Origin of the sequence: Cloacibacillus sp. (genome assembly GCF_020860125.1) — a bacterium.
In the GTDB taxonomy this organism is placed as follows: domain Bacteria; phylum Synergistota; class Synergistia; order Synergistales; family Synergistaceae; genus Cloacibacillus.
The window spans coordinates 1-43,695 of record NZ_JAJBUX010000115.1; the positions used below are offsets into that span (position 1 = coordinate 1).

General features: G+C 54.3%; 40 protein-coding genes. 18 read left to right on the plus strand and 22 right to left on the minus strand.

What is annotated here, in order from left to right:
• Positions 1 to 105: 105 nt before the first annotated feature.
• Genes LIO98_RS13970 through LIO98_RS13980 form a run of 3 tightly spaced genes read right to left on the minus strand, consistent with a single transcriptional unit; the run spans position 106 to position 4,402 of the window.
• Entirely contained in the window at positions 106 to 1,467 is a 1,362-nt protein-coding gene (locus LIO98_RS13970) for a TRAP transporter large permease subunit (RefSeq protein WP_291958496.1), read from the minus strand.
• A 34-nt stretch (positions 1,468 to 1,501) separates the two neighbouring features.
• The gene (locus LIO98_RS13975) at positions 1,502 to 2,677 is read right to left on the minus strand and encodes an FAD-binding oxidoreductase (RefSeq protein WP_291958499.1); all 1,176 of its coding nucleotides are present in this window, start codon (positions 2,675 to 2,677) and stop codon (positions 1,502 to 1,504) included.
• Positions 2,678 to 2,695: 18 nt separating this feature from the next.
• On the minus strand, positions 2,696 to 4,402 hold the full coding sequence (locus LIO98_RS13980) for a thiamine pyrophosphate-binding protein (RefSeq protein WP_291958502.1): 1,707 nt from the start codon (positions 4,400 to 4,402) through the stop codon (positions 2,696 to 2,698).
• 378 nt (positions 4,403 to 4,780) lie between these two features.
• Between LIO98_RS13980 and LIO98_RS13985 the strand changes: the two genes are divergently transcribed.
• Together LIO98_RS13985 and LIO98_RS13990 are read left to right on the plus strand one after the other, a co-directional pair.
• Positions 4,781 to 5,539, plus strand: coding sequence for an FCD domain-containing protein (locus LIO98_RS13985; RefSeq protein ID WP_291958505.1), 759 nt, complete (start codon positions 4,781 to 4,783; stop codon positions 5,537 to 5,539).
• A 215-nt stretch (positions 5,540 to 5,754) separates the two neighbouring features.
• A complete protein-coding gene (locus LIO98_RS13990) occupies positions 5,755 to 7,095 on the plus strand; it encodes an MATE family efflux transporter (protein ID WP_291958508.1) in 1,341 nt (446 codons plus the stop codon).
• 30 nt (positions 7,096 to 7,125) lie between these two features.
• Here LIO98_RS13990 and LIO98_RS13995 read toward each other — a convergent pair whose 3' ends face one another.
• The 4 genes from LIO98_RS13995 to LIO98_RS14010 all read right to left on the minus strand — a co-directional run bounded on the left by LIO98_RS13995 (position 7,126) and on the right by LIO98_RS14010 (position 11,149).
• Positions 7,126 to 8,277, minus strand: coding sequence for a M24 family metallopeptidase (locus tag LIO98_RS13995; RefSeq protein WP_291958511.1), 1,152 nt, complete (start codon positions 8,275 to 8,277; stop codon positions 7,126 to 7,128).
• Between the two features lie 3 nt (positions 8,278 to 8,280).
• Entirely contained in the window at positions 8,281 to 9,567 is a 1,287-nt protein-coding gene (locus tag LIO98_RS14000) for a TRAP transporter large permease (RefSeq protein ID WP_291958514.1), read from the minus strand.
• Between the two features lie 10 nt (positions 9,568 to 9,577).
• Entirely contained in the window at positions 9,578 to 10,069 is a 492-nt protein-coding gene (locus tag LIO98_RS14005) for a TRAP transporter small permease subunit (RefSeq protein WP_291958517.1), read from the minus strand.
• A gap of 78 nt (positions 10,070 to 10,147) precedes the next feature.
• Entirely contained in the window at positions 10,148 to 11,149 is a 1,002-nt protein-coding gene (locus tag LIO98_RS14010; protein WP_291958519.1) for a DctP family TRAP transporter solute-binding subunit, read from the minus strand.
• Positions 11,150 to 11,284: 135 nt separating this feature from the next.
• Between LIO98_RS14010 and LIO98_RS14015 the strand changes: the two genes are divergently transcribed.
• A complete protein-coding gene (locus LIO98_RS14015) occupies positions 11,285 to 11,701 on the plus strand; it encodes a helix-turn-helix transcriptional regulator (protein WP_291958522.1) in 417 nt (138 codons plus the stop codon).
• Positions 11,702 to 11,814: 113 nt separating this feature from the next.
• Here LIO98_RS14015 and LIO98_RS14020 read toward each other — a convergent pair whose 3' ends face one another.
• On the minus strand, positions 11,815 to 12,459 hold the full coding sequence (locus LIO98_RS14020; protein ID WP_291958525.1) for an acetyltransferase: 645 nt from the start codon (positions 12,457 to 12,459) through the stop codon (positions 11,815 to 11,817).
• Between the two features lie 168 nt (positions 12,460 to 12,627).
• On the opposite strand from LIO98_RS14020, the gene LIO98_RS14025 reads away from it, so the two are divergent.
• From LIO98_RS14025 to LIO98_RS14065, 9 genes are all read left to right on the plus strand, one after another.
• A complete protein-coding gene (locus LIO98_RS14025) occupies positions 12,628 to 14,769 on the plus strand; it encodes an AMP-binding protein (RefSeq protein ID WP_291958528.1) in 2,142 nt (713 codons plus the stop codon).
• A 46-nt stretch (positions 14,770 to 14,815) separates the two neighbouring features.
• A complete protein-coding gene (locus LIO98_RS14030) occupies positions 14,816 to 15,112 on the plus strand; it encodes a cupin domain-containing protein (RefSeq protein ID WP_291958531.1) in 297 nt (98 codons plus the stop codon).
• Positions 15,113 to 15,297: 185 nt separating this feature from the next.
• Positions 15,298 to 16,278, plus strand: a complete 981-nt coding sequence (locus LIO98_RS14035) for a DctP family TRAP transporter solute-binding subunit (protein WP_291958533.1) — start codon at positions 15,298 to 15,300, stop codon at positions 16,276 to 16,278.
• Between the two features lie 4 nt (positions 16,279 to 16,282).
• Positions 16,283 to 16,765, plus strand: coding sequence for a TRAP transporter small permease (locus LIO98_RS14040; RefSeq protein WP_291958536.1), 483 nt, complete (start codon positions 16,283 to 16,285; stop codon positions 16,763 to 16,765).
• Positions 16,766 to 16,768: 3 nt separating this feature from the next.
• Positions 16,769 to 18,052 (plus strand): TRAP transporter large permease, encoded by a 1,284-nt coding sequence (locus LIO98_RS14045; RefSeq protein ID WP_291958539.1) that lies wholly within the window; start codon positions 16,769 to 16,771, stop codon positions 18,050 to 18,052.
• A gap of 211 nt (positions 18,053 to 18,263) precedes the next feature.
• On the plus strand, positions 18,264 to 18,875 hold the full coding sequence (locus tag LIO98_RS14050; protein ID WP_291958542.1) for a TetR family transcriptional regulator: 612 nt from the start codon (positions 18,264 to 18,266) through the stop codon (positions 18,873 to 18,875).
• A gap of 117 nt (positions 18,876 to 18,992) precedes the next feature.
• Entirely contained in the window at positions 18,993 to 20,228 is a 1,236-nt protein-coding gene (locus LIO98_RS14055; RefSeq protein ID WP_291958545.1) for an efflux RND transporter periplasmic adaptor subunit, read from the plus strand.
• A gap of 3 nt (positions 20,229 to 20,231) precedes the next feature.
• Positions 20,232 to 23,372 carry an efflux RND transporter permease subunit gene (locus LIO98_RS14060; protein WP_291958549.1) on the plus strand — a complete coding sequence of 1,047 codons (3,141 nt, stop codon included), beginning with the start codon at positions 20,232 to 20,234 and terminating at the stop codon, positions 23,370 to 23,372.
• Between the two features lie 10 nt (positions 23,373 to 23,382).
• Positions 23,383 to 24,924 (plus strand): efflux transporter outer membrane subunit, encoded by a 1,542-nt coding sequence (locus tag LIO98_RS14065; protein ID WP_291958553.1) that lies wholly within the window; start codon positions 23,383 to 23,385, stop codon positions 24,922 to 24,924.
• An 84-nt stretch (positions 24,925 to 25,008) separates the two neighbouring features.
• Here the strand turns inward: LIO98_RS14065 and LIO98_RS14070 are convergent, their stop codons facing one another.
• Positions 25,009 to 25,410 (minus strand): pyridoxamine 5'-phosphate oxidase family protein, encoded by a 402-nt coding sequence (locus tag LIO98_RS14070; RefSeq protein WP_276804219.1) that lies wholly within the window; start codon positions 25,408 to 25,410, stop codon positions 25,009 to 25,011.
• Between the two features lie 132 nt (positions 25,411 to 25,542).
• Here LIO98_RS14070 and LIO98_RS14075 point away from each other — a divergent pair, with 132 nt between their 5' ends.
• Genes LIO98_RS14075 through LIO98_RS14085 form a run of 3 tightly spaced genes read left to right on the plus strand, consistent with a single transcriptional unit; the run spans position 25,543 to position 28,666 of the window.
• On the plus strand, positions 25,543 to 25,947 hold the full coding sequence (locus tag LIO98_RS14075; protein WP_363304481.1) for a helix-turn-helix domain-containing protein: 405 nt from the start codon (positions 25,543 to 25,545) through the stop codon (positions 25,945 to 25,947).
• A complete protein-coding gene (locus LIO98_RS14080; protein WP_291958563.1) occupies positions 25,944 to 27,851 on the plus strand; it encodes an NAD(+) synthase in 1,908 nt (635 codons plus the stop codon). Before LIO98_RS14075 ends, LIO98_RS14080 begins: the two co-directional genes overlap by 4 nt.
• 14 nt (positions 27,852 to 27,865) lie before the next feature.
• Positions 27,866 to 28,666: an MBL fold metallo-hydrolase gene (locus LIO98_RS14085; protein ID WP_291958565.1), complete on the plus strand. Its 801-nt coding sequence runs from the start codon at positions 27,866 to 27,868 to the stop codon at positions 28,664 to 28,666.
• Positions 28,667 to 28,782: 116 nt separating this feature from the next.
• Here LIO98_RS14085 and LIO98_RS14090 read toward each other — a convergent pair whose 3' ends face one another.
• On the minus strand, positions 28,783 to 28,908 hold the full coding sequence (locus LIO98_RS14090) for a dihydroxy-acid dehydratase (protein ID WP_291958569.1): 126 nt from the start codon (positions 28,906 to 28,908) through the stop codon (positions 28,783 to 28,785).
• 316 nt (positions 28,909 to 29,224) lie between these two features.
• On the opposite strand from LIO98_RS14090, the gene LIO98_RS14095 reads away from it, so the two are divergent.
• The 3 genes from LIO98_RS14095 to LIO98_RS14105 all read left to right on the plus strand — a co-directional run bounded on the left by LIO98_RS14095 (position 29,225) and on the right by LIO98_RS14105 (position 32,891).
• A complete protein-coding gene (locus LIO98_RS14095; protein ID WP_291958572.1) occupies positions 29,225 to 30,454 on the plus strand; it encodes a saccharopine dehydrogenase family protein in 1,230 nt (409 codons plus the stop codon).
• Positions 30,455 to 30,481: 27 nt separating this feature from the next.
• Positions 30,482 to 32,014, plus strand: a complete 1,533-nt coding sequence (locus tag LIO98_RS14100) for a Na+/H+ antiporter NhaC family protein (protein WP_291958574.1) — start codon at positions 30,482 to 30,484, stop codon at positions 32,012 to 32,014.
• A gap of 160 nt (positions 32,015 to 32,174) precedes the next feature.
• Positions 32,175 to 32,891, plus strand: coding sequence for a GntR family transcriptional regulator (locus LIO98_RS14105; protein ID WP_291958576.1), 717 nt, complete (start codon positions 32,175 to 32,177; stop codon positions 32,889 to 32,891).
• 86 nt (positions 32,892 to 32,977) lie between these two features.
• Here LIO98_RS14105 and ilvD read toward each other — a convergent pair whose 3' ends face one another.
• The 12 genes from ilvD to LIO98_RS14165 form a co-directional block, all read right to left on the minus strand.
• Positions 32,978 to 34,642, minus strand: coding sequence for a dihydroxy-acid dehydratase (gene ilvD, locus LIO98_RS14110; RefSeq protein WP_291958577.1), 1,665 nt, complete (start codon positions 34,640 to 34,642; stop codon positions 32,978 to 32,980).
• A gap of 15 nt (positions 34,643 to 34,657) precedes the next feature.
• Positions 34,658 to 36,340, minus strand: coding sequence for a biosynthetic-type acetolactate synthase large subunit (gene ilvB, locus LIO98_RS14115; protein WP_291958578.1), 1,683 nt, complete (start codon positions 36,338 to 36,340; stop codon positions 34,658 to 34,660).
• 178 nt (positions 36,341 to 36,518) lie between these two features.
• Positions 36,519 to 37,529: a ketol-acid reductoisomerase gene (gene ilvC / locus LIO98_RS14120; RefSeq protein ID WP_291958579.1), complete on the minus strand. Its 1,011-nt coding sequence runs from the start codon at positions 37,527 to 37,529 to the stop codon at positions 36,519 to 36,521.
• 107 nt (positions 37,530 to 37,636) lie between these two features.
• A complete protein-coding gene (gene ilvN, locus LIO98_RS14125; RefSeq protein WP_066741965.1) occupies positions 37,637 to 38,125 on the minus strand; it encodes an acetolactate synthase small subunit in 489 nt (162 codons plus the stop codon).
• A gap of 790 nt (positions 38,126 to 38,915) precedes the next feature.
• Positions 38,916 to 39,344, minus strand: coding sequence for a M20/M25/M40 family metallo-hydrolase (locus LIO98_RS14130; RefSeq protein WP_291958584.1), 429 nt, complete (start codon positions 39,342 to 39,344; stop codon positions 38,916 to 38,918).
• Positions 39,344 to 40,102, minus strand: coding sequence for a hydantoinase/carbamoylase family amidase (locus LIO98_RS14135; protein ID WP_291958586.1), 759 nt, complete (start codon positions 40,100 to 40,102; stop codon positions 39,344 to 39,346). Before LIO98_RS14135 ends, LIO98_RS14130 begins: the two co-directional genes overlap by 1 nt.
• Positions 40,099 to 40,539 carry an amidohydrolase family protein gene (locus LIO98_RS14140; protein ID WP_291958601.1) on the minus strand — a complete coding sequence of 147 codons (441 nt, stop codon included), beginning with the start codon at positions 40,537 to 40,539 and terminating at the stop codon, positions 40,099 to 40,101. The genes LIO98_RS14135 and LIO98_RS14140 overlap by 4 nt, the downstream gene beginning before the upstream one ends.
• 237 nt (positions 40,540 to 40,776) lie before the next feature.
• A complete protein-coding gene (locus LIO98_RS14145; RefSeq protein ID WP_291958589.1) occupies positions 40,777 to 41,391 on the minus strand; it encodes an amidohydrolase family protein in 615 nt (204 codons plus the stop codon).
• Positions 41,392 to 41,522: 131 nt separating this feature from the next.
• A complete protein-coding gene (locus LIO98_RS14150; RefSeq protein ID WP_291958593.1) occupies positions 41,523 to 42,266 on the minus strand; it encodes an IclR family transcriptional regulator in 744 nt (247 codons plus the stop codon).
• 151 nt (positions 42,267 to 42,417) lie between these two features.
• Positions 42,418 to 42,891: a 2Fe-2S iron-sulfur cluster-binding protein gene (locus LIO98_RS14155; RefSeq protein WP_291958596.1), complete on the minus strand. Its 474-nt coding sequence runs from the start codon at positions 42,889 to 42,891 to the stop codon at positions 42,418 to 42,420.
• Between the two features lie 6 nt (positions 42,892 to 42,897).
• Positions 42,898 to 43,065 carry a hypothetical protein gene (locus tag LIO98_RS14160; RefSeq protein WP_291958598.1) on the minus strand — a complete coding sequence of 56 codons (168 nt, stop codon included), beginning with the start codon at positions 43,063 to 43,065 and terminating at the stop codon, positions 42,898 to 42,900.
• A 253-nt stretch (positions 43,066 to 43,318) separates the two neighbouring features.
• Positions 43,319 to 43,666, minus strand: a complete 348-nt coding sequence (locus tag LIO98_RS14165) for a transposase (RefSeq protein WP_363304484.1) — start codon at positions 43,664 to 43,666, stop codon at positions 43,319 to 43,321.
• Positions 43,667 to 43,695 lie beyond the last annotated feature (29 nt).

Below are 43,695 nucleotides of genomic sequence, written 5' to 3' on the forward strand. Positions count from 1 at the left end.
CCTTTGAGCTCTCGCCCGTCGAAGGTGAATGTCACTTCCCGACCGTGTTTGTAGTCCAGTATCGGGTGTCTCTGTATCAGTTCCATGCCCACAGCCTCCTTTTTCCTATATAAACCACGCCGCAAAGCCTATTACGAAGCAAACGACCGTCACAGGCAGCGCGTAGATGGATATCTTTATCGGATTGACGTCTTTCATCAGGACGCCGCCAACGATGCCGGCAACGACGAAGGCCGTGAGGTTCGCCGGAGGCAGCGACTGTCCGGCACAGGCGATGTGCGCGCCGCCGAGCGCCGTAAGTACGGGGTCGACATTGAGATTTTTAACAAGTATCTGGCTTAAGAAAGAAAATATGGTATTCTGCGCCGTCGTCTGCGATCCCGTTATCATGCCGACAAGCCCCATCATCATACCGCCGCCCAGTTTCAGAAGGTGTGGAGAAAGGTTCGTCGTGTAAGCCGTTATTTTAGCGATCATGCCCGATGCGTAGAAGGAGCCAAGCATTATACCGGCGCAGACCTGTATGGCCACCGTCTTCCCAACGCCGCTGATGCCGGATTTTAGTACCGATACGCCCTCTTTAAAGACGGCGGGGAAGCAGAAGCTGGCAATGATCGCGGCAATAATCGCCTGATTCGTGCGGCTTGCGCCGCTGAGGTTGAACATGTTCCTCAGTATCGGAATATCTTTGAAGAGTTCCAGAACCGGGTCTATTATTAGCAGCAGCTCTACTTTGAAACCAGTGCGGAGGACCACAATCAGGATGAGTATGCCGAGCGGTATCAGAAGGGGCCATTCTTCGGCGAATATCTGCCCGGCGCGGCGCTCCGGTACCGCCGTCTTTGAGCGCATCTCTTTCGGTATGAAGCGCACCGCGACGAAGGCACCCACCACGACACAAACGCCCACCGTCAGATACCCCAGCTTGAGCACAGGATCGACATCGACCCCGACAAGGCTCGCCGAGAGGAAGAATCCCTGCGTGATCGGAGGCATGAGCGAACCGAGAATGCCGCCCATCATAATGATGGAGCCTATCTTGTCCGGTTCGATGTCCAGGTCGTCCATCGCATTGACCACGAGTATTCCGATAACGGTGCAGGAGGCGATGGCGTCGCCAAGGAGCGAGCCGGCGATGACCAATGTAAGAAAGATAGAGATGATAAGCCCCTTCGGACGTCTCCCCACAGAGGCCTTGAGGCAGCCAAGGACCGTGTCGATGGTACCCAGCTTAACCTGTGTCTGAGCGTAGATGCTGCCGAATATGGAGAGGCCGATGACCCACGCGATGCGCTCGATGCCACTGAGCAGCGCGCCGGGAATAACCTCCGGCGATACCCCGCCCATGGCGAGCGCGGTGGCTGAGCAGAGTAAAAGAGCGAGAATGATGTTGTATTTTTTTATCGCCTTTATCGGAATCAGAACGATGCCAAAGAGTACTATCAACGGTACTATTACAGATAACATTTCAAGACCTCCTTATGATGGGATTTCAGTCTCCTCAGTGTTTTTCAATCTTGCGGTCCACCGCGAAGGGGGTAAGGTCGACTCCTGTGCTGCCGTCAACGACCAGCTCGGCGATTGTCTTTCCGGTGATCGGGGCGTAGGCGATGCCGTCGCCCTCATGCCCCGCCGCGATGAATAACCCTTTGTGTTCCGGCACCGCTCTCATGAAGGCTTTGCCGTCCGGGGTGTAGGGGCGCAGCCCCGCAAATGTGCGTACCGCTCTGATACGCTTCAGGGCGGGAACGATGCGCGCCGCGTGCTGCGTCACCGCACGCACGCCAGCGACCGTCGTGGAACGGTCGGCGCCGACAAATTCACGCGTGCTTCCGATCAGCAGGCCGCCTTCCGCCGTCTGTTCAAGCGCCATGCCGACGCCGAGGCGTATAGATTCGTCGGAGGAGCCCTCCAGAAGTTCCGGATGGTATTTCGCGGCGATATAGCGCGAGCAGAGCATCACATGATAAATCAACGGGTTAACAGGTTCGGTAATGACAAGCTGCCCCCTGCGGGGGATTATTGGCAGCTCGCAGCCGATCTTTGCGAACAGCTCAGGAGCGCCGATGCTGTTGCAGACGACTACGTTATCGGCGTACAGGCTGTCGCCGCCGCATCTTACGCCGATCACGTGCTCCTTGTCCCGTATAAAATCCGTCGCTTTTTTATGTTTTTTGACGCGCAGGCCAAGTCTTTTTGCCGCCGTTATATATCCGTTTACCATGTAGAGAGGGTTTACCTGCGCGTCGCGCGTGCTGATAGTAGCGCCGACGATGTGCTTTGAAAGTGCGGGTTCAACGATTCTCGCTTCATCACCGGAGATGAGCGATACATCAAGTCCAAGATCCTTCTGCTTCGACATAAATATCTTCATCGCCTCGAGCTCCTCTTCGCGCTCGATGATAATCATACCGCCGCAGTGGCTGTAGCCAATATCGTAGTCGAGCTCTTCCGAGAGGGTCCGGTAAAGTATCTCGGAGGCGAGGGCCATCGTCAGGTGCGGCCCGGGGCTCTTGGATTGAAGTATGACGAACCCGTCGCAGGCCGACGAAGCTCCGCAGCCCAGCGTGCCGGCCTCAAGCATCAGAACAGAGGCGCCCTTTTTCGTTAAATTGTAGGCAACAGAGGAACCGATTACACCGGAACCTATTACAATGACATCCGCGTTCTTTTCCATAATGGATAAAACCCTCCCTTAATAATGGTTTTTCATGCCCTTTTCGCGCGCCTTCTCCGCCCAGCCCGGCACGGGGGGGACACACTCGTCTTCCGGAGCGCAGACTATTTCGAGAAATGCGACGCCTTCCTTTGCGAACAGCTCTTTAAGACGTTCGCTGAGACTGTCACCCTCTTCAAGGCGAGCGGCGGGGATTCCGAATCCTTCGACGATCTTCACGTAATCGATATCCGCAAACTCGGTGGCAAACGGCTCATTGCCGTATGCCATATCGTTCGATACACGTATCCAGCCAAAGGAATGGTTGTTGATGAGTATCACCTTTATATTGCCGCCAGTCCTCGCGAGCGTCTCGTACTCTCCCGCGCAGAAGCCGAAGCTGCCGTCTCCCGTGATATGCACGATCGTGCTCTCGGGAGAGGCCTTTGCCGCGCCCATCGCCGCGGCGGTGGCGTATCCAAGGGAGCCCTGCGCGAAGTTGCAGACAAAGTCGCGGCGTCCGCCGCTTGACTTTATGAAACCGGCGGGATAGACGGCGCTGATTCCCGGATCGACAACAAGGATCGAATCCTTCGGCATCTCACTTTCCGTCTCCTTCACGAGCCGCACGGGGTCGCAGGGAACATTCGACATATCAAGCGCGCGCTCTACCGCGAGCGTATAGTCCGCCTTATCTTTTTTGAGCTTCTCAATATTGGCATGGCTGCCGCAGATATAATCCCTGTCGGCGTCAAGCAGCGAGGCGAGCGTGGCTTTCGCGTCGCCGAGCATCGTGACCGTCACGGGGTAGTTGTTGCCAAGCTCGGCCTCGTTGATATCAAGCTGTATCATCGGAACGGCGGCCTCTTTTGCTGGGAACTTCCAGCTCGCGGTACCGGCAGAGTCTGTGCTGGAACCGACGAAGAAAATCAGGTCGGCGTCCCGCATGAGGGCGTTGGCGACGCTGTTTGCGCCACGTGCGCCGACGATGCCTCCGGAATAATCGGAAGATTCACTGATGATTCCCTTTCCGTTGATCGTCGTCAGCACCGCTAGTCCATATTTTTCCGCAGTTTTTTCCACCTCGGCCCAGGCGCCGGACAGCAGCGCCCCCTGCCCGCAGATCATCACGCCGCGTTTTGAAGCGTGAAGAAGTCCGGCCGCGGCGGAGATATCCTCCTGTGAGGCGCGAAAACGCTTGCCGGGACAGGCGGCGAATTCCGGCTGCGCATATAAATCTTTCACTTCGGCATCTTCTTTCAGCACATCCTGCGGGAGACGGATATGCACAGGGCCGGGGCGGCCGCTCGTCGCAAGACGGAAGGCGCGGCGGATGATAAATGGAATATCCGCTGCCTTATATACGTTGAAGGTATCTTTTACAAATGCTTTGAACATGCTGTTCTGGTCCGCTCCGGTAAGCATGTTGTGTTTTTCCCCGTTCAGCGGGATATCGGAGGTGATAACGATAAGCGGGATGGAGGAGCTGTACGCCTCAACGACGCCCGGCAGCATGTGCGGCGCGCCGACGCTGGGCCCCTCGCATACGCCCGGTCTGCCGCTGACCTTTGCGTAGCCGTCTGCCATAAAGACCGCGTTTCTTTCGTCGCGCACCATTACATGTTCTATGCCCTCGAACCGTTTCCACTCGTCGTACCACCCAAGAGTGGTCTCGCCGGGCAGGCCGAAAACATATTCGACCTTGTAAAGCTTTAACATCTCCAAAAGTATCTTTCCGCACTTCATACCATTGCCGCCTCCTTGTTCATCGTTTTTGATTTCTATATTCTATTAATGCTGATCATTAAAGATTAATTATAGCAATCGTCAAATATCTACAACGCGGATTTTTGACAAAAATCACCCCTATTAGCGCACTTTAAGCCTTTATATGCGCCAATATTAACTATTTCTATTAAAAATTATTGTCGTTATTAATTTTATTTCCGCACTCACATTAATCATTGATGAGCAACTATAATATAGATATTATTAGACAACTTGTCAATAGATTCAAAAAATATTTTTTTAAAATTTTCTGTGTAGACTTTTGTTTATAAAAAGATTCAATTAACAGAGCTATTGACGGGAATGCGGACGGAAGATAGCATAATATTCATAATTATGACAATCGTAACGGAGGATAACCGCGTGGCTCTCACTGATCTTGAATACAACCTGCTTGATATAATAGAGGGCAGCGCCTCCCCGCTGGGTTCCAACGCCCTTGCGCTCAAACTGAAGGGACGGGAGATAACCGTAAGCGCGCCGACCGTGGGACGCTGCCTGGCCAGCCTCGAAGAGGCGGGATATCTTATCTCCGTAGAGAACAGAGGCCGGATAATATCGGAAGAGGGAAGGTCCGTACTATATCGCCATCACCTGCAGCAAAACCTCAGCGACGCCACGCAGAATGTCGTCGACATCCTCGGCAGCAGCGGTTCGGCAAACATCCAAAAACTGATAGACGTAGTGACGACAAGACAGGCCCTTGAGCGGAAGGCCGCCTGGCTCGCCGCGAAAAACGCAACGGCGGAAGAGATCACGACGATCTGTACCTATGGTGATATCCTCGACACGCTTCTAAAAGATATCCACGATTCGCACGGCAAGAACCACCAGGCGGCGATGGGGCGGCTCTTTCACGAGACGATCGCCAAGGCGGGCAAAAACGAGGTACTTGCCGCGATGATACATCTCGTCAATCAGGACATCGCGGCCCGAGATTTCCTCGTCGTCCTGCTCGAACAGACAAATTACTCATTCGGCCTCGGCCACGCGGCGATCGCAAGGGCGATAAAAAACAGGGACCCGGAGCTCGCCCGGGCTCTCGCGGAAGAACATACCCAGAAAATTTTAGACGCCCTCAGCCTTTTACTCTAGAGGATAGTCATTCACAGGTCTAACCGGTATTAGTCTAACAAAAAGACAGTGAATACCATTGAAAAATATTTGTTCGCGAACCGCTGCCTCGTCTCCCATTTCCCCTCGCTATTGGCAAAACGGCCTTTCTTTTTATGTTATAATGGCGTGATTACCAATGAAGGGATGTTTTTATCATTAACTCGTCAACATTAAAGGAAGAACAGCACAGGCGCATGGGGAAAGAGCCCATACCGAAGCTCATTCTGAGTTTCGCGCTGCCGGCCATCATCGGCATGATCGCCGGCGCTATTTATAATATAGTCGACCGTATCTTCGTCGGGCGCTACGTCGGTTCGGTAGGGCTCGCCGCGATCACGGTAAGTTTTCCGATGATGATGATGCTGATGGCCTTCACGCTGCTCATCTGTGTCGGCGGCGCCTCCAGGGTCTCGATCCTCTTCGGCGCGAACAAACGGCGCCCCGCGGAACAGGCGCTGACGACGACGTTCGTCCTGTTGGCAATCGTCGGCGCGGCCTCCATCGCCACGAGCTTTTTCGCGACAGACACAATGCTGCGCCTCGCAGGAGGCTCAGGAGAGGTGCTCGAAATGGCGCGCCCCTATCTGCGAATCATCCTGCTCGGAGCGCCCTTCGCGCTCTTCGGCTTCGGCGCTAATTTCCTCGTGCGCGCCAGCGGAAACCCGAAGTACGCAATGTGCACGCAGATAGTCGGCGCGGTGAGCAACGTCCTTTTCGACGCCTTTTTCATCATCACGCTCGATATGGGCGTCGAGGGAGCCGCCTACGGCACCGTGCTCGCGCAGGCCGTCTCCGCGATATTCGGACTCTCCTTCTTCTGGCGCAGGGAGGCCCCGCTGCGCATCCGCGCGCACTTTATCGGGCTGCCGCGCTGGGAGGTCTTTAAGAGGATCTGCGCAGTCGGCAGCGCTCCATTTTTCATGGAGCTCTCTTTTGTCTGCTATATGACGCTGATGAACCAGCTGATCATAAAGTACGGCGGCGACGACGGGCTTTCGGCGATGGGAATATTCCTCAGCCTCGATTCGCTGCTCTTCCTGCCCGCGATGGCCATCGGCGAGGCCTCGCAGCCGATCGTCGGCTATAATTACGGCGCCGGCATGCCGCAGCGCGTGACAAAGGCGATTTACTGCGCCCTCGGCATGGCGGTAGGATTTTATATCATCAGCTTTACCCTCGCGGAGATATTCGCGGAACCTCTGACGCGCCTCTTTACGAACGACCCCGCGCTACTTGCGATCGGCGTCCCCGGGATGCGAGTCGGCTATGTCGGACTTCCCTTTATGGGAGTAACGATCGTCACCAACTCGGCGCTCCAGGGGCTGGGTAAGGGTTTTGCCTCGCTCGTCCTCTCCTTCTGCCGCCATGTGCTCTGTATGTTCATCCCGCTGATAATACTGCCGCGCATCTTTGGGCTGCTGGGAGTCTGGATGTCCTTCCCCTGCGGCGATATCGGCGGATGTGTGATATCCTCCGGCTTCCTCATCTGGATAATACGCTGGCTCAAGAGCCCGGAGGCGCTGGTGGTAAAATAGGCGAAAGTGCCGTCGCCGCATAGGCGAAGGCTAGATAACGACGATCTCTCCGGGCGGGGCGGACAGCAGTTCCGCCTCGCCCTCAGTCGACAGGTACGAGAGGCAGGAGGTAATTTTCGCGCCGTCAGGCAGGGTGACAACGGGATGAATGTTAAAGCGCATGCCGGGCCGGATCGTTATCCTCTCGTCGCCGCTGATCCGCGGCGGCTCCCAGGCGTCCAGTCCCTGCGAGTGGCCTACGCAGGGCGAGGGACCGTCGTTTTTACGGCAATAACCATATTCCGCCAGTACATTCTGCGCGGCGTCTGCAAGCCGTGAGACGGGAACGCCGGGCCTTATGGCGTAAGCTGCCGCCTTCTGCGCCGCCGTTACCGCTCTGTAGGCTTCGACGTATTCGTCTTTAGGCCTGCCCAGGGAGACCAGCTGGGTGATTTCGCTGAAATAACCTCCGCGGCATGAATGCTCAAGCACGACATAGTGATAGTCCCCCTGCCGCCAGCGGCGTGGACGCGCCCTTGAGGCGGCGAGGAAGCCGAGGGCAGGAACTTTCGCGGACGACGTCATCCAATAAAGGTCTTCCGCGCCGTTCTGCAACGCATAGTAAGAGGCGTCGCTGACTGCGTCCAGTTCGCTGCCGCCCGCCGCGATATTTCCAAGATACCGCTTGAGGACAGATTCATTTAATTTTACCGCCTCTTTGATGAGGGCTGTCTCCGCCGGGCTCTTGAGCATCCTCATGCGGTCAAGTACGGCGGTGAGGTTTTTCGTTTTGATACTGCCAAGGCGGCTCTGGAAAGATAGACAGAACGACGCTGATATTCCCCTGCTCCAGGCGGTACCGGCGGTTTTACAGCCGATATCGTTCAGGAAAGATACCACGCAGGCGGCGGGGTCCGCTGCATATTCGCCCTCTGGTATGAGCCTCGCCTCGTCAACGACGCCGAAGGCTTTCGCGTAATCGGCCCCGCAGCCGTCATGCGTAAAGAGCACGACCGGCCCCCGGCGGGGGATCACAAGGTATTCCTCAAAGACCGGAAGGTAATAATTTATCAGATAACGGAATATCCCCCTCGTATCTATCTGCGCCGAGGCGCCGACGCAGAGGGCGTCCACATCCATCTCCGCCATCGTGTAGCGCAGATATTCCTGCCGCTGCCGGATCTCCTCTTTTGTTATATGCATGGCCTACAGCTTCATCCCCATCAGCGCCGGCAGGAAGGTTATCAGCCACGGCATGTAGGTGATCAGCAGCAGGCAGACAAAACCCGCGATGAGAAAGGGCCACACCTTGGCGACGAGGGATTTCATCGTGACGTCGGCGATATTGCAGGCGACAAAAAGGTTCGAGCCGACGGGCGGCGTCACCTGACCAAGGGCAAAGTTCGCCGTCGCGATGACGCCGAAGGCGATCGGAGAATAGTTCATCTCCTTAATGATCGGCAGCAGTATTGGCAGCAGCAGATAAAAACCGGAGGCCGAATCGACAAAGCAGCCCGCGATGACGAAGATGACCGTGATGATAAAGAGCATGACGTTCCGGTCGCTTGTCAGTGAGAGCAAAAGGTCCGTAAGCTCTTTTGTCACCCCTGAGGTGGTAAGTATCCACGTAAAGGCTCCCGCGCAGCCCATGATGAACATGATTATCGCCGAGGAGACGAAGGAATCCACCATGACGGTCCACAGCTCTTTTACCCTTATCTCCCGGTAGACGCAGACTCCCACAAAGAGGCCGTAGACCACCGCCACGCCGGCGGCCTCGGTCGGCGTGAAGATGCCGCCGTAGATACCGCCAAGGATTATCACCGGCATCAAAAGCGCCCAGACGGCGCTCCGAAACGCCTGCCAGCGCGTATGGAGGCTGCATTTTTCCTGCAAGATGAGGTTTTTGTCCTTACGCAGGTAGAGCAGCGCCGCGGCGACGAAGAAGAGGCCGAAGAGCAGCCCCGGGACGATCCCCGCCATGAACATCGTACCAACGGAGACCTCGGCGAGCATCGCGTAGATGATGAAGGGGATGCTCGGCGGGATTATCATGCCGATGCCGCCGGAGGAGGCGACCAGCGCCGTCGCGAAATTTTTGTCATATCCCTGCCTGGACATCGCGGGGATAAGAACGCCTCCGATGGCGGCGACGGTTGCCGGCCCCGAACCGGAAATGGCCGCGAAGAAACAGGCGACGATCACCGTGACGACCACCAGGCCGCCCCGGCGATGCCCCACGCAGGCATTTGCCAGATTGATCAGCCTCTTCGATATCCCAGCGTGATCCATGATCACTCCCGCGAGGATAAAAAAGGGGATCGCCAGCATCGTGTACTTGGCGATCGCCGCATAGAAAACCGTGGGAAAGACCGATATCTTATATCCCATCTGCACGATGCCGGCAAAGGCCGCCAGCCCCATAGAGGCGGCCACCGGCACTCTCAGGATAAGGAGGGAAAAGAATACGCCTATCAGTATCAAGCCCGTCATTTTGTCATCTCTACTTCTCTTCGCCCGCCATCAGCGACCGAATTTCTTCGCATCCCGACGCGGCCGCGCTCAGCAGCGCCGCCGCCGCGCCCAGCGGGACGGCCCATCCCATCACGGCGACCGGTATCTTCATACCCGGCAGTATCTGGTTGTATTTGAGCTGATTCATCACCATGCCGCAGCCGGTCTTCGCGATAAGAAACATCAGAAGCATAGAAGCGCACATCGAGATAACGACGATTATTATCTGAAACTTTCCCGGTATATTGTCCGATAAGATCGTAAGAAGCGTGTGCGCCCGTCGCCTGTAGGCGTACGAGATTCCAAACATACTCACCCATACGAAGAGCAGGACCACAAGCTCCTCCGTATATGAAAAGGGCGTGGTCGGCAAAAGGTAGCGGCAGACCACATTCGCGAAGTTCATAAAGACCATCAGCAGGCCGCCGGCCACCATGATTATCTCTTCAAATTTACTTAACAAAAATACTATCTTTTTCATATGCTTTTATCGCCCCCATATTATATAAATAGAGGGCGGCGCTCCGCCGTAAGGCAGAGGCCGCCCCATTTGAACAAACTAGAATTTATAGCCGAACTGCTTGAATATCTCTTCGCCAAATTCCTTCTTGTAGTCCTTGTATATCGGAGCTACCGCCTTTTTGAAAGCCTGAAGCCCTTCGGGGGAAAGTTCGCTTACCACCTTCACCTTATACTCGCCAAGGCGCTTGCGAAGCTGCAGGTCCTTTTCGCGCGTGACCTTGACCTGATACGCCATCGCCTCTGTGGCGGCCTCCTGGAAGATCTTCTTCTCCTCCGCGGAGAGCCGCTCCCAAAGCTCCGTGCTCACGGAGAAATAGATCGGGTCGTAGGAATAATTCCAAAGCGAGATAAATTTGACCACCTTGAGCGTATTCTGAGTAAACAGCAGGTCGATCGTATTTTCGCAGGCGTCTATCGTACCCTGCTGCAGCGAGGTATAAACCTCCGACTGGTTCATCGTTATGGGATCGGCTCCGATATATTTAAGCAGGTTGACGTGCACGTTGCTTCCCGGCACACGGATCTTGAGCCCCTTCATGTCGGCCGGCTTTTGGATGGGATTGCGGTTATTGACCACCTGACGGTAGCCGTTCTCGCCGATCGCGAGACAGACGACGCCCACTTCGTTGATGACCTTTTTCATGGCCTTTCCGCCCTCGCCCCGCATCGCCGCGTCGACATCCTTATAGGTTGGCAGCAGCCAGGGGAAACAGGGCAGGATGCTCTTCTTCGCTATCGCGGACCAGACGAGGGCGTCCTGCATATGGATATCGGTAACGCCGGTCTGCAGCAGCTCGATTCCCGCCACCTGATTTCCGCCGGAGAGCTCGTCGCTTGGGTAGATCTTAATATCATATTTTGCCGAGGTCTTTTCCTTTATTATGCTCGCAAATTTTTCTGCGCCCTGGTGCCAGGTGCTGCTCCTGGGCGTTGCGTGGCTTAATTTAAGCTCGATACTCTTCGCCGCCGCATACGACGGCGCACCCAGTAGCGACAGCGTCAGCGAGACGACCGCGATTTTGGCCAATAATTTTTTCATGATTTTCCCTCCGCAGAATGTGATATGAATATGCCAATATTATATCTGCTATCGCGTATAAATCAACGCTATAACATATTATATGTACGCTTATTTATATTGATTCTTTCGTTATGACTGTTTAATGTCTATTACATGGCTAAATCATTTGCAGTGTTATTGCGGGAATATAGGGGAGACAGGTCGCAGTCTAAGGTATCGGAGATTTTGGATATATCTCCCGCGTACTATAGCGAGCTTGAACGCGGCAAAAAGGAGCCGTCCTATCGGATATTGATCCAGATTGTGGAGCGTTCGGGACGGGGGCTGGCCTATTGGCTGGACGCGGAGGCTCTGCCGGCGCCCGAAGATGCGGCGCGCCTCTCCTCCGGTACGGCATCCGATGAAAAGATGCGCCCTCTGACGACCCCGGAGATCACGACGATGCTGGGAAGGGTCTGGTACAGCATCGACAGCGCCTCCGCGTTTTCCGGCGCCGACCGCGAGATAATCGCCGATATGCTGGATGCGTGCCGGCGGTCGCTTGACAGGCCCGGCAAAGAAAATATTTAATATACGCACAAAACGACCGGGAGGCCGCCCCAAGATATAGCACAGCCTCCCAGCCGATCATTTATGCAAATCTATTCCCGCTGCGGATAGAATTTTTCAGATATACATAAACCTCAATCTTTATCAATGACCGGCGTCATGATCCTTTTTGCCGGCGTGCCGACATAGGTGCCGCCCGGCCCGAGCTTTTTTACAACGGAGCTGCCCATGCCGATCGTCACGTCGTCAAGTATCGTCGTGTAGGGGCGCACCATGGAACCCAGCCCCAGGAATACGCCGTTGCCCAGCGTGACGCTGTCCGCGATCGCGCTCTTCGGCGCCATGTGGCAGAAGTCGCCGATCCTGCTGTCATGGCCGATGAAGCAGCCGGAATTGATAATGCTCTGCTTGCCGATCACCGCGTCGGATTCGATAATACAGCCGGCGAAGACGACCGTCCCCTCTCCCAGACGTACCGAGCTGTGGACAATCCCCATCGGATGAACGAATACCGGCCAGCAGGCCTCCCTGAACCGCTCGCGTATCTTACGGCGAACCACATTCGAGCCGATCGCGATGACGGCCATCGTCTCCGGCGTGTCGGGCATCTCCGACACCGGCCCTATGATGGGAAGACACCAGAGCGTCCTTCCCCACAGCTCCGGGTTATCGTCGTAGATACCCGCACACTCCACGCCGCAGGCTTCGAGCGTCGAGAGCACTACTTTTGCGTGGTCTCCGGCACCGATAAGAAAAACCTTATCTCTCTTCTCCATCATTACCACCCTTTCCTTTACTTATTTATATATCTACGATATATTTATTGTATCCTAATTCTTTATAAAGTAAAATAAAAACCACGGAATCCAGTCATATCATGATATAATTTGTATATCATACCAGACTTGCGCTTCCACTATTTTTACGGAGCCATCGGAGGGGTATCTTTGCGTCGACTCATTGTAAAACTCATACTGCGCCTTTTCTTCCGAGTAAAGGTAAAGGGCTGGGAAAACTGGGAAAATGCCGGCGAAGGCGTCCTTATCGCGCCAAATTACGTTTCGTTCATCGATCCGCTGATTCTTGCCGCTTTCCTGCCGGAGAAGGTCCCGTTCGCCATTGAGCGGCGTCTGACGAAAAAACGCTTCGCCGGACTCTTTCTGCCGATAGCCGACACCCATATACTGGACGCGGACGCTCCGCTCTCGCTCAAATATTTCCTTAACCTGCTGAAAAACGGCGGACGCTGCGTCATCTTCCCCGAACTGCAGCCCACCACCATCGGCAACCCTATGAAGGTTTCGCAGGGAGTCGCGATGATCGCCGACCACACCAAGGCAAAGATCCTGCCGATACATATCAAGGGCACGGAGCGCACGCCCTTCTCACGCATCCAGCACAAATGCGGGGTGCGATTCTTCTCCGAGGTGACGATAACCGTATTCCCCGTTCAGAATCTCAATATCCCCGAGGGACTGACGGGGTCCAAGCGCAACGCAGCCGCCGGACGAGCGCTGGAGTGCATCATGGACGAGGCCTCCCTCGCGGCGCGCCGGAAACGGAAACCCTTCTGGGACATCCTGCTTGACGCGCGCCGGGAATTCGGCGGCAACGTGCGGATCTTCAGCGACGCCGGAGCCAAACCCGTCACCTATAACGGCTTCATTACGCGCATCCTCCTGATAGAGGAGGCGCTGCGCCGGCAGAACCTTGAGGGAGACAATATCGGCGTGCTGCTGCCGACCTCGCTCGGCGGCGTAATTTCGATGTACGCGCTGCAAAAAATCGACAAGGTGCCGGCGATGCTTAACTTCTCGCTCGGCCCCCGCTCTCTTGTCAACTGCTGCCGTACCGCCCGCATCAGGACGGTCGTTTCGTCGCGCAGGTTTATCGAACTCGGCAAATTGGAGGCGCTCTCACAGGCGATAGAGGAGGCCGGTATCCGCATATTCTGGCTTGAAGACGCGGCACCGCTGATCACGGCCGGCAAAAAACTCTCCGCCGCGCTGCGCACCTTCTTCCTGCGCTCAAACCCCGTAAGCCCCGAGGCGGAAGAAAAACCGGCGGTGATCCTCTTCACCTCCGGCTCGGAGGGAGCGCCCAAGGGCGTGGTCCTCAGTTATAAAAACCTCAACACAAACCACGCGCAGATGTTCACGCGCGTTGACTTCTACCGCTCGGACCGCGTCCTCAACGCGATGCCGATCTTCCACTCCTTCGGGCTCTGCGGCGTATTCATGCCCGTATCGCTGGGTTTCTTTGTCTATCTCTATCCGTCGCCGCTGCACTATAAGACGATCGCCGCCATCTGTTACGACGAACGTATAACGCTGCTTTTCGCCACGGACACCTTCCTCGCCGGCTACGCGAAGGCCGCGAGCGATAACTATGACTTCGCGACGATGCGTCTTCTCGTGCAGGGCGGGGAAAAGCTCAGAACTTCGACCCAGCAGACCTGGTTCGAGCGCTTCAACGTCCGGATCACCGAGGGCTACGGCGTCACCGAGGCCTCGCCGGTCGTCGCGAACAACTACTACGCGCACCATAAGACCGGCACCGTCGGGACGATCGTCGCGGGGTTACAGTACCGCCTCGAACCGGTCGACGGAGTACATGACGGAGGCCGCCTCTGGCTGAAGGGCGACAATATAATGCTCGGTTATTTGAGAATCTCAAACCCCGGCGTCCTGGAGCCGCCCAAGGATGGCTGGTATGACACCGGCGACATCGTTCACATCGACGACGAGGGGTACGTGACTATTCTCGGGCGCGCGAAGCGCTTCGCTAAGATCGGCGGAGAGATGATATCGCTCGCCGCCGTCGAAGAGGCGATCTATGAGATATGGCCCGAGGAACAACACGCCGTCACGATGATGCACGGCGCGAACCGCGAGACCCTGACGGCGGTGACTACAAGAGCCGACATGAAACGCGACGACCTGCGCCAGAAACTTTCCGACCTCGGCATGGCGGAAATCGCGATCCCCAAGAAGCTCATCCACATGGAGACGATCCCCCTGCTCGGCAACGGCAAGACAAGCTATGTCGAACTTGACGAAATGCTCAAGAACATGAGCTCCGAGGAGTAGCGTGGCTCTGATAAAGCAGGATGAAAAACCTGAAATAACTGCGAATTTGCGTGGAGGAATCGGCGAGGCAAGGATATTCGCCTCGCCGATTCCTCCCTCTTGTGGCCCGCTGACGTTTGCCTCCCGTATCGAGCTAGCGCCCGGAGCCAGCATCGGACTGCACCGCCATGATGATGACGAAGAGGTCTACGCCGTCATCTCTGGAGAGGGTGTTTACATTTATGACGGTGACGAATGTCCCGCCCGTGCAGGGGATATTTTTACAACAAAAAAGGGAATGTCCCACGCACTGAAAAACTGCGGCGGCGTGCCGCTCATATTTTTCGCGGTGGTAGCAAAATAATCATATAGTTTTGCCATTCTTTAATTAATATATTTTTATTCCTTATTTTTTCAAGCATATCCGATCTTTTACCGATGGAATTTCTTGCAATTGAACAAAATTTATTTAATTGGTTATTGACACTTTTTCTTATAGTACTATCATTGCATAGATAAATTATTTTTGTACTGGAGGAACTTTTAAAAATGGTAAAGAAATTGGCTCTGGTATTATCTATCGCTCTAATAGCAACGGCTCTGTTTACCTCATCAGGATTTGCTTCTACTACGATCAAGATCGGGCATGTCCTTAATACCGATCACTCCTGGCATAGGAACCTTACCGGGTTTGCAAACGACGTGAAGAAGGAGACTGATGGACGTGTCGTTATCCAGCTCTACCCAAGCGGACAGCTCGGCAATGAGAAGGACATGGTGGAGGGACTCACCTTCGGCACGGTAGACGGCGAACTTATCGGCGGCGGATCTTTCCAGTCGATCGACCCGAAGTTTGGTATCGAGGCTCTTCCATACGCCTGGCCAACACACGAGGCCGCCTATAAGGCATTCGACGGCAAGCTCGGTAAATACCTATTCGATCTCCTCGGCCAGAAAGGTATCGTTGGCCTCGCTTGGTGGGAAAATGGGTTTCGACACATAACGAACAACAAAAAACCCATCGTGAAACCTGAAGACCTCAAGGGACTCAAGATCCGCGTCACCCCAGACAAGATGCGCCTCGACACCTTCAAGCTCCTTGGCGCCGCTCCGATGGCAATAAATTTTGGAGAGCTCTATTCAGCGTTGCAGCAGGGGGTTGTAGACGGACAGGAGAACCCCTACGCGATAATCTACTCCAACGCTTTCAACGAAGTACAGAAATATCTTTCAAAATCGGGGCATATCTGGGGTTCGGCGGTGCTGTGCATAAACAGCGATGTCTGGAACAAGCTATCCGCGAAGGATAAGGAGACCGTTAAAAAGCTCGCGCAGAAATGGTGTGTCGCGCAGCGCAAAGAGACTATAAAGGAAGAGAACGAGTTCCTCGGCAAGCTCAAGGCAAAGGGCATGGAGATCAACGATGTCGATAAAACAGCTTTCCAGAAGGCGGTACAACCGGTATGGAAAAGCTACGAGAGCACCTTCGGCAAAGATTTGATGGATATCGTGCGCGAATACGGAAAATAGACCTATGTCTCAAAAGAATAATGATTTTCTCAAGAGGGCTTATCGCCCTCTTGAGCTTTTACTCATATTGTCGGTGATCGTCGTCTTCACCGTGGTGCTCGTTGAGGTTGTCTCGCGCTATATATTCCACCAGTCGATCGCTTGGGGCGCGGAGGTCTGCCAAACGCTGCTGGTGTGGATGACATTCATCGGCGCGGCAGTGGCGTTGGTGGGCGGTGAGCACATGGAGATCAACGTAGCTATGGATAGGACAAGGTCGCCTATGATAAAAAAAATCCTCCTGCTTCTAGGCAATCTTGCCATACTGCTCTTTCTCGCCTGCGGCATAGCCGGCGGCGTACGCCTCGTACAGAGGACCTGGAGCATGACGACAACAACCTTGCAGATTCCCGCCGGGATACTCTATATGGCTTTTCCTATCGGCTGCTTGCTGATGATGATCGTTATCCTGCGCAATATAGTCCAGCTCTTCGGCAGGGAGGGGTAAAAGATGTTTATCCTCGCCTCGGTACTTATTATCGGCATCCTTATTGCCGTACCAATATCATATTCGATCGCCATTTCAGGAACCCTTTATCTGCTTTTTGAATCAACACTGCCGGTGTTGGTGATCGCCCAGCGCATGGTGGTAGGGTCAGATTCCTTCACACTGCTCGCGATCCCGCTTTTTTTACTCGCCGGCGCGCTGATGGCGGAGGGAGATATTACGCCACGCATCATGCGTTTCGCATCCAGTATGGTCGGACACATTCGCGGCGGTATGGCGATGGTCATGGTCGTCTCCTGCATGTTCTTCGGCGCGATATCCGGTTCCGGCGTGGCTGACGTCGCAGCGATCGGCTCAATAATGCTGCCGGCGATGAAGGAACAAAAATACCGTCCGGCTTTCAGCGCTTCGCTGCTCGGCTGCGGCGGCGCGCTGGCCACGATAATACCCCCAAGCATCGTCATGGTCATCCTCGGCGTTACGATGGGAACTTCGATAGGAAAACTCTTTATCGCAGGTTTCATTCCTGGCATCATGGCGGGAGGTTCGTTGATGGCGATATCATATTACTTCGCCGCCAAGGAAAATTATCCCCGCCTGCCAAAGGCCGACGCGCGCGAAAAGTGGGAGGCCTTTAAGGGCGCCTTCCTGCCAATGGTCACACCGGCGATAATAATCGTTGGCATCCTGCAGGGGATATTCACCGCGACGGAAGCCGGCGGCGTAGCCGCTTTCTACGCTCTGATACTTTCAAAATATGTCTATCATAAACTGTCATGGCGGCGTTTCTTCGAGATATGCCTGGAGGTGGCAAAGACGAGTGCCGTCGTACTCTTCATCATCTCCGCAGCAAGCCTCTTCGGCTGGATACTCACATCGCAGGACATCCCGCAAAAGATAGCGGCTGCCATTCTCAGCATTTCAAACAATTACTGGATGGTGCTGATCTTCTTCAACCTCATGCTTCTGGTGCTGGGCACCTTTATGGAGACAACGGCGATCATCCTCATCGTGATCCCCATCTTCATGCCGATCATGACGCAAATAGGCGTTGACCCCATACACCTCGGCGTGATGGTCTGCCTGAATATGGCGATCGGCGCCAACACGCCGCCGCTTGGAGTGGATCTTATGACGGCCTGCAAGGTCGCGGATATCGCCTACGAAGACTCCTTCCGCTATATATTTTTCTTCCTCACCGCGATGACCATCGTGTTGATATTGATCATCGCCTTTCCCGCGCTGTCGACATGGCTGCCGAACATGGTGGTATCTTCCGGAGCATAACGGTAAACAACAGTAAGGATAACATTTCAAACGGACCGGTATGAAACAATCCGGCCCGTTTTATATTTATTATTGCAATAGATATATTCATTCCAATCTCTATTAAAGTTATTTTTCACTATTTAAAAATAACGTCCTCACTATTGACATACCTCCCTGTCGGTATGTACAATTTTCTAGTCTGTCATCCATATAAACAGGAGGTGAAAGGATGCGAAGAACGAAGGCGGCGGCGCTTGAGACTAGGGCAAAGATTTTGGAGTCGGCACTTGATATTTTCAGTGAAAAGAGCTTCTCAAACACCTCCCTCACCGAGATAGCGGCAAACGTGGGCCTGACTAAGGGCGCGCTCTACTGGCATTTCAGGAATAAGAACGATCTGCTGCTGCAGCTCATGGAAGAGATCTGCAATCACGCGGGAGATGAGGTAAAAAAGCTCTTCAACACCCCCGATTCGGCCGGTAAGCTACGGAAGTATTACAAAAATTCCCTGGCCGTTCTGTTGGAAAACGACCGCAATAAGAAGATCCACAAGATCATGACAAAGAGGGACGAGTGGCCGGAAGATATCCAGCAGAGCGTACAGCGAATCATAAAGGATTCGATCAAGCGGGAAAGGCTCATGGTGGAAAAATTCATCAGCAAGGGACAGGAGGAGGGCCGTTTCCGGAAAGATATCTCGTCGGTGGTGGTAGCGGTGCTCATCAGCTCCATCTTCCACGGACTATGTGTGATGCAGCTTTCAGGCCTGTTGCCGGAAGAATTTCCGCAATATACCGATATACTATTTGATGCCTTTGCGAAAGAATTAAACGCAAAATAATAATAAAATCGCTATAATTAGCCCTGTCTTTCAGGTCAGCACTAATCGAAAGGATTTTTAAGAAAGAGAAGGTGCATATAGAAAATGCAAAACTCGGAAGAAAAGAGGAATATTGAGTTGAACAGCAAACAAAAATCAGGCTGGATCAAAATAGCGGTCATCATTGTAGTGATCGCAGCGGCCTTTTATGGCTATAAGGCATGGAACGGTGAGAAAAGGGTGCAGCCGCAGGCAACGCAGGCATCGGAGCCGCTCGTCATCGTAAAACCCGTGGAGAAGGCCGACTCCTCGTCGCAGCCCTCCGAGTATGTGGGGCGCGTCGAAGCGATCCAGTCCGTTCAGGTAAAGCCACAGATTTCGGGTGAAATAGCGAAGGTATGTTTCAAAGAGGGTTCTATCGTGAAGGCGGGACAGCTGCTCTTTCAGATAGACCCCGCCCAGTACCAGGCTACCGTCGCGCTGCGTAAGGCAGAGCTGGAACAGGCCAACGCCAACCTTGACGCCGCAGAGAAATATTACGCTCGCGTCCAGGCGGCGGAGACCCGCGCTGTTTCGGCGGCGGAGCGCGATACGGCGGAGAGCAACGTGCTGCAGGGACGCGCGGCCGTCTCCCAGGCAAAGGCCAACCTTCGCCTCGCGGAGATAAACCTCGGCTATACGCGCATAACCTCCCCGATAACCGGTAAGATCGGCATCGCCAAACTTACCAAGGGCAACTACGTGACCCCCGCGAGCGGCGCGCTGGCCACGATCGTCCAGATGAACCCCGTGCGCGTCTCCTATTCGCTGCCTGACAGAGATTATCTCGACCAGCTCGAACTCTTCAAGAAAGAGGGCTCCGTATATAAGACTAAGCTGATACTCAGCAACGGCACCGAGCTCGACGTCCCCGGACAGCGCGACTTTGAGGACAACACCGTGGACCAGATGACGGGAACTGTCATGATGCGCCTGCGCTTTACAAACGACGGCGGCATGCTCATCCCCGGAGAGATGGTGCGTGTATTCACGCAGCCGGTCAAGAGCCATATCGTCAACGTTATTCCCCAGACTGCCGTTATGGCGGATGAAGAGGGAGACTACGTGTACGTGGTGGAGGCCGACAACACGGCCCATATCGTCAGGGTCAAACTCGGACGTGAGATGGGTTCGCTGCGCGAAGTCACTAGCGGCCTTAAAGACGGACAAAATGTGGTAACCGCCGGACTGCAGAACCTGCGCCCCGGCATGAAGGTAAGGATCGACACCTCAGCGTCGGCCAACGTCTACGACTCCAACAGCGCGCTTGACGCCACATCCGGAGCGGAAATCGTGACCTCGGGCGACAGCGGCGCTGCGAAAGAGGCAAAATAGATAATGTTCTCTAAATTTTTCATTGAACGCCCGCGCTTCGCAATGGTCGTCTGCATTGTGTTGGCGCTTGCAGGCGTAATATCGATCTTCTCGCTCCCGATCTCGCAGTATCCGGAGGTCGCGCCGCCGCAGATACGCATCTCCACAACCTACCGCGGAGCAGACGCGGAGACTATAGCCAACACCCTTGCCGTGCCTCTGGAAGAGCAGGTAAACGGCGTCGACGGCATGATCTACATGAACTCCACGTCGAACAACAACGGTGAATATTCGCTTTACGTCACCTTTGCGACGGGAACGGACCCTGACATGGCGCTCGCACGCGTGCAGAACCGTGTCTCCCAGGTCACGCCTCAACTGCCCTCCGAGGTCGTAGAACAGGGTATCACGGTCGAGACGTCGTTCTCCGATACCCTCGGCTTCCTCGGACTGACATCTCCCAACGGCACGCACGGAGACCTTGAACTGATGAACTACGCCTACAGCAATGTTAGAAATACGCTGAAGCGTGTCCCCGGCATGGGTGACGTCCAGGTATTCGGCGCCAAATACAGCATACGCATTTGGCTTGATCCCGCCCGCGTGGCTTCGCTTGGACTTTCGATAAACGACGTGGCGGCGGCGATCCAGAGCCAGAACAAACAGGCGTCTATAGGTTCCATCGGCGCGACCCCGGGCAGCGATATAAACAGCCCGCTCGTCTATTCACTGCAGACCAGGGGACGCCTTTCGGATGTCAAAGACTTTGAAAATATAATCATACGTACAACGGCACAGGGTGGCCTGGTAAAGCTGCGCGATATCTCCCGCATAGAGCTCGGCGCGGAAAGCTATAACACAAGCGCGAACCTGAACGGCGCGCCCGCCGCGATGATCGCGATGTCACAGGCGGCGGGTTCAAACGCGCTGGACGTCATGTCCGGAGCAAGGGCTGCGATAGAGCAGCTGTCAGCCAACCTGCCGCATGATATGAAGCTTGACGTGCAGTACGACTCAACCAAATACGTCAGAGAGACGATAAAAGAGATACTGATGACGCTGATCCTGACCTTCTCCCTCGTCGTCGGCGTCTGTTACCTCTTCCTTCAGGAATGGCGCACCACGCTCGTGCCTGTCGCGGCGATCCCGGTCTCGCTTCTCGCCACCTTCGCGGCGCTGCTGGGAATGGGATACAGCATCAATATCCTCTCTCTCTTCGGACTTGTGCTCGTCATCGGAACGGTCGTCGACGACGCCATCGTCGTCGTCGAACGAGTACAGTTTGTCATGGAGCGAGACAAGTGCGACCCAAAAACCGCGACGATACAGGCTATGAAAGACGTTACCGGGCCAATGGCCGCGACAACGCTGGTATTCCTCGCGATTTTCGTCCCCGTCGGCTTTATGACGGGAATCACGGGACAGATATACAAACAGTTCGCCGTAACTATCGGCTTCTCCGTCTGCTTCTCGCTGATAGTCGCCCTCACCCTGTCGCCCGCCATGTGCGCCCATATGCTGCGTGAGACAAAGCCTGCCGAACGCGGCCCGCTCAAATGGTTCAACACTACACTGACACGCGCGACACGCGGATATGTCGGCGGCGCGGTTTGGATCACAAGACGTACCGTCGTCGCGCTTGTTATGCTGGCCGTCATCATCGCCGCCTGCTGGACGATAATCAAGATTTCGCCGCAGGCGTTCATACCTGACGAAGACCAGGGCGTCGTCTTTGCCACGGTACAGCTCCCGGAGGGCGCCACAAGACCGCGAACGGAGCAGGTAGTAGAACCGATGGTCGCGGAAATCGCAAAGATCCCCGGTGTGGATGCGACAATAAACATTTACGGTTATAACATCATGGGCGGCTATGGGGAAAATGTCGCCTCCATGATCTTCCCTCTCAAACCGTGGGGCGAGCGTAAGACTAAAGAGACACAGCAGTCAGCAATCGTCACCAAGGTCGCGGCGATCGCGGCAAAATATCCGCAGGCGCAGACCAACGTATTCACGCCGCCGGCGATCCAGGGACTGGGCATGGCTTCCGGTATCGACATGAGGCTCCAGTCAATGGTGGAAAACGACCCCGCCAAGCTGGCGGAGGTCATGAGGGCCGTGCTCGTGGAGCTGAACCAGTCGCCGGAAATCCTTTACGCCTTCAGCTCATTTACGGCGAACACGCCGCACCTCTATCTGGACATCGACCGCGAAAAGGCCGAGCTCATGAACGTACAGGTTGGGACGATATTCTCCACGCTGCAGACCTACTTCGGCTCCACCTATATCAACGATATAAACATGGGCACTCAGGTCAACCGCGTTATGGTACAGTCCGACTGGAATTACAGAAACAGCATCGAACGTATCGGCGGGATATTCATCAACAACGCGAACGGAGAACAGGTGCCGCTGCAGAGCCTGATGACGGTGCGCAAGATACTCGCGCCGCGCTCCCTCAGCCGCTATAACCTGTTCCCCTCCGCGGCGATCACCATCGTCATGAAGCAGGGATTCTCTACCGGACAGGGCATCGAGCGTATAAACGAAATATCGAAAAAGGTGCTCCCCGAGGGCTACTCCTACGAATGGTCAGGGATGACCTATCAGGAGCAGCATTCGCAGGGAGGCATAATGATGGTCCTTGTCATCGCGCTGATCTTCGCCTACCTCTTCCTCGTCGCCCAGTATGAGAGCTGGTCCACGCCGGTTCCGGTCATCCTTTCGCTGCCGGTAGCTATGTTCGGCGCCCTTGGAGGATTCAGGCTGATGGGTCTGCCTATTTCAATATACGGACAGCTCGGCATCCTCCTCCTCGTCGGACTTGCCGCGAAGAACGCGATCCTCATCGTTGAATTTGCCAAAGAACAGCGCGAGGACCACGGCCTGCCATTGATACAGGCGGCGGCCACCGCGGCGAGCGAACGTTTCCGCGCCGTTCTCATGACAGCCTTTACCTGCGTCCTCGGCGTGCTTCCGATGCTTTTCGCCTCGGGCGCCGGCGCCGCCAGCCGCAAAGCCGTCGGTTCGACGCTCTTCTTCGGAATGAGCGCGGCTACTATTTTCGGCGTGTTCCTGATCCCGGCGCTCTTCGTAATCTTCCAGGGCGCACGCGAGAAGGTAAAAGGAAGCTTCAAACAACATAAGATACAGAAGGAAAAAGAGTAGGAGGCGCGTGATGATAAAAAAACTTACACTATGCACGATATCCGCGCTGATAATGCTGACGGCCGGCGCCGCCTTCGCGGCGAAGGCCGAGCCGAAGCCCTCTTCCGCGGTAAACACATCTGCTGATCTGTCGGCTGAGGCGGCCTCGCGCGACATACAGATCAAAAACGGCGAATGGACGATGCTGGCGCAGCTCTACCCCGTTCCCGCCGTCTCCGACGATATCTCCCAGGCGCTCACCCCCGAGCACCTCGCGAGCTGGTGGAACGTCTTCAACGACCCGATGATGACGGAGCTCATTCTCAAGTCGCTCGAGAGCAACCGCGACCTCGCGGCGGCGCGCGCCAGGGTGACCGAGGCACGCGCCTCGCTCGGGATCAGCCAGGCGAATCTGCTGCCCTGGCTGGATTCCACGAATTTCTGGAACAACGAACGCACTCCCGTACAGGCCGGAGGCAGCGGCAGCGGCACTAATCTCTACAAGCTCGGCATAGACGCCTCGTGGGAAATAGACGTATTCGGCGGGCAGCGCGCAAGTGTCAGGGCGCAGAGAGCGACGCTCGAGGCCCAGTACGCGGCGCTGTACTCCACCTGGACGAGCCTCGCCTCAGAGGTGGCGATGAACTACATCTCGCTGCGCACCCTTCAGGAGCGCCTGGCGATCGCGCAGTATAACCTAAGCCTCCAGCAGGACACCGTCGACATCCAGCAGTCAAAGGTCGACTCCGGGCTCTCCGACTCGCTCGCGCTGAAACAGGCGCAGTACACGATGGAACAGACGCGTGCCAGCATTCCCAGCGTTGAGTCCTCGATAGAGCAGACGATGAACGCGCTCGCGATACTCGTGGGCGAGGTTCCCGGAACGCTGGAGGAAAAACTTGCGGCAAAGCAGCCGATACCCAAGCTCTCCGGTACGGAGTTCATCGGCATACCGGCGAACGCCGTCCGTCAGCGTCCCGACATCCGTCAGGCCGAACGGCAGCTTGTGGCTCAGCTTGCGCGCAAAAAATCGGCGCAGGCAGACCTCTGGCCCAAGTTCTACCTTACGGGATCGATCGGCACCGAGGCTGGCAACTGGGGTAGCCTCTTCTCCGGCCCCGCAAAGCTGTACAGCTTCCTGCCGAAGATAAGCTGGCCGATCTTCCATGCCGGCGCGATACGCAATAACATCAAGGTGCAGGGAGCGAAGGCCGAACAGCTGCTCGCGGCTTACGAACAGACGGTACTGACCGCTGTCGGTGAAGTACGTGATTCACTCTCCGCGAACGTGAAGGAATACGAGCGCAACGAGTCCCTTAAACGCGGCGTGGAGGCCGCTCAGACGGCACTTGACATCGCGAATGATAAATACGCCAACGGCCTCGTTGACTTCACCAATGTCATCAACGCCCAGCGCTCATTGACGGGCCTCTCGGAGGAATACGTCATCAGCCAGGGACAGATATCAACAAACGCCGTGGCGCTCTTTAAGGCACTCGGCGGCGGCTGGCAGCCGATGGAAGAGGCCGAAAAGGCGCTCGCCGAAGCGGCCGCAAAACAGGCAAAGAAATAACAGCGGCAAAACAGCCGCAAGACATCAAAAGAGGCCTTCTCTTATGAGAGGGCCTCTTTCATTCATTATCGCCGTATCAAAAATTTAGAGGTCGTATTCCTTCGGCGGGTTGCCGGAAAAATCGGCGATCACCGCGTGCGCGTCCGCAAGATAAAAAACTTCAAATATGGGATTATCCGCGCTCTGGTACAGCCCCTTTATCAGGGGATAGGCCATGCAGCCCTCTTTGACCTCCATATTGTTCACAAACACGGCCCTGCCCGCGATACGCAGCCAAGCATAGTCGGGGCTGGAAACGCTCACCTCGACATAGGGATTGGCCGTCATCTCTTTATAGACCTCTTTGGTGCTGTTGGTGCAGAACCAAAGCTTACCCTCACGCTCAAAACAGAACATAAAGGGGCGGCACTTCCCTTTGCCGTCAAGACCGACCGTCGCCAGATACTGCACAGGATTTTTACTCAAAAATTTAACAACTTCGTTCATTGTAATTTCCTCCCTCAATTTCTTTTATTAAGCAATGGATTGCTCTTACTTATCAATAGACTTATAATAGAAATCTAAGGATATAATGTAAAGTAAGCACTATTTTGTGCTATAGTTACCATAATGATACTAATGGAGGAGACAACCGTGCTGATAAAAGACCTGCCCCCCTGTCCCGTAGAGACAACCCTGACACTGATAGGAGATAAATGGAAGGTGCTCATCCTGCGCGACCTGATGCCGGGGACCAAACGCTTCGGCGAGCTAAAAAAATCCATCGGCAGCGTCACACAGAAGGTGCTCACGCAGCAACTGCGCGCGATGGAGGAGAGCGGCCTGCTGACCCGCAAGGTCTACGCCGAGGTCCCGCCGCGCGTCGAATACACCCTCACCGAGACCGGCTACAGCTTAAAACCGATCCTCGACGCCATGTGGGGCTGGGGAGAGCGTTATAAAGAGACGCTGGGAGAAGACCCGGCGGAACAGATGGCTGACGGAACGGCAATTTGCCAAACTCTGGGGGAGAAACTTTCATGAAAGACGGCTTTATAAAGATCGCCGCGGTCTCGCCGGATATGCGCGTTGCGGACTGCGTTTATAACGCGGAAAAGATCGCCGAAGCGATGTCGCATGCGGCGAAAGATGGAGCGCATCTGCTCGTATTGCCGGAGCTTTGCCTCACCGGCTATACCTGCGGCGACCTCTTTCTGCAGCGGACGCTGACGGATGGCGCTGAGGCGGCGCTCGCAAAAATACTTAGTGACACTAAAAAACTCCCCGTTGCCGCGCTTATCGGACTACCGGCGGTACGCGAGGGGAAATTATACAACTGCGCCGCCGTCATTTATAGAGGGAAACTGCTCGGCGTCGTACCCAAGAAAAACCTCCCAAACTACGGGGAATTTTACGAAAAGAGGTGGTTCTGCTCCGCGCCGGAGGAGAACGCCGGTATACGTCTTTGCGGCGGCAACGCGCCCTTCGGGACAAAGCTGATCTTCCAATGCGCGTCAATGGACGGCTTCCGCTTCGCCGCCGAGATCTGTGAGGACCTCTGGGTGCCGGAGCCGCCCTCCGTCTCCCACGCGCTTGCGGGAGCTCTCATCATCGCGAACCTTTCGGCGAGCGACGAGACCATCGGCAAGGCGGAGTACCGCCGCTCGCTTGCGGAGGGGCAGTCCTCGCGGCTCGTCTGCGCCTACGTCTATGCCGACGCCGGCTGCGGCGAATCGACGACCGATATGGTATTCGGCGGCCATAACCTCATCGCGGAAAACGGCCGCCTGCTCGCGGAGTGCGCCCCCTTTTCCACCGGTCGCTGCTCCGCCGTCGTCGATCTGCAGTTGCTATCGCAGGAACGCAGGCGGCTCACGACATATCCGGAGAGCCGCGCAGCGGGCTACGAGACCGTTACCTTTGAAATGGAAACCGCCGATACGGACATCGCCGAACGCGAGATCGCGAGACAGCCCTTCGTCCCCGAGGACGGAGCCGAACGCGGCAGGCGCGCGGAGATGATCCTCACGATGCAGGCGCACGGCCTGAAAAAGCGGCTGGAACATTCACACGCAAAACACGCCGTCATCGGGATATCGGGCGGTCTGGACTCCTGCCTGGCGCTGCTCGTCGCCGTCAGGGCGATGGATCTTGCCGGACGCCCCAGAGGCGACGTCCTTGCCGTGACGATGCCCTGCTTCGGTACGACTGCGCGCACAAAAGGGAACGCCGCGCTGCTCTGCGAGTCGCTGGGGGTGGAATTCCGCTCCGTCGACATCACCGAGGCTGTGAGGCTTCACTTCCGCGATATCGGACAGGATGAAAACGACCACGACGTCACATTTGAAAACGCCCAGGCGCGGGAGCGCACGCAGATACTGATGGACATCGCCAACAAACATGGCGGCCTCGTTGTGGGTACCGGCGACCTCTCGGAGCTGGCGCTCGGCTGGGCCACCTATAACGGTGATCAGATGTCGATGTACGGCGTCAACGCCTCCGTACCCAAAACCCTCGTACGCCACATCGTGCATTATGCCGCGGACCGGACGGAGAACGAACCGCTGCACCGCGCGCTGCTTGATATCCTCGACACCCCCGTAAGCCCGGAGCTGCTGCCGGCGGAGGGTGGAAAGATCTCGCAAAAAACGGAGGACATTGTCGGCCCCTACGAGCTGCACGACTTTTTCCTCTACTATGCGGTCCGCTGCGGCTTCGCGCCGCGCAAGGTCCGCCGCCTGGCGGAGACATCTTTCTCCGGCATCTACGACGGCGAAACGATCGACAAAAGGCTGAAAAACTTTTATCGCCGCTTCTTCGCGCAGCAGTTTAAGCGTTCCTGTATGCCCGACGGTCCGAAGATCGGCTCCGTAACGCTCTCCCCGCGTGGAGACTGGCGCATGCCCTCGGACGCGGCGGCGGAGCTGTGGCTGGCGGAGCTGGAATAAGGGAGGCCCATGTCTTGAAGATTACAATGCTGGGAACTGGCAACGCCCTCGTAACAGAATGCTACAACACCTGTTTCGTCCTCAGCGAGGGAGACCGTCATTTTTTAGTGGACGGCGGCGGCGGGAATACCGTCCTACGACAGCTGAAAAGGGCCGGAATCGATTGGAAGAGTATAAAAGATATTTTCGTAACGCATGGATACGTCGACCACCTGCTTGGCATCATCTGGATGGTGCGCATGATCTGCCAGTATATGAGACAGGGAGAATATGAGGGCGAGGCGAATATCTATGCCCATGAGGAGCTGATCTCGCTCCTAAACGGAACGGCGCACGCGCTGCTGCCGGAAAAGGATACCCGTTTCATCGGCCGCAGGCTGCACCTGATTCCCATCGCCGACGGCGGGGAGCGGCAGGTAATCGGGCGAAAGACTGTATTTTTCGACATCCATTCCGCCAAGGCGAAGCAGTTTGGCTTTACCGTCAGCCTGGGGAACGGAGAAAGACTCACCTGCTGCGGCGACGAGCCTTACAGCGAATATGAGCGTTCCTACGCCGAAAAGAGCAAGTGGCTCCTGCACGAGGCCTTTTGCCTGCACGCGCAGGCTGATATATTCCATCCCTATGAAAAAAGCCATTCCACCGTAAAGGACGCCGCAATCACCGCCGAAAGGCTGGGGGTAAAAAATCTGCTCCTCTACCACACAGAGGACAAAAATATCGCGGACCGCAAATCGCTATACCTGGCTGAGGGGCGCAAATATTTTAACGGAAATATCTTCGTGCCAAACGATCTGGAGACCATCGAGCTATAGCCGCGCGCAAAGCGGTCCTTCATAATTTATATAAAGAGAGAGCCGGAGCCCAGAAAACGAGCTCCGGCTTTGAATTTTAGAGTAACGGTACCGGTTATACGGCCCGTTAGACCGCCTTACTGCTTCTTCAGCACCTCGTCCGGCACAAGAAGGTCGAGACGTTTTTCCGAAATGTTGATGGATATTTCGTCGCCCTCTTCGACAAAGTCAATGGAACCGCCATCTCGGGCGAGACATATCATATTAGCACATTATTCATCATATTAATGTACACATAAAAAACAAAATTATATGCAATTATTAACATACCATTTGCTATTATAATCACTATCAAAGATATTTATATACCATAGATAGTTTATTAAATAACCTGTAAATTAAATATATATTATTATATTAAACAAAAACCACGCTATACAGCATCATAAATAACGTCATTTAAATAATCTCCTCCGATTCCATAAATTAACAAAAATGGACACACCATTGACTTATATGTATCCATATGCTAGATTTAATTTCATAAATTGGATACATAAATTACAAGAGGTGTTAGCTATGGTTAAGATGAAAAAGGCGTTGTTAATGGGTTTTGGCCTTCAGGGACGCGGTGCCTTATATGATCTGCTAAAATATGGCAACTTTAATGAGATCCGTGTATTCGATAACCGAAGTGATCTGGAAGATGCTCTTTCCGACTTTAAGGCGGAGACAACAGAGATAATTCCTATCAAAGGATCAGTATCCAACAGAGAGCTGCTGGAATCATCCATGTCTGGCGTTGACGTCGCGATATGCCTCCTTCCCAGAGATTTTGCGCTCCCCATGGCAGAATTAGCCGTTGAAATGGGCATAAATTATACATGCGCCTCATACATGGGTAGTTTTTGCAGCGACAACGAGTCCAGGGAGCGCCAGGTACGGCGTTTGGAAAAACTTGCTTCTGAGGCGAAAAGAAAAAACGTCACAGTATTAACACAATGCGGACTGGATCCTGGACTTGACCTCTTACTGGCAGGGGAAGCAGTCAGACAGTTTGACAAGGTGACCGACTTTATCTCCTACGGCGCAGGTTTCCCAGATTTGGCTGCGGCGGATAATCCGTTGAGCTACAAATTTACATGGACAGTAGAGGGTGTTATGCGGTCATATTACCGCCCGGCAAGAATAATTAAGGACGGGATGGTATTGGACATACAGCCTAACGAGGTTTTTTATAATAAAAACACGCACGAGCTCTCCATCGAAGAACTTGGAGGTACGCTTGAATGTTTCCCCAATGGGGATTCCATAACCTTGGCTGATGAGTTGGGAATAAGAAATGACGTTCATTCCATGGGAAGGTATGTATGTCGTTGGAAGGGACACTGTGATTTTTGGAGGGTCTTCGCAAATTGCGGCTTTCTAAAGGATGAAAAAGTAAACGTGCGTGGAATATCTGTTGATAGAATCCCATTTATTGCGGCAGTACTTTCATCAGAACCTCAATTTTTCTACGGAGAGCACGAACAGGACGTCACCCTGACATGGGTTGATGTTACCGGACTGAGAGACGGGAGAAAATTCCGAGAAATATACCAAATTATAGATAAAAAAGATTTGGAAAGCGGTTTCACCTCTATGACAAGAACTGTAGGATTTGTCGTGAGCATGGGAGCAATGATGATACTCAATGGAGATCTTTCGAAGGGAGGGATTTTCTCGCCAGTGGAAATGCCATATGAAAAAACAGCTAAAGAACTGAAAAAACGCGGCATTTTTATCACTCACATTAGTACTGAGGTTTAAGAACAATAACTATGAGAAAAGAGGGGAATGAACGTAATGGAAAACTTTGGGTTTTTGTCAATACTGCCTCCAGCACTTGCAATAATATTAGCGGTCATAACAAAAAATGTTTTAGTTTCACTTTTCAGCAGTATTTTTTTAGGTGCCGTGATTCTCTTTAACGGAAACGTTTTTTACGCCGTCCCCGCACTTTTCCGTGATTTTCTGTTCAAACAGGCAGCCGATGGATACAACGCCAGCGTTATCGTACTGGTATTTTTTATCGGCGGGATGGTTATGCTCGTAACAAGTTCCGGCGGAGCCGAGGCTCTGGCTGTGACAGCAACCAGGCGCATAAACAGCAGAAAGAAGGCAATGTTGAGCGCGTGGATGTTAGGGTTACTGATATGGTTTTCTGATTTTGCAAACGGAATGTTGGTGGGACCCATTTTTCAGCCAATTACCGACAGATTAAAAATAAGCCATGAAAAGCTGGCTTGGATCGTCGATTCTACCTCAGCCCCAGTGTGCATGCTTGTTCCAATATCAGGATTCGGTATATTCGCGATGAGCTGCATAGAAAAGGAATTTACCGCCTACAACGTCAACATGCCTGTATGGGATGCCTTTTTACAGACGATACCTCTGCAATTTTATTGTATTGGCGCACTCGTCATGATTCCATTGATAGCATGTATCGGACTCGATTTCGGTCCAATGGCAAAGGCGGAAGAGCGTGTACTCACATCAGGAAAACTTCACTGGGATCACGCGCAGCCTATGGGACTTGGAGAACCTCCTATTCTCTCAAATGACGCTAAACCAAGAATATCTCTCGTCATATATCCTATCATAGCAGTATTTGTCATATTCTTTGCAATACTTATCGCAAATGGTTTTCCGTACGAGAAAATCGTTGGCGTTAATATCAGGACAGGACTGACCACAGGATATTTTGTTGGAGGCATGATCTGTTTTGGATTAATGATTCTCTACAAAATCCGTAATTTTAAGGAAACTTTCAACATCTATCTTGATGGAATGAAAAACAATCTCTTCCTCGTTATGACGCTGCTCTTCGCATGGTCACTCAGTTCCGTATGTAAGCAGCTTGGTACAGCTCAATATATCGTACACATTGTTCAAGGTAATTTACCCGTTTATTTCGTAGCGCCAATATTCTTTGTAGTCGGCGCGATAATAAGTTTCGCGACAGGGACTTCTTATGGCACATTCGCAATCCTTATTCCAATCGCGATACCTATGTCAATAAGCCTCGGCGCGCCTATGATCGCAACGTTAGCCGCCGTTTTCAGCGGTGGTATTTTTGGTGATCACTGTTCTCCTATCTCCGATACTACACTGCTGGCATCAATGGGAGCTGCATGTGACCATATTGAGCATGTAAAGACACAGCTGCCATACGCGATTATGGTCGGAGTTGTAACGTTCGCCGGATATATGTTGTCATACTGGGTCAACAGTCCAATAGTACTGGCACTGTCCGCCGTAGTCGGAGTTTGCGCGATAACGCTTATATTCAGTAAAATACATGGCGTCAATGTATCTGGTAAAATATAAGGTCATTCGTTTTTAAGTTACTATTCAGGCAGGGGCTGTACCCTGTCTGATTTTTTGTCTTTATAAATCGTCTATTTCGTAAATTTAATTATGTTTTGTTTTATTTGCTATGATATTATGTAGAATACGCAAGAGGTCAGATTTTAAGGAGGAACATTTATTGAAAGAAACAAATAATACTCAGCATACCGCTGAGGAACGGGCGACAAAGGCCATAGTACAACTGATCATTGACCATAAATATCTGCCCGGCGAAAAACTCCTGGAAGTTGACCTTGCTCAGGAGCTGGGAATGAGCAGAACTCCCATAAGAAGTGCGCTTAGAAAACTGGCTGCCGAAGGTTTTCTGGATATGCAGGCAAACAGAGGATGCCTTGTGCCATTTTTAACGCTGGATGATATGGAACGCCTCTTCAATTTCAGAGCGGAATTGGAAGGCTTCGCATCCTTTGAGGCGGCTAAAAATATTACAGAACCTCAAATAGAGGAATTAAAGGCATTAATTGAAATGGAAAAAAACCTTTACCCTCAAGCTGACGCTCTAAACTACAATAAGATTAATGAAAAAATCCATAAATGTATAATTACCGCCTCACAAAACGACTACCTGATAAGATCTTTCAGATCGGTGTTTCTCAGGTCCGAGCTCTATATTTTCTACTATGACCGTTTCTGCCGGGAAAAAAAGCCCAAAACCGAGTATCTTGACGCACCACAGTCACATCACTCAATAAAAGACCACGAAAAACTTCTCAGAGCTATGATTGAAAATGAGCCGGAGGTGGCTAAAATCATCGCCGTCCGTCATGTGCTAGCAACAGCGGAACAGCTCAGAAAAGCATTTTTTATTATGGGACCTAAAATTTTCGATTCTTAAATGCAATAGAGCTTATGTACATAACATGAGGCCGGACTTTGCATAAGCACTGCAAAAAGTCCGGCCTCTCAAGTATCTACAAAATTTTACTGCTTCTTCAGCACGCCGCCCTCGACTCCGCTTGTGGCGAAGGCGCGGTAGCGGTTCAGGAAGGGGCTGTCGACCTCCTGGACGTGGGGAACGAACTTCTTGCGGCGTTCTTCCAGCACCTCGTCCGGCACGAGAAGGTCGAGACGTTTTTCCGGAATGTTGATGGATATTTCGTCACCCTCCTCGACAAGGCCGATAGGACCGCCAACCGCCGCCTCGGGCGAGACGTGGCCGATGGCCGCGCCGCGCGTCGCACCGGAGAATCTGCCGTCGGTGATAAGCGCTACGGTGCCGCCCTTGCCCTGGCCCATGATCGCCGAGGTGGGGGCAAGCATCTCGCGCATGCCGGGACCGCCCTTCGGCCCCTCGTAGCGGATGACGACGACATCGCCGTCGTTTATCTTGTTCGCCATGATTGCGGCGCTCGCCTCTTCCTCACAGTCAAAGACGTGCGCCGGTCCTCTGTGGACAAGCATTTCCGGAGCCACCGCCGCCTGTTTGACGATTGCGCCGAGCGGCGCGAGGGTACCCTTCATGAAGGCGAGGCCGCCCTCTTTATGGTGCGGATTCTCAATGGGACGAATAACTTCCGCGTCGACGACCTTGGCGCCGGCGACATTTTCCGCCGTCGTGGCGCCGGTGACGGTGATAGTTTCACCGTTTATGAGGCCGGCCTCAAGCAGCTGTTCCATCAAAGCCTGTACGCCGCCCGCGCGCCAGAGGTCCTCAATATGATGCGCGCCGCCGGGGCTCATCGAGCAAAGATGCGGCACCTTCGCGCCGACCTCATTGAATATCTCCAGGGGCAGCTCAAGCCCAGCCGCCCAGGCGATCGCGGGCAGATGGAGCGAGGTGTTCGTCGAACCGCCAAGCGCAAGGTCCACCGCGACGGCGTTTTTAAAGGCCTCTATCGTGAGGATGTCGCGCGGACGGATATTTTTTTCCACAAGGCTCATGACCGCGCGTCCGGCATCCTTAGCGAGACGGATACGCCCCGCGTGTACGGCGGGGATGGTGCCGTTCCCGGGCAGGCCGAGGCCGAGCACCTCCATCATGCAGTTCATCGTATTGGCGGTGAACATGCCGGAGCAGGAACCGCAGCCGGGGCAGGCGTTGTCCTCTATATCCTGAAGCGCCGCGTCGTCGATCTTTCCCGCGCCGCGCTGTCCGACACCCTCAAAGACGCTGTTAAGGTCAAGGGTACGGCCGTTGTGCTGTCCAGCCATCATCGGCCCGCCGGAGATCACTATCGCGGGCAGATTGAGCTCCGCCGCCGCCATCGCCATTCCTGGGATGATCTTGTCACAGTTCGGTACCAGCACGAGGCCGTCGAGCGCGTGGGCGCGCGTCATGACTTCGACCGAGTCCATGATCAGTTCGCGGCTAGGCAGCGAGAATTTCATTCCCTCATGGTTCATCGCGATGCCGTCGCAGACGCCAATAACGGGGAATTCTATCGGCAGGCCACCGGCGGCGTAGATGCCGGCCTTGACGGCCTCCGTTATCGTGCGCAGATGCACGTGGCCGGGGATGACGGCGTTATAGGCGTTCGCCACGCCAATCCACGGGCGTTCTATCTCCCAGTCGGTGTAGCCGGCCGCCTTCAGCAATGAACGGTGGGGGCTCCGAAGGTATCCTTTTTTAGCTTTATCGCTGTTCAATTTATCGTTCACTTCCTATCCTGTGACCATGTTGTCTAATGAGTTTCCGGGATACACCATCGGCATTATCAGGGCTCCCTGCGGTATCCTGATGTCGATCAGCGCGGGGCCGGGTTCGGCAAGTACCTTTTCGAGCGTCGGACGCAGCTCTTCGGGACGCGAGGCGGCATATCCGGGAACGCCCATCGCCTCGGACAGTTTGACAAAGTCAGGAGTGCGGTTATATATCGTGTTGGAGTAGCGGTGATCATAGAAGAACTGCTGCCACTGCCGCACGTTGCCAAGACAGGCGTTGTTAAGCAGGATCACCTTCACGGGGATGTCGTAGCGCGCGCAGGTGTCGAGCTCCTGAATGTTCATCATAAGGCTGCCGTCGCCCGCGATGCAGCAGACGGTCTGTCCGGGGCAGGCATAGGCGGCACCCATCGCCGCGGGGAACCCGAAGCCCATGGTACCAAGGCCGCCGGAGCTGAGGAAACGGCGCGGAGCCTCGACATGGAGGTGCTGCGCGGCCCACATCTGGTTCTGACCCACTTCAGTGGTGACGACGGCTTCGCCCTTCGTCAGTTCATGAAGCGTCTCCAGCACCTGCCAGGGTGCGATCTCGCCGCTGTATTCATGGCGCGGCATCGGCTCTTTCGTACGTATCTCCGAGAGAGTCTTGTTCCATTCGCTGTGATCGGCGATCTTTTTCTTCATCGCCTTGGAGAGGGCCTCGATAACGCGGGAGGCGTCGCCGACAAGCCAGACGTCGGTCTCTATCGCCTTGTCAATCTCCGCCGCGTCCAGATCGATATGGATGATCTTCGCGTCGGCGGCGAAGCGCTGGCGGTTTCCAGTCGTGCGGTCGCTGAAGCGCGAACCGATGGCGATGATGACGTCCGCCCCCATCAGCGCGCGGTTCGCCACGGGGTGTCCGTGCATACCGGCCATGCCGAGCGAAAGGCCGCTCGGATGAGACTCGGGGAAGGCGCCCTTGCCAAGCAGCGTTGTAGTGACCGGTATTTCGTATTTGAGCGCGAAGCCGGTAAGCAGCTCGGAGGCTCCGGAGCGGATGACGCCGCCGCCCGCGAAGATCACGGGGCGCTCGGCGTGCTCGATCAGCGAGACTGCCGCTTCAAGCTGCCTGACATCGTACAGGTTTTCGGGATGATAGCCCAGAAAGTCGAGCTGCGTCGAATATTTATAATCTCCCATGCCCTTCTGGACGTCGGCCGGCACGTCTACAAGAACCGGTCCCGGACGCCCTGTGGAGGCGATGTAAAAGGCCTTGTGGATCGTCGACTGCACCTGGTCCGGCGTGCGCACCTGAAAGCTGTGTTTGACGAGCGGCAGGCTCGCGCCGACGATATCCGCCTCCTGAAAGGCGTCCGTGCCGATCACCGTCGTCGCCACCTGTCCCGTGATCGCCACCATCGGCACCGAGTCAAGGTTCGCCGTGGCAATCCCCGTTACAAGATTTGTGGCGCCGGGGCCCGAGGTTGCGATGCAGACCCCCGGCTTGCCGCTCGTGCGCGCGTAACCGTCCGCCGCGTGAGAGGCCGCCTGTTCGTGGCGCATCAGTATGTGGTTTAATTTTGAATCATAAAGAGCGTCATAAAGATGGATGACCGTACCGCCGGGCAGTCCGAAGACGGTGCTGACTCCCTCGTCCTCCAGCGCCTTGACGACCATCTGAGCCCCGTTCATTTTCGCCATGTGGATTGCTCCTTTTTGCTTTTGTTTTTCTGGTAACAACTAAAGTATATTCCGCAGATTAGATGTGCCAGCCGCTAAGCGGCCCGTCCCCGCGCGGGGCGGAGGCGTATATCAATACGTTGGAGCCACGGGCGGGGCCGGACCGCGACGCGGATGGCGCATTTAATCTGCGGCGCCGTTAAAATTTGGGAACTTCTTTTTGCTCCATCCAGGGCATCATCTTGCGCAGTTCTTTGCCCACCGCTTCGCAGGGAGCCTCCTGTGCCGCCTTCGCCCACTTCTTCATGCGGGGACGTCCGGTCTGGTTCTCAAGTATCCAGTCGCGCGCGAAGGTACCGTCCTGTATCTCGGTAAGCAGCTGCTTCATAGCCTTGCGCGACTCTTCGCCGATGACGCGCGGCCCCGCCGTCATATCACCGTACTTCGCGGTGTCGCTGATGCTGTAGCGCATCCAGCTCATGCCGCCCTCAAAGATCATGTCTACGATAAGCTTCATCTCGTTGATGCACTCGAAGTAGGCCATCTCAGGCTGGTAACCGGCTTCCACCAGCGTCTTGAAGCCCTGCTGCATCAGCTCCGTCACGCCGCCGCAGAGGACAGCCTGTTCGCCGAAGAGGTCGGTCTCGGTCTCTTCACGGAAGGTTGTCTCGATGATGCCCGCGCGTCCGCCGCCGATCGCCGAGGCGTATGCGAGCGCGAATTCCTTCGCTTTGCCGCTGGCGTCCTGGTAGATGGCGATGAGACAGGGAACGCCCTTGCCCTCTTTATACATGGCGCGCACCATATGGCCGGGCCCCTTCGGAGCTACCATAAATACGTCGTGCGACGCGGGCGGCACGATCTGTCCGAAATGCACCGCGAAGCCGTGCGCGAAGAGAAGTTTCGCCTCGGGCTTCATGTTCGGCATCACCTGGTTCTTGAAGATGTCGGCCTGCATATGGTCGGGCATGAGGAACATGATAAGGTCGGCAAGCTTCGCCGCCTCCTGCACCGTATAAACTTCAAAACCGTCGGCCTCGGCCTTCGCCTTCGACTTGCTTCCCTCATGCAGGGCGATGATTACCTTGGCGCCGCTGTCGCGCAGATTCTGCGCGTGCGCGTGCCCCTGACTGCCGTAGCCGATCACCGCTACCGTCTTGCCGTTCAGAAATGCGAGGTCCGCGTCGCGGTCGTAATAAACCTTTGCCATAATAGAGAACACTCCTTAGATAGAATTTTATGTATATCGCTATAAGCTGGCCGGCAAAGCCGGCGGACTTAGTAGTTTCCTAAAAAACGATTTCTTTAACGCGACGGTCAGTTCTCGAAACCGGTGCGCGCGAGCGCCACCTGTCCGGAACCGGCCGTCTCCAGGATGCCGTAGGGCTTGAGCGCCGCCATGCAGGCCTCCACCTTGCCCCTGTCTCCCGTCACCTCAAGCGTGATGGCGTCGGAGCCGAGGTCTACCACGCGGCAGCGGAATATCTCCGCCGTCTGAAGGATGTGCGGCCTGCGCTCCACCGGAGCCATGACCTTGACGAGCGAGAGCCAGCGCTCCACAAAGGGACCGTCCTTGGTAAGGTTCTGCACCTCAATGACCTCTATAAGCTTCATAAGCTGCTTGCGTATCTGGTCATAGACTCCCTCTTCACCCTCAATGATCACCGTGAAGCGCGAAAGACCGGGGACGTCGGTGCGTCCGACGCTGAGGCTCTCGATGTTGTATCCGCGGCGATAGATGAGACTCGCTATGCGCATGAGCACACCCGGACTGTCTTCGGAAACAATGCTGAAAGTACTCTTCAATCTTAAAACGTCCCTTCTCAAAAAGCTTTTTATAGATAAACCCCGACGGCGCAAAACAGATGACCGATATTGCCCCGTGCCCTACAGCTTCACGCAACAAAAAAGACCGGAACCCCAGCGGGTCCCGGTCCGATAGTAACACGGTTATTAGGCACCGGCCACTTCAGGGGACCCGCTGCTAATAATGCGTACTACAACGACTATGTTTGCCACATTGGATGTCAAATTATCTCTTCGCATTGCTGCCCGTCCCTTCGATGCCGGATTGAAAAGGAGATTAGCCCTTTTCGCATATTATGGGACATAATAAAAGCTCTAAGGTGAAATGTCAACTATCTTTGCAAAAATAGTCAATAGCCGTAATCTAATTTTAAGTTGGTATATTAAAAATATATCTGCAGTAAATCAACTTTTTATTATAATTAACCTCGTATAATGGAGGTATATTCTATAAATAACTTTTTAAATCCATATTTTTGTAATTTCAATTTCCTGCTATTTACCCGGAGCGGCTACCAGCGAACCTCCACACGAAGATTTTCTTTTATCATACGGGCCCTTCCACCCGTGTGCCCAAAATGCGCTTAGGTTTAGTCTGCGTCCAGACGGTTATAAACAGAGGAACAGCACTTAAGCATCCTCAATATAAAACTAGCCTGCCAGTAAAAATGCAGCAGTTTCAGCCTAGCCCCTGAAATCTGTAGGAGCCAGGCCGTTCAGTTTAGACTTTCTCATTAAAAACGTCTATGCGCAAACTAAAAAATCGTATCATCAGTGAACAGTTTTATTATTAAAGATCACGGTCTATCGCAAGAACAGCCTCTTTCAGCAGTTCAACGCCGTGGAGGACGTCGTCATTCGTTGTAAACTCATCCTTTGAATGGCTCACCCCATCGTGGCTTGGAACAAATATCATCCCTGTAGGAATGACATGGGCTATCGGCGAGGAATCATGCGAGGCGCCGCTTGGCATCACTACGGCGGATAATCCGGCTTTGTCGGCACTGTCCTTTATTTTTTTAACAAGCCTTTCATCCAGAGGCACTGCTGGTTTAGCGCCGAGCTGCTCGACTGAAGCGGTGCATGGATAGACTCGTTTCGCCATTGCGGAAACTTCCGCGCAGGCCTTCTTCACCGCCGCGTCATCGATAGAGCGCAGCTCAAGTACGAAGCACACCTCTTCCGGGACGACGCTGACGTGCCCCGGAACGATTTTCATCACACCAATGTTACAGACCAGGCCATCTTGTCCATCCAGGCGAACCAATCGTGAATTAGATCCGCAGAGGCGCGCATAGCGTCTTTTCTCTCCGACATCGGCGTGGTGCCCGCATGGTTTGCCATACCCCTGACCCGGACCTCCAGACGCGTAATGCCTACGATACCGGAGGGCACGCCAATATAAAACCCCTTACGTTCCAGAAATGGCCCCTGTTCGATGTGGAGTTCAAGAAAAGCCGCGTAATTTCCTAAATCTCCTTTACTCGCCGCCACCGCATTCTCATCAACACCAAACTTAGCGAGAATATCCCGACGGTAATCCGACAGCAGAAGTCCGGCGAAAGCACGGCTCCCAAAGGTACCGCCAAGCGGCTCGCCCTCCTCGCCTACAAAAGCGACGACCTCAAGGCTGTGCTTAAGAATATCCCCCGCATCCTTCACCGCCCGCAGGACCTCCAGCGCGGCAATGATGCCAAGCGGACCGTCATATATGCCGCCGTTATCCACCGAATCAAGGTGCGAACCAATTAGGATCGTCTCTTTATTTTTTCCTTTGAGACGCCCAAAGAGGTTTCCCACACCGTCGATTCGTGTTTCGAGCCCGACCTCTTCCATTTTTCCTTTGAGCCACGCGCGCGCTTCAAAGTAAGGCGCGCTATAGGCCGTACGCTGGAGACCTCGCCCCTCTACCCAGCCGATCTTTCCCTGTGCGAAGAGATCTTCAAGGAATCTTTTTCCGTCAACAGACACCGTCATAAATACCTTCCCTTAAGCAGACATTTCCCATAGCCGGGCTCGCCAACTACCTTCCCATCCTCATATATGACCTTACCACGCAGGACGACTTTGCCGATGATTCCATTGAGCTTCCAGCCATCGAAAATCTTTGCGATATCTTTTGCCATCGTCTGCATCCTGTCTTTTTCCACCATATATTCGGTTTTTGGGTCACAGAGGATAAAATCAGCGTCAACGCCGATCTTTATCGCGCCTTTTCGCGGATAGAGGCCATATGCCTTGGCCGGGTTTGTCGCGATGAGCTCGACAGCGCGGCGCAGGGAAATCCTTCCGTCCGCCACCGCCTTCATCATAAGGCCGAAGCGCGTCTCCAGCTCTGGGAAGCCTGCGGGGGGCGAGGAAGATGTCCTGTGGATTGCGCTCTTTTTCCTCCACCATGTAAGGGGAGTGATCACTTCCAACCGTGTCTATCGTACCGTTTTCTATATAGTCCCACATCTTTTTGACACGCGATTTATCACGTAGGGCTGGGTTGCATTTCGCATAAGAGCCATATTCGTTGAGAGCCTCTTCTGTGAGATAGAGGTATTGCTAGCAGGTCTCTATCCAAATTTTCATGCCTTTGGCGCGCACGGTCAAAGTCGCATCCACCGCTTCCGGCGTTGAAATATGTACGAGATAGAGAGGGCAACCTACAGTCTCGGCGAGGCGAATGAGCCGGTCCACCGCCAGCGCTTCAGCGACGGCTGGACGTGAGGCAGCGTGATAGATCGGGGCGACGCTCCCCTCCCTGCGCAACTCGGCGATCGCTCTCGCGACGAGGTCGTTGTCTTCCCCGTGCGCCGCATCGGCAGACCTGTCTTTTTAACCTCTTCCATAACCTTCAGCAGTTCGTAATTAGTTTCGCTCGTGAGGCCGGCAAATTCCTTTTCACGTCCCTCCGGCGCGGCGTGAAGGAAGGTCTTATATCCCCAGACTCCCGCTTCGGCGACGCGGCCTATCTCCTCTATATGCTTGCCGCCCGCCGCGCCGAGGAAGGCGACGTCGACTATCGCCTGCTCCCCGACGGCAGCGACGCGCGGCGCGAGCGTCTCGGGACTGTACTGCGGCGGAGTGGAGATGGGATGTTCGATTATCGTGGTGACGCCGCCTGCGGCGGTGGCGGCCGTGCCAGTCACAAAGGTCTCGCGATGCGCCCCGCCGGGATAGCGGATATGAACATGCGGGTCTACTCCACCGGGAAGCAGCGTCAGCCCTCCCGCGTCGATCATCCGGTCGGCCGCGGGAAATACGTCTGTCGCCTCCATCGCGGCAATTTTGCCATCCTCCGCCAGTAACCAGCCTTTAAAATAGTCATCCTCCGTGAGGTTCTACACGTTTTTGACCAACAATCTTTCCATAATAAAATCGCCTCCGGCTTTGACGGCCGGACTCGACTTTACCGGGCCGGCGTCAGATTTTTAGTTTCTTCGATCAATACGGAGAGCCACATGTCTCTGTCTCTCTCATAGTCAAACCTCGTGCCCGCGACCGTCAGCGCCATGATCAGGTCCGTCCCGCACATGTCGATGTGAACGGATATCGCGGCGACGCCGGGGTCCATCTCTTCGACCGATTCGCAATATCCCTTTTCCCTTATCTGTTTCAGGTCTTCCCTCAGCAGCTCCGGGTCCGTCACCGTAAATGGCGTGAACGCCTCCAGCTTCTGAGAGAGCACCTTTTTCACAAGCGCCTCTGGAGCGTACGCCAGAAGCATCCTAGCGCTGGCCCCGGCATGAAAGAGCTGTTCCTCGCCGATTATAGAGGTGATCCTTACGACGCGGTTCGATTCCATCTTGTGCAGACAGACCACCCGTTCGTGGTCGATAATATTGATGAAGGCAGATTGCCCGCACCGTTTGACCACATTCCGCAGCACGGGATCGATCCTTTTCACCGTGTCGAGATTCACACGCCATTCGTTGGCCAGCGAGAGGAATTTCAATCCGATATAATAATTTTTGTCCTCTTCGTCCTGATAGGCCCAGCCGATAGCGGTCAGCTCCTGCAATATGCGGTGAACCGTGCTCTTCGGTACCCCGGTAAGCTCCTCTATCTTTCTTACGCTGTGCGCCTCTTCCAAATTTTCAAGCGCTTCCAAGATCGTCAATATCGTATCTATGGAATCAAAAAATTTTCGCATCGGTCATCCTCCCCGCCTGGCCGCTCTCCGCAACAGACGTGGAGAATCACCGGACAGCTTTTATTTGTGCTCACAGCCGCAAGGCGACAGGTCGTCCTATATCCAAACGCCGTCTCAGGATCGTCAAGAACCTCGCCGTCGGCCACGCTCATTACAGCTTTGAATATTTTATCATACCCCGTGCCGCGGCAGAGGTTCCCTGAGAAGGCCTTCTCTGTTCGTCCATAGTCGGGTGTGGATTGCGGTCGAGCAACGTCTTCGAGGAGAGAAGCATACCCGGCGTACAGTAGCCGCACTGTATCGCGCCGTAGGCGACGAACGCCTTCTGGAGCAAATGGATGCCCTGCGAAGCGCCCCAGACATCAACATGCCCGTTTCCCTCGGGCACGCAGATGACGGCGGTCCTCTCAAGCGGTACAGGGTTCGACTTTGAAGTACGGAAATGCTTCGTCAATACTAAATTCGCCTCATCAAAGGCTTTTCCCACGTCTCCGATGGTGATGTCGACCGTGTCGAATACATGGCCCCTTATATTGACCGGATTGTCGCCCTTGAGCGCCTCTTCGTGTATCACGGGCGCGTCCGGCGCAAGCGTCAATTCAAAATCCAGAGCTGACGGCAGCACCTCGTATTAAACTTTTATCTTTTCGAGGGGCACCTCCGCCGCCATGCGGTCACCGACATGGCGCACGTGACGCTCCAGCAGATAACTGTCCTTATATATGATCTCCGGGACATGGAGATACTGATGCATGCTCAATATCTTCGTCACATCATCGTAGGTTATGATATCGACCACGCCCTGCACGTTCAGCCCTCGCTTTTATCGACGCTCTTCACGACCGCTTTTGCGTAAGGGCTGTGCGGTATCTTGCAGTGAAGCATATTCGGCACATAAAGGTCACCGGTATACTTGAGCCTGCCCATCGCCTTGAGGCGCACCTCCTGCTTCTACTGCCTTTCGCCAACGATCTGGAATTTATTCAATACGGCTCACTCTCTGAATTCTGCTCATAATTTAACCTCAAAACAACAGCAATTTCGCGAAATATTTATACATAGTCAATGCCAACATCCTTTTTGTCCATTTTATAAAAGACATATCCAAATATTATCTCTGGCAAAATTGGCCAGCTAAGTAGGAGCCATGTTGGCGTTTTCACAGGCAGTTTCAATACTACAAATAACCAAAAGGCTGCGCCAGTCATGGCATCGGGGGCATGCTCGTCAATAAAGTTTATATGCATAAAAGACCTAATAGCATAGCTGTCATAGATGGCGCCTTCTATCTTTTCATCAGAGAGGTTGTACCAGTTCTGAAGCAGATAAATCCTCAGCATGGTCTCAATACCGCGAAGCGGACGGCCCTTTTTGCCTGCGAAGCAAAAAGATTTGATTATTTCTACCTAGCCCTGCCAAGGTATGATCT

Coding starts and splice junctions, on each gene's coding strand:
- LIO98_RS14090 (WP_291958569.1), bottom strand. CDS start 28,908: ATGATATGTCTCGCCCGAGATGGCGGTTCCATTGACTTTGTCGAAGAG.
- ilvC (WP_291958579.1), bottom strand. CDS start 37,529: ATGGCAAAGGTTTATTACGACCGCGACGCGGACCTCGCATTTCTGAAC.
- LIO98_RS14005 (WP_291958517.1), bottom strand. CDS start 10,069: ATGAAAAAGATAGTATTTTTGTTAAGTAAATTTGAAGAGATAATCATG.
- ilvB (WP_291958578.1), bottom strand. CDS start 36,340: ATGGCGAAAATGAACGGGGCTCAGATGGTCGTCAAGGCGCTGGAGGAC.
- LIO98_RS14020 (WP_291958525.1), bottom strand. CDS start 12,459: ATGATGGAGAAGAGAGATAAGGTTTTTCTTATCGGTGCCGGAGACCAC.
- LIO98_RS14010 (WP_291958519.1), bottom strand. CDS start 11,149: ATGAAAAAATTATTGGCCAAAATCGCGGTCGTCTCGCTGACGCTGTCG.
- LIO98_RS14060 (WP_291958549.1), top strand. CDS start 20,232: ATGTTCTCTAAATTTTTCATTGAACGCCCGCGCTTCGCAATGGTCGTC.
- LIO98_RS13985 (WP_291958505.1), top strand. CDS start 4,781: ATGACAATCGTAACGGAGGATAACCGCGTGGCTCTCACTGATCTTGAA.
- LIO98_RS14075 (WP_363304481.1), top strand. CDS start 25,543: ATGGAGGAGACAACCGTGCTGATAAAAGACCTGCCCCCCTGTCCCGTA.
- LIO98_RS13970 (WP_291958496.1), bottom strand. CDS start 1,467: ATGTTATCTGTAATAGTACCGTTGATAGTACTCTTTGGCATCGTTCTG.
- LIO98_RS13990 (WP_291958508.1), top strand. CDS start 5,755: ATGGGGAAAGAGCCCATACCGAAGCTCATTCTGAGTTTCGCGCTGCCG.
- LIO98_RS14000 (WP_291958514.1), bottom strand. CDS start 9,567: ATGACGGGCTTGATACTGATAGGCGTATTCTTTTCCCTCCTTATCCTG.
- LIO98_RS14015 (WP_291958522.1), top strand. CDS start 11,285: ATGGCTAAATCATTTGCAGTGTTATTGCGGGAATATAGGGGAGACAGG.
- LIO98_RS14035 (WP_291958533.1), top strand. CDS start 15,298: ATGGTAAAGAAATTGGCTCTGGTATTATCTATCGCTCTAATAGCAACG.
- LIO98_RS13980 (WP_291958502.1), bottom strand. CDS start 4,402: ATGAAGTGCGGAAAGATACTTTTGGAGATGTTAAAGCTTTACAAGGTC.
- LIO98_RS14130 (WP_291958584.1), bottom strand. CDS start 39,344: ATGAAAATCGTTCCGGGGCACGTCAGCGTCGTCCCGGAAGAGGTGTGC.
- LIO98_RS13995 (WP_291958511.1), bottom strand. CDS start 8,277: ATGCATATAACAAAAGAGGAGATCCGGCAGCGGCAGGAATATCTGCGC.
- LIO98_RS14080 (WP_291958563.1), top strand. CDS start 25,944: ATGAAAGACGGCTTTATAAAGATCGCCGCGGTCTCGCCGGATATGCGC.
- LIO98_RS14045 (WP_291958539.1), top strand. CDS start 16,769: ATGTTTATCCTCGCCTCGGTACTTATTATCGGCATCCTTATTGCCGTA.
- LIO98_RS14145 (WP_291958589.1), bottom strand. CDS start 41,391: ATGGAGGCGACAGACGTATTTCCCGCGGCCGACCGGATGATCGACGCG.
- LIO98_RS14070 (WP_276804219.1), bottom strand. CDS start 25,410: ATGAACGAAGTTGTTAAATTTTTGAGTAAAAATCCTGTGCAGTATCTG.
- LIO98_RS14065 (WP_291958553.1), top strand. CDS start 23,383: ATGATAAAAAAACTTACACTATGCACGATATCCGCGCTGATAATGCTG.
- LIO98_RS14150 (WP_291958593.1), bottom strand. CDS start 42,266: ATGCGAAAATTTTTTGATTCCATAGATACGATATTGACGATCTTGGAA.
- LIO98_RS14040 (WP_291958536.1), top strand. CDS start 16,283: ATGTCTCAAAAGAATAATGATTTTCTCAAGAGGGCTTATCGCCCTCTT.
- LIO98_RS14095 (WP_291958572.1), top strand. CDS start 29,225: ATGGTTAAGATGAAAAAGGCGTTGTTAATGGGTTTTGGCCTTCAGGGA.
- LIO98_RS14050 (WP_291958542.1), top strand. CDS start 18,264: ATGCGAAGAACGAAGGCGGCGGCGCTTGAGACTAGGGCAAAGATTTTG.
- LIO98_RS14100 (WP_291958574.1), top strand. CDS start 30,482: ATGAACGTAATGGAAAACTTTGGGTTTTTGTCAATACTGCCTCCAGCA.
- LIO98_RS13975 (WP_291958499.1), bottom strand. CDS start 2,677: ATGGAAAAGAACGCGGATGTCATTGTAATAGGTTCCGGTGTAATCGGT.
- LIO98_RS14135 (WP_291958586.1), bottom strand. CDS start 40,102: ATGACGGTGTCTGTTGACGGAAAAAGATTCCTTGAAGATCTCTTCGCA.